Origin of the sequence: Streptomyces sp. NPDC096339 (assembly GCF_044762985.1) — a bacterium.
Classification (GTDB): Bacteria; Actinomycetota; Actinomycetes; order Streptomycetales; family Streptomycetaceae; genus Streptomyces.
Window position 1 is genome coordinate 1 of sequence record NZ_JBIWFI010000049.1, and the last position, 56,894, is coordinate 56,894.

Here is a 56,894-nt window from a genome sequence, read left to right on the forward strand (position 1 = left end):
CGTCGAACGTGACGAGGTACCGGCAAGCAGAACGGGGTTGCGTTCGACGCCCTGCGGGGGCGCCCCACCGCACACCCGACCCCGACGGCGCGGGGTGCCTACCCCCTGGCGGCGGCCACCTCGCGCAGCGCCGCCAGGACGTGGGACACGGCAGGCGCGGCCTCGCCGCCCCGGCGGACCGCGGCGATCACGTGCCGCGTGGGCCGGTCGTGGGTGAGGACCCGGACCGCGACGCCCGAGGCCCGGCTCGACACCATGCGGGGGACGAGGGCCACCCCCATCCCCGCCTCCACCATCGCCAGGATCGCCGTCCAGCCGGAGGCCGAGTGCGCCTGCTCCGGCACGAACCCCGCCGCCTCGCACGCGCCCACCGCGATCTCCGACCAGGGCCCGCTGCCCCCGTAGATCCACGGGTCACCGGAAAGATCGGCCAGCCGGACCTCGGCCTCCCCGGCGAGCGGGTGCCCCGGCGGGAGCGCCACGTCCAGCGGGTCCTCCATCAGCGTCACCCGCGTGAACCGCGGATCGCGCGCCGTCGGCGCATGGGCCGCCAGGGACAGCGCCAGGTCGACGCCCCCGGCCGACAGGAGTTCGTACGATTCCGCGGCCTCCGTCTCCCGCACGTGGACCTCCACCCCCGGGCGGGTCTCCCGCAGCGCCGCCACCGCCGGTACGACGAGGGCCGGCACGGCGGTGGAGAACGCGCCCACCCGCACCTCCCCCGCGTCTCCCGCGAGGTACCCCGCGAGCTCGGCGTCGGCCCGCTCCAGCTGTGCGAACACCGACTCCGCGTGCCGCAGTACGAGGTGCGCCGCGTCCGTGAGGCGGACCCTCCGGCCTTCGGCCTCCAGCAGCACCACTCCCAGCTGCCGGGCGAGGTTCGTCAGCTGCTGCGAAACGGCCGAGGGCGTCATGTGCAGCGCCTCGGCCGTGGCGGTCACGGTCCCCCGTTCGGCGAGGGTCCGCAGGATCCGCAGCTTCTTGATGTCCCACTCGGTCATGGAGCGAACCTACCGGCGGGCGCTTCCCAGCATGACCCCGCCGAGGATCAGCACCATGCACAGGAGCTGTGCGGGGCCGGTCTGCTCGCCCAGCAGGAGGAAGCCGAGTCCGGCCACGCAGACGGGCTGGAGGTAGTAGACGACTCCGGCGCGGGCCGCCCCGATGATCGAGACCGCCTTGTTCCAGGCGAAGAAGGCGACGGCAGAGGAGAACACCCCGACGTACAGCAGCGCTCCGACGGACCCGGCGGTGACCTCGAAGGCGCCCTGGACGGAGACGGAGACGGCGTAGGCGGGTGCCAGCATCAGCGCGCCGAGCGCGAAGGTGGTCATCAGGAAGGCCAGTCCGCCCAGTTCGGCGGGCTTGCGCTTGAGCAGGGCGCTGTACGTGGCGAAGGAGAGGGCGGCGGCGAACATCCACAGGTCGCCGGCGCCGAAGTCGAAGCCGATGGAGCCGTCCCCGACGAGCAGCAGCACGCCGAGGGCCGCGACGAGCATCCCGATGGTGCGCCGGGCGCCGAGCCGTTCGCCGCCGAGGCGGGCGTACAGCGCCATGATGACGGGCGAGGCGGCCATGATCATGCCCATGTTGGAGGCGGAGGTGGTCAGTCCGGCCTGGTGCACGAGGGTGTTGTAGAGGGCGACGCCGAACAGCGAGGCCAGGGCGATGAAGCCGAGGTGCCGCCGGATCAGGGCTCGCTGCTGCCAGACCTGGCGGGCGGCGAAGGGGGCGACGGCGACGAGGGCGATGACCCAGCGCCAGAACACGGCCTGGACGGGCGGGACGTGTCCGGCCATTCCGCGGGTGGCGACGAAGCTGCCGGACCAGACGACCGTCGCGAGGAGGGCGAGGAGCACGCCGAGCCCGGCGGCTCCCTTCTTCCCGGTGCCCATGACGGTGGGCTGTGCTTGCGAAACGGTGCGGACCCGGTCCATGACGGCCACTGGGTGTCTCCCCCTCGGGGTCGGTCTGTGTGAATTCGTGGTCCTACCGTCGCATCCGCCCATCGGTCAGGTCCATCGAAATGTTTTGATTGATCTCTTCAGTAGAACTGAACGATTCCTCGGCGGCGGCGTCCCGGGCCGAGCGGGCCGCCGAGAGCTGTCCGACGACGGTGGCCCCGAAGGCTATCGCCATCCCCGCCAGCTGTACGGGCGTCAGCGCCTGCCCGAGGGCCGCCCAGCCGATCACGGCGGCGGTCAGCGGGGAGAGCGGGCCGAGCAGGGTGACCGAGGTGGCGCTGAGCTGCCCGATGCCGCGGAACCAGAGCCAGTACGCGGTGCCGGTGTTGATCAGCATCATGTAGCCGTAGCCGAGCACGGCGTGGCCGTCGAGCGCCGGCGGGGCCCCCTCGACCAGGGCGGCGACCGGGATGATGACCAGCCCGCCCGCGGTGAGCTGCCAGCCCGTCATGGCCAGCGGGCCGACGCCGTCGGGGCGTCCCCAGCGCTTCGTCATGACGGTGCCCGCGCCCATGGAGGCGGAGGAGACCACGCCGGCGATGATCCCGACCAGGTCCAGCTTCGCCTCGGCGGTGAGGACGACCATGCTCACGCCGAAGGCCGCCACGATGGCCGCGAGGATGGTACGGAGGCTCGCGCGCTCCCCGAGGAGCAGCGCGGCGAGCCCCACGACGAACAGCGGTCCGGCGGACCCGAGCACGGCCGCGACGCCGCCGGGCAGCCGGTAGGCGGAGAGGAACAGCAGCGGGAAGAAGGCGCCGATGTTGAGGGTGCCGAGGACGGCGGACTTCCACCACCACTCGCCCTTGGGGATGGTGCGGGCCAGTGCGGTCAGGAGCAGTCCGGCGGGCAGGGCCCGCATGACCCCGGTGAACAGCGGCCGGTCGGGCGGCAGCAGTTCACTGGCCACGAAGTAGGTGGAACCCCAGGAGATCGGGGCGAGTGCGGTGAGGGCGACGGTGGCGGCGCGCTTCATGATGCTGACTCCTCGGCAGGTGAGGAACGAGGGACGTGAGGGGCGTACGAAAGGCGCTCAGGCGGCGGCCGGCGCCGCGGTGCGCGCGACGGCGGGGGCCGGCGGCTCGGCGTGCACGGCCTCGGCGGGCAGGTGCGGCTCCAGCCGGACCAGCGCCAGGGCGGCGCCGAGCGCGCTGACGGCGAGGACGGCCCAGGGCAGGCGGCCGTCGACGGCGAGCAGGGCGGTGAAGAGCGAGGGGGCGAGCGCGGTGGCCAGCGAGTAGGACAGCTGATAGGTGGCCAGGTAGCGGCCGCGGACGGCTTCGGGGGCGGCGGAGACCGACAGGGCGCCGCCGGAGGGGCTGTGCACCAGCTCGCCGAGGGTGTAGACGACCACGATCGCCATCAGGGCGACCAGGGTGGCGGTCTGCCCGGGGCGGACGGTGCCGAGCACGATCTGGCCGACGAACGCGGCGGCGAAGAGCAGGGAGCCGAGGGCGGCCGAGCGGGTGCGGCGGGCGCCGGAGCGGCGGACCCGGCTCGCGATCAGTACGCCGACCCCGGCGCACAGGGCGGTGTTGAGGGTGAAGGCGGCTCCGGTGAGGGAGTCGGGCGCCATCAGCCAGGTGGAGAGGTAGAGCGGGAAGAGGACGGAGAGGGCGGAGTAGCCGAGCGCGGTGAGGAAGTTGGCGGCGGTCAGCCCGAGGAAGGGCCGGTCGCGCAGGACCATCCGGTAGCCCGCGGCCTCGCGCTTCGCCGGGCCGCCCTCGCCGTCGCGTACCGGGCGGACCCGGGAGACGAGCAGTCCGGCGAGGGTGAAGGCCAGTGCGTTGCCCCAGGCGGTGTAGGTGAACCCGCCGGTCCCCCACAGGGCCAGGACCCCGGTGACGAGCAGGGCGCCCGCGCCCATCCCGGCGTTCTGCAGCGCGCGGATCGAGGCCTGGAGCCGGTCGCGGGCCGAGCCGCGCGCCACCTCCCCGATCAGGGACTGCTGGACGACCGAGAAGGAGCGGTCGGCGAGGGCGGTGACGAGGGTGACGGCGGCGAAGGCGGCCAGTGAGCTCGCGAAGGGGTAGAGCGCGAAGCCGACCGCCCGCATCCCGTAGAGGACCAGGTTGACCTTCTTCGCGCCGAACCGGTCGACGGCCGTCCCGGCCAGCGGCATGAAGGCCAGTCCGGCGACGCCCGTGATGGTCATGACCAGGCCGACGAGGGTGAAGGAGAGCCCGGTGACGTGGTGGAAGAAGACGAGCGAGAACGGGATGTACATGCCGATCCCGACCGAGCTGATCCCGACACCGGCGAGCAGGGCCCGCTCACCCGCGACTCTCGTTTCCATTGCTTCCCCCGCGGTTGGCCGATCGAAGTAGGTCGATGGAAAGTAGCTTACTCGTAAGCTACTTTCCGTCAAGCAACTTTCTTGCGATCGACTTCCGGAAGGCTGGATACTGCGCCCATGACCGAGGCCAACAAGGACGCCGTCGACGCCATCGCCGCCCAGTGGCACGCGGTGCGCCCGGACCTGCACACCGAACCCATGGAAGTCTTCGGACGCATCTACCGGATCGCCCGGGCCATGGGGGACGAGATGGAACGGGCCTACGCCCGCTTCGGGATCTCGCGGGGCGAGTTCGACGTGGTCGCCACACTGCGCCGCTCCGGCGAGCCGTACACGCTCTCGCCCCGGCAGCTGTCGGCGACGCTGATGCTCACCACGGGCGGCATGACGGGGCGCCTGGACAAGCTGGAGAAGGCCGGGCTGCTCAGCCGCAAGCCCGATCCGCACGACCGGCGCGGACTCCAGGTGACGATCACCGACCGCGGGCTCGCGCTCATCGACGAGGCCGTCACCGCCGGCCTGGAGGTGCAGCGCGCCGCGCTCACCGGGCTGAGCGAGGACGAGGCCCAGGTGCTCGGCGGGCTGCTCCGCAAGCTACTGGCCGGCATGTGAGAACACGAAGAGGCGCCGGGGGTCGCCGCACGGCCGAATCGAATCGGCGTGCGGACCCCCGGCGCCCGGGAAGTATGTGGTGCCGCCCCTGAGGGGTCGGCCCGTTCAGGCCTGCTTCTGCGGCTTGTCCGACTTGTCGAGGACCATCACCAGACCCGTGATGACCAGGAACAGCACGATCGGCAGGGCCACGTACAGGCCGAGCGTCGCGCCGACGCTCAGACCCGCGCCCGGGTCGTCGCCGTCGTCGCGGGTGAGCGCGAGGGCGGGAGACGTCATCAGCAGCATCATCAGCGCAGATCCGGCCGTGACGGCGCCGGCGCGCAGAGCGTTCTTCTTGTCCACGGTGCCAAACTAGCGAACGCCCCGACGGCCCGCGCGCCCGGGGGTGCCGTACGGGGTCAGGCCCCCTTCCTCAGGGCCCTCAGCAGGGCGTTCGCCCGGGGCGAGGCGGCCAGTTCCTCCAAGGTCAGCGGCCGTCCGTCGGCGTCCGCGACCGGCAGCCGCCAATTGGGGTACTGGTCCCAGGTGCCCGGCAGGTTCTGCGGCCGCCGGTCCCCCACCGCGTCCGGCAGCCATACCCCGACCAGCCTGGCCGGGGTGCGCAGCAGGAAGGCGTACAGGGCCCGTACGGCGGCCTCCTCGTCCCCGGTGTCCAGGCCCAGCCCGCCGAGCAGTTCCAGCCACTCGGCGGTGTCGGCGGCGTCCTCGGCCCGCTCCCGCTCGACCGGGCGCGCCAGCAGGCCGAGCCGGTCGCGCAGTTCCACGTGGGTCCCGGCCAGCTTGGCGGCCGTGGGCGGCAGATCGTGGGTGGTGACGGTGGCCAGGCAGTCGGCCCGCCAGTCCTGCGGCGCGAGCGGCTTGCCGCCGCCGTCCCAGTCCCGCTCGAACCAGAGCACCGAGGTGCCGAGCACCCCGCGCCGGGCCAGCGCCCGGCGCACCCTCGGCTCGACCGTGCCCAGGTCCTCGCCGATGACCAGGGCCCCGGCCCGGTGGGCCTCCAGGACCAGGACCGCCAGCATGGCCTCGCCGTCGTACGAGACGTACGTGCCCTCGGCGGGCGGGGTCCCCTCCGGGATCCACCACAGCCGGAACAGGCCCATGACGTGGTCGATGCGCAGGGCGCCCGCGTAGCGGAACACCGACCGCAGCAGGGACCGGAAGGGCGCGTACCGGGTCTCGGCCAACCGGTCCGGCCGCCAGGGCGGCAGCCCCCAGTCCTGCCCGCGCGCGTTGAACGCGTCCGGCGGGGCACCGGCCGAGGCGTCCCGGGCGTGGAAGGAGCCCGTACGGGCGTCCGAGCCGTCGGGATGCACCCCGACGGCCAGGTCGTGCACGATCCCGACCGCCATCCCCGACTCCCGGGCCACCCGCTGGGCACCGGCGAGCTGAGCGTCGGTCAGCCAGACGAGCCAGCGATGGAAGTCGGCCCGCTCCCCGGGATCCTCCCCCTCCGCGGCCGCGCACCAGGCGGCGTGCCGGTCCAGCGGCGGGCCCTGCCGCTCGCAGAACTCGTCGTAGGCGGCCTCCCGGTCCGCCGTCCGGGGAACGGCGTACAACAACTCCAGGGCCGCGCGCTTGAGTTCCCACACCCCGTCCCGGTCGATCAGCTCCCCCTTCTCCAGCACCGCGCGGCGCAGCTGCGCACCCCGCGCGGCGAGCTCGGCGAGGGCCTCTCTCTCCGGGCACAGGGCGTACTCCGGGACGTCCTCGATCCTCAGGTGGACCGGGTCCGGGAAGCGGCGCGAGGAGGGGCGGTACGGGGACGGGTCGGTCGGGGTGCCGGGCACGGCCGCGTGCAGCGGGTTGACCTGAATGAAGCCGACGCCGTGGGTACGGCCGACCCAGCGGGCGAGCTCCGCGAGGTCACCGAGGTCGCCCATGCCCCAGGAGCGTTCGGAGAGCAGCGAGTACAGCTGCACGAGCACCCCGTGGGCCCGCTCGGGCGCGGCGGGCGCCCGCTCCGGGGCCACGATCAGCGTGGCCCCGCCGACCGCCCCGTCCGGCAACGCGACGCCGATCCGGTGCACCCCCAGGGGCACCGCGGGAGACTCCCGTCCATCACCGACGACCCACTCGACGACCGTTCCCGTCGACTCCGGGGCGGGCCGCCGCCGGGGTCGGGTGTGCGCCGGGGCGTCCCCGCAGGGTGTCGAACGCTGTACCCCGTCACTTCGCACCTCCTCGTCACGTTCGGCACCCGAGGAGACGCCCCGGCGCGCGCCCGGCCCCGGCGGCACGGACACCGCCGCCACAGCCCCGGCGGCAACGGGCCGCGCCGCCGAGTCCGACCCCGTCAAGTCCGGCCCCGCCGAGCCCGGTTCCGCCTCCACCCGGACCCGCGTACCGGCGGGCAAGGAGGCCAGTTCGGCCGGGGACCGCTCGCCCTCCCACCACACCAGGGTCGGCGGCAACAGGCGCTCCCGCGCCTCCCGTTCGGCCGCCTCCAGGCCCGCCCGAACGTCCTCGGGGGTGTCGGTGCGGACTCCGAGCATGCCGAGTACGGCGGCGACCGTGGCCCGCGGTACCGGGACGGTGACGTCCGCGGCGGGCTGGTAGGCGGTGGCCACACCGTGCAGGGCCGCGAGCCGGGCCAGGTCGTCGTCCATGGGCGCACTCCTTTGTGCTGAGGGTGGGTCGGCGCCCGGTCAACACCGGGGCGGCACCCTGGGACACGGCCGCGAACACAGCAGCCCTACCCAGTCCGGGGCATCGCATTCCTGGCGTATCCAGGTCAGATCACCCATCCACATTGACACTCCAGCCGCACGGGTGGTGGGCTCGGGCTCATCCGTACGAGTGGGGGACGTCTCGGGACGAGGAGGCTCTGTGCAGCTCAGGGGCAGGAAGCGGACGACGGCCGCCGCCGTGGCGGTGATCGGGTCGCTGCTGGGCGGGGCCGTCGCCTCGGCTCCGACCGGCATGTTCACGGTGGTGACCGGACCGGCCGGGCCGGACCGCGAACCGACCGCGGCCGCCGGCGCGGGCGCCTCCGCCGAACTCGTCCTCGACCCCGCCGCCAACCCCGCGCGCACCGCCGCCGAGGGGCCCGCCGTATGGCCCCGGCCGCAGTCGATGACCGCCGATCCGGCGCGCGAGGTGCCCCTGGGCGCGGAAGTCCTGCTGGTGGCCCCGGCCGACGCGGATCCGGGCGCCGTCCGGGTGGTGCGGGAGTCCCTGCGCGCGGCGGGCGTCCGCACGGTGCGCGAAGTCGCCCCCGGGGCCGCGCTGCCCGCGCACGGCACCGTCGTACGCCTCCAAGGCCCGGACGCACAGGAGGCTTTGCGGGCGCTTGGGGCGACCGCGCCCGGTGACCTGCCGGACGGCGGCTACCGGCTGGCGGTGGGGCGGGCCGGCGGCCGGGACACGGTCGCGCTGGCCGGTGTCGGCGAGGACGGGCTGTTCCACGCGGCGCAGACGCTGCGTCAACTGCTCGCGGCGGGCGCCGGGAAGGCGCCCGGTGTGCTGGTGCGGGACTGGCCGGCGGCGCCGGTGCGCGGGATCACCGAGGGTTTCTACGGGGAGCCGTGGACGGGGGAACAGCGCCTCGCGCAGGTCGAGTTCATGGGCCGTACCAAGCAGAACCGGCTGCTGATCGCGCCCGGCGACGATCCGTACCGGACGACGGCCTGGCGGCAGGAGTACCCGGCCGAGCGGCAGGAGGAGTTCCGCGCGCTGGCGGAGAAGGCCCGCGCCAACAAGGTCGTACTGGGCTGGGCGGTGTCTCCCGGCCAGTCGATGTGCCTGTCCTCGGCTGCCGACCGGGCGGCCCTCGCCCGCAAGCTGGACGCGATGTGGGAACTGGGGTTCCGCGCCTTCCAGGTGCAGTTCCAGGACGTCAGCTACTCCGAGTGGGGCTGCCGCGAGGACCGCGAGAAGTACGGGCGGGGACCCGCGGCGGCCGCGAAGGCGCACGCGGAGGTCGCGGGCGAGCTGGCGGCGCACCTGGCGGACCGCAAGGATCCGGGGACGGCCGCGCTGTCGCTGCTGCCGACGGAGTACCACCAGCAGGGCTCCACCACCTACCGCAAGGCCCTGGCGGCCGCGCTGGACCCGCGGGTCGAGGTGGCCTGGACGGGCGTGGGCGTGGTGCCGCGCACGATCACCGGGAAGGAGGTCGTCGGGGCTCGGTCGACGCTGGGCCACCCGCTGGTCACCATGGACAACTACCCGGTCAACGACTGGGATCCGGCCCGGATCTTCCTCGGCCCCTACGCGGGCCGGGAACCCGCCGTGGCGGGCGGCTCGGCGGCGCTGCTGGCCAACGCGATGCCGCAGGGCACCCTGTCGCGGATCCCGCTCTTCACCGCGGCCGACTTCGCCTGGAACCCTCGCGGTTACCGGGCCGGGGAGTCCTGGGCGGCGGCGGTGCGCGAGCTGGCGGGCCCGGACCCGCGGGCGCGGGAGGCGATGGCGGCGCTGGCCGGGAACACCGCGTCCTCGGGGCTGAAGCTGGAGGAGTCGGCGTATCTGAAGCCGCTGGTCGACCAGTTCTGGAAGGCCCGTGCGGCGGGCGACCCGGCGGCCGGGGCCGAACTGCGCAAGGCGTTCACGGTCCTGCGGGAGGCGCCCGCCAGGCTGCCTTCCCTGTCGGCCGAGGCGGGTCCCTGGTTGGACCGGCTGGCGCGCTACGGGACGGCGGGGGAGTTGGCGCTCGACGTCCTCCAGGCCCAGGCCAAGGGAGACGGGACGGCCGCGTGGAAGGCCTCCCAGGCCCTGGACGCGGCCCGGCAGGCGCTGGCCGAGCCGGGCACGGTGCGGGTGGACAAGGCCGTACTGGACCCCTTCCTGAAGCAGGCCGCTGCGGAGGCGGACGCGTGGACGGGAGCCGCGCGCAAGACGGGCACGGTGACGAAGGACGCGAACAGCTGGACGGTGCGGCTGGACGCGGCACGCCCGGTGTCGGCGGTGACGGTGATGACGGACCCGCTCCCGGCGGGCGCGCGGGGCGCGGCGGTGGAGGTCGAGGTGCCCGGCGAGGGCTGGCGCAAGGTGGCCGAGGCCGCCGCCTCGGGTTGGACCCAGGTGGACACGGGCGGGGTGCGCGCGGACGCGGTACGGCTCTCCTGGGCGGGCGCGGGTGCCGCGCCCGCGGTGCACCAGGTGGTGCCGTGGCTCGGGGACGGACCGCAGGCCCGCTTCGAACTGGCGGACGGCACGGCGGTCGACGCGGAGATCGGGGGCCCGGCGCAGCGGATCTGGGCGAGGCTGACCGCGCTGGGCGCCGGCGAGGTCCGCGGGCCGCTGACGGCGAAGCCCCCGGCGGGCGTGTCGGTCGGGCTGCCGGGGACCGTGGTGGCCCCGCGCGGCGGGCAGGTGTCGATCCCGCTGGAGGTCACCGTCGCCCCTGCGACGGCGCCGGGCACCTACGCGGTCCCGGTCGCCTTCGGCGCCGAGACCCGCACTCTGACGGTGCGTGCGGTGCCGCGCACGGGCGGCCCGGACCTGCTGCGCACGGCGCGGGCGAGTTCCTCGGGCGACGAGACCTCGGACTTCCCGGCGTCGGCGGCGGTCGACGGCTACCCGAACACCCGCTGGTCCTCGCCCGCGGTGGACGGCGCGTGGTGGCAGGCCGAACTGCGCTCCCCGGCCCGGATCGGCCGGCTGGACCTCCACTGGCAGGAGGCGTACCCGTCGGCGTACCGGGTGGAGACCTCCGCGGACGGCAGGACGTGGCGCCCGGCCGCCACCGTCCCCGCCTCCCGCGGCGGCCGCGAGACGGTCCGCGTGGACGCCCCGGGCGCGCGGTTCGTCCGGGTGACGTGCGAGAAGCGCGCGACCCGCTTCGGCTGCAGCCTCTGGTCGGCGGAGGCCTACGCGGTCACGCCGTAGCCTGCGGCACCGTTGCCGGGGCGCTCCCCCCGAACCCCCGCGCCTCAAACGCCGGCGGGGCTGGGTTTGCCTCCGGCGGCGCCTCAAACGCCGGCGGGCTGGAATTGCCCTCCGGGCAATCCAGCCCGCCCCGGGCGCTCCACGGCCCGCGCTTTCAACCGACAGCAACCGAATCCAGCCTCGCCGGCGTTTGAGGCGCGGGGTCCGGGGCGGAGCCCCGGGGCCGGGCCGCAGGGCTACGACACCGCGACCCCAATGCGTTCCAGCGCGTCCTCCGCCCCGTACGGCTGGAGGTACGGCATCCACCGCGGATCCCGGTGCCCCGTGCCGATGATGCGCCAGGCCAGCCCGGACGGCGGCGCCGGCTGGTGCCGCAGTCGCCAGCCGAGGTCGACCAGATGGCGGTCGGCCTTGACGTGGTTGCAGCGGCGGCACGCGGCGACGACGTTGTCCCACACGTGCTGGCCGCCCCGGCTGCGCGGGATGACGTGGTCGACGCTGGTGGCGACGGCCCCGCAGTACATGCAGCGCCCCCCGTCGCGCGCGAACAGGGCGCGCCGGGTGAGTGGAACGGGCCCCCGGTAGGGGACCCGTACGAAGCGCTTGAGCCGGACCACGCTGGGCGCGGGGACGACCCTTGTCGCGCTGTGCAGATAGGCGCCGGATTCCTCCAGGGAGACAGCCTTGTTCTCCAGGACGAGGACGAGCGCGCGGCGGAGCGGTACGACGCCGAGGGGCTCGTACGACGCGTTGAGGACCAGGACGTGCGGCACGGACTGCCTCCTTGTACGCCGGCGGCGCGTGGCTCGCGCCGGGACGATCTGCTCTCCAGTCTCTCCTTATGGCTGGTCGAAGCGCCACCACGCGCCCGTAACGGGTCCGGGGTGTTTTCAACCACACCTGCTTCCTGCCCAGGTGAGTCTGGTCTCTCCCTCGAACAGGAAGCCCCTCGGCAAACACGTCGCGGGGATTGCCCCGTTAGTGTGGTTGGTCTGCCCGCACACCCCTTCGGGCAGACCGCTATACCTGGAGGTTCCCGTCGTGCCCTGGCCCGCCGCTCTGCTGCCGCTGGCAGCGGACGTTCCGGACGCGCCCGCCTCGGTCAAGGAGGCGCAGGAGAGCGTCACCGAGGCCGCGAGCTTCATCGAACAGAACTGGGCCACCTGGCTGAGCATCGGCCTGCGGATCCTGCTGATCGTCGTGATAGCAGCCGCACTGCGCTCGGTGGTCCGCAAGGCGCTGACCAAGCTCATAAACCGGATGAACACCAGCGCCGAGGCCGTCGAGGGCACCGCCCTGGGCGGGCTGCTGGTCAATGCCGAGCGCCGGCGCCAGCGCTCGGAGGCCATCGGTTCGGTCCTGCGCTCGGTGGCCTCGTTCCTGATCCTCGGCACGGCCGCGCTGATGGTGCTGGCCGCCCTGAAGATCGATCTGGCCCCGCTGCTGGCGAGTGCGGGTGTGGCCGGTGTGGCGATCGGTTTCGGCGCCCGCAACCTGGTGACCGACTTCCTGTCCGGCGTCTTCATGATCATGGAGGACCAGTACGGCGTCGGTGACAAGATCGACGCCGGGGTGGCCTCGGGCGAGGTCATAGAGGTCGGCCTGCGGGTCACCAAGCTGCGCGGGGACAACGGCGAGATCTGGTACGTGCGCAACGGCGAGATCAAGCGGATCGGCAACCTCAGCCAGGGCTGGGCGACCGCGGGCGTGGCCGTGCAGGTCAAGCCGACGGAGAACATGACCCGGATCCGCGAGGTGGTCCAGGAGGTCGCCGACACGCTGGCGAAGGAGTCCCCGTGGGACGAGCGCCTGTGGGGTCCGGTGGAGGTGCTGGGCCTGGACGAGGTGCTGCTCGCCTCGATGACGGTGAAGGTGTCGGCGAAGACGATGCCCGGCAAGCAGTTCGCCGTGGAGCGGGAGCTCCGCTGGCGGATCAAGGAGGCCTTCGACGCCGCGGGCATCCGGATCATCGGCGGCGCGGCCGCACCCGCCGAAGAGGAGGAGGCCCCGGCGGACCCGTCGGCCGCCGTCGCCGCCCCCTCGGCGCTGGCGAACCCCGCCTCCCCGCAGTCCCTGGCCACCGCACCGATCCCGGCGCCGGGCGGCCCGAAGATCACCAAGTAGCACCGGGCGGACACCCGGCGAACACCGGGCACGCCTTCCCCACTGCCCCGCAGGCCATTCCTGCGGGGCAGCGGCATTGACAGGGCCCGAACGGCGATAGGAAACTTACCTAACAGTTCTCCACGGCCTGTACCGCCCGTCCCGTCTGCTCCGGTGAGAGAGAGACCGCGCCATGCCCGCCGCCACGCCCGGAACACCCAGCCTGCTGCGCGCCATGAACGACCGGGCCGCCCTCGAACTCCTGCTGGCGCACGGACCCCTCTCCCGGACCCGGATCGGCAGCCTGACCGGGCTGTCCAAGCCCACCGCCTCGCAGCTGCTCGCCCGCCTGGAGGCCGCCGGACTCGTCGTGGCCACCGGCACCGCCGGCGGCCGCCCCGGTCCCAGCGCCCAGCTGTACGCCGTCAACCCCCGGGCCGCGTACGTCGGCGGACTGGACGTCACACCGGGCCGAGTGCTCGCGGCCGTAGCCGACCTCACCGGCACGGTGGTCGGCACGCACGAGGTCCCGTACGCCGAGGGAGCGGGCGCCGTCGAGCAGGTGACCGAGGCCCTCGGCGAGGCCCTCAAGGCCGCCGGACTGCACCGCTCCGACCTGCACCGGGTGGTCATCGGCACCCCGGGTGCCTTCGACCCCCAGACCGGCCGGCTGCGCTACGCCGGCCACCTCCCCGGCTGGCACTCCCCCACGCTCCTCGACGAGCTGGCCGCGGCCCTGCCGATGCCCGTCGAGTACGAGAACGACGTCAACCTCGCCGCCGTCGCCGAGCAGCGCCTCGGCGCGGCCCGCGGCCACGAGGACTTCGTCCTGCTGTGGAACGAGGAAGGGCTCGGCGCCGCCCTGGTGCTCGGCGGCCGGCTGCACCGAGGCTGGACCGGCGGCGCGGGCGAGGTGGGCTTCCTGCCCGTACCGGGCCATCCCCTGGTCCGCCGGCCGGCCCGCGCCAACACGGGCGGCTACCAGGAGCTGGCCGGCGTACAGATGGTGCCCGGCCTCGCCGCCGGACTGGGCGTGGAAGCCGAGCCCGTGCCCGAGGCCGCGCCGGGCGGTCCGTACAGCCCCGAGGTCGGCGCCGCCGTCGCCCTCCTCGCCCGGGCCGCCGCCACGCCCGAAGGGCCCCACCTGCGCTTCCTCCAGTCGTACGCCACCCTGCTGGCCACCGGTCTCGCCTCGCTCGTGGCCGTCCTCGACCCGGAGATCGTGGTCCTCTCCGGAGCCGTGATCGCCGCCGGCGGCGACCCGCTGCGCGGGCTCCTGGAGGAGGAGCTCGCCGAACTGGCCCCCTCCCGCCCCCGCCTGGTCTCCGGCGAGGTCCCGGAACGCCCGGTGCTGCGCGGCGCCCTGGAGACCGCCCTGGCGGCCACCCGCGACGAGGTCTTCGACACCTCCCGCTGAACCGGCCTCGGGCACCACCCCGCAACCCTGCGCCGCCCCCACCCGTACTCCCCCACACCCCGCGCGCACACCCCACTGGCACCCCCCATCGGAAGTTCCTCCCGCAGAGAGTGAGCCCCGCCATGCCCAGAACCGGACGCCCGATCACCGCGACCGTCCTGCTCGCCGCGATATCCGTACTGGCCGCCGCCTGTACGGGCCAGGGAAGCGGCACCGCCTCAGACGACCCGAAGGCCCAGGTCACCCTCGACTTCTGGCACGGCTGGTCCGCGCCGGGCGAGGTGAAGGCGATCGAGGAGAACATCGCCCGCTTCACGAAGGCGCACCCGAACATCAAGGTCGAGGTCACCGGCAACATGACCGACGACAAGATCAACCAGGCGCTGCGCGCCGGCGGGGACAAGGCCCCCGACGTGGTCTCCTCCTTCACCACCGACAGCGTCGGCAAGTTCTGCAACTCCCGCGCCTTCGCCGACCTGAACCCCTTCCTCGCCAAGTCCGGGATCGACAAGGCCAAGGTCTTCCCCAAGACCCTGCTGGAGTACACCCAGTTCAACGGAAACCAGTGCACCCTGCCACTGCTCAACGACGCGTACGGCCTCGTCTACAACAAGACCGCCTTCGCCGCCGCCGGCATCACCGAACCCCCGAAGACGTGGAGCCAGTTCACCGAGGTCGCGCAGAAACTGACGAAGCCCAAGGGGGATTCGTACGAGCAGGTCGGGCTGATGCCCACCTTCCACGGCTACGAGACCAAACCGACGCGCCTGGCCGCCCAGTGGGGCGGCACCTACTTCGGCTCCGACGGAAAGTCCAACCTGGCCAAGGACCCGGCCTTCGCGAAGATGCTCGGCGCGCAGAAGGACCTGGTGGACAAGCTCGGCGGCTACGAGAGGCTGGAGAGGTTCCGCAACACCTTCGGTGACGAGTGGAGCGCCGAGCACCCCTTCCACCTGGGGCTGGTCGCCATGCAGATCGACGGCGAGTGGCGGGCCCCGATGGCGAAGGAGGCGGGCGTTCCCTTCGAGATCGGCACCGCGCCCCTGCCCGTGCCGGACGAACTGGCCGCCGACTACGGCAAGGGCTACCTCGCCGGCACGGTCATGGGCATCGCGTCCGGCTCCGAGAAGCAGAACGCCGCCTGGGAGCTGGTGAAGTTCATGACCACCGACACCGAGGCGGTCGTCGCCTTCGCCAACGCCATCCACAACGTGCCGTCCACCCTGGCCGCCCTGGAGTCACCCGACCTCCAGGTGACCCCCGAGTTCAAGACCTTCATCGACATCGCCCGGCACCCGAAGTCCAGCACCACCCCGGCCCGGGCCGACGGCGGCACCTACCAGCTGACCTTCGAGGACTTCGCCTACGGAGTCGAGAAGGGCGACGTCGCCGACATCCCCGCCGGGCTCGCCAAGACGGACCGGCAGATCGACACGGACATCGCGAAGGCCGAGTAGCCCCCGATGACCACCACGAACCCGCTGCGGTCCAAACGCCGCCGCTCCGCCCTGCGCACCGCGGCCTTCATGTCCCCCTGGCTGATCGGCTTCGGCTTCTTCTTCGCCTACCCGCTGCTGTCCACCGTGTACTTCTCCTTCACCCGGTACGACGGCTTCCGGCCGCCCGTCCTCAACGGCCTGGACAACTGGACCTACGTCTTCTCGGACTATCCGCCGTTCTGGCCGGCGATGCGCAACACCCTCTGGCTGGTGGTGGTCATGGTCTCCTGCCGGGTCGTCTTCGGCCTCGGTATCGGCCTGCTCATCACGAAGATCAAGACGGGGGTGGGGGTCTTCCGGACCCTCTTCTACCTGCCCTATCTGGCCCCGCCGGTCGCCGCGACCCTCGCCTTCGTCTTCCTCCTCAACCCCGGCACCGGCCCCGCCAACACCCTCCTGGACGCGGCGGGCCTGCCCACCCCCGGCTGGTTCACCGACGCCGACTGGTCCAAGCCCGCCCTGACCGCGCTCGCGCTCTGGGGGGTCGGCGACCTGATGGTCATCTTCATGGCCGCGTTGCTCGACGTACCGAAGGAGCAGTACGAGGCCGCCGAACTGGACGGCGCCGGGGCCTGGGCGCGATTCCGGCACATCACCCTGCCGAACATCTCGCCGATCATCCTGTTCGCCGTGGTCACCGGGGTCATCCAGGCCATGCAGTACTACACGCAGCCGTTGGTGGCGGGAAAGGTGGCGGCCGGGGTGATCGGCGGGTCCGGCCAGCAGTTCGAGCCGGGATACCCCGACAAGTCCACCCTGACCCTCCCCCAGCTCGTCTACAACGCCGGCTTCCAGCGCTTCGACTACGGCTCCGCCTGCGTCGTCGCCCTGGTCCTCTTCGCCCTCTCCATGGCCTTCACCGCGCTCCTGATGCGCCGCCGCGGCGGACTGGTCGGAGCGGACGCGTGAGCGCGGCCGGCGCCGCGGGCGCACGCGACCGCAGGGCCGTCCTGCACTGGATCGGGGTGCACTCACTGGGCGTGGCCGCCGCCCTGTTCTTCGTCCTCCCCTTCGTCTTCCTCCTGCTCACCTCCCTGATGGCCGACCGGCAGGCCCTCACCCGCGACCTGTGGCCCGACACCTGGGAGTGGGGCAACTACGCCACGGTCTGGCACACCCCGGGCTTCCTGACGTGGTGGCGCAACACGCTGCTGTACGCGGGACTCGGCACGCTGCTGACCGTGGTCTCCTCGGTACCCGTCGCCTACGCGCTCGCCAAGTTCCGCTTCCGCGGGCGACGGCTCTCGCTGCTGCTCGTGATCGCCATGATGATGCTGCCGCCGCAGGTGGTGGTCATCCCGATGTACCTCTTCTGGGCGAAGCAGCTCGACCTGTCGGGCACCCTGTGGCCGCTGATCATCCCGATGGCCTTCGGCGACGCGTTCTCCATCTTCCTGCTCCGCCAGTTCCTGCTGACCATCCCGGACGAGTACCTCGACGCCGCCCGTGTCGACGGCTGCGGGGAGGTGCGCACCCTGCTGCGCGTGGTCCTGCCGATGGCGAAGCCCGGGATCGCGGCGGTCGCCCTGTTCCAGTTCTTCTGCGCCTGGAACGACTACTTCGGCCCGCAGATCTACGCCTCGGACAACCCGGCCGCCTGGACCCTCAGCTACGGGCTGGAGTCCTTCAAGGGCGCGCACCACACCAACTGGAACCTGACCATGGCCGCGACCGTGCTGGTCATGGCCCCGGTGATCGTCCTCTTCTTCTTCGCCCAGAAGGCGTTCGTCGAAGGCGTCACCCTGACAGGAGTGAAAGGCTGACACCGATGAAACTCGCAGTGGTGGGCGGCGGTTCCACCTACACCCCCGAACTGATCGACGGCTTCGCGCGGCTGCGCGACACCCTGCCCGTCACCGAACTCGTGCTGATCGACCCCGCCGCCGAACGGCTGGAGCCGATCGGCGCCCTCGCCCGGCGGATCTTCGCCCGACAGGACCACCCGGCCCGCGTCACCACCACCACCGACGTCGACGCGGGCGTCGACGGCGCCGACGCGGTCCTGCTCCAGCTGCGCGTGGGCGGGCAGGCGGCCAGGCTCCAGGACGAGACCTGGCCGCTGGAGTGCGGCTGCGTAGGGCAGGAGACCACCGGGGCGGGCGGGCTCGCCAAGGCGCTGCGCACCGTCCCGGTCGTCCTCGACATCGCCGAACGGGTGCGCCGGGCCAACCCCGGCGCCTGGATCATCGACTTCACGAACCCGGTCGGGATCGTCACCCGGGCCCTGCTCGCCGCCGGGCACAAGGCGATCGGGCTGTGCAACGTGGCCATCGGCTTCCAGCGCCATTTCGCCGCCCTGCTGGACGTGGCCCCGGCCGACGTCCACCTCGACCACGTCGGCCTCAACCACCTGACCTGGGAGCGGGGCGTACGCCTCGGCGGGCCCGACGGCGAGGACCTGCTGCCCCGGCTGCTCGCGGAGCACGGGGAGTCGATCGCCGACCGGCTGCACCTGCCGCGTACGGTCCTGGACCGTCTCGGCGTGGTGCCCTCGTACTACCTGCGCTACTTCTACGCCCACGACGAGGTCGTACGGGAACTGCGCACCGGGCCCTCACGGGCGGCCGAGGTGGCCGCGATGGAGCGGGAACTGCTCGCCCTGTACGCGGATCCCGCGCTGGACGAGAAGCCGGCGCTGCTCGCCAAACGGGGCGGGGCCTTCTACTCGGAGGCGGCCGTGGACCTGGCGGCCGCCCTGCTGGGCGACGGGGGTTCGCCGGTGCAGGTGGTCAACACCCTCAACAACGGCACCCTGCCGTTCCTCCCCGACGACGCGGTGATCGAGGTCCAGGCACGCGTCGGCGCCTCCGGCCCGGTGCCGCTGCCCGTGCCCCGGCTGGAGCCACTGTTCTCCGGACTGGTCGCACACGTGACGGCGTACGAGGACCTCGCGCTCGACGCGGCCCTGCGCGGCGGCCGCGAGCGGGTCTTCAAGGCCCTGCTCGCGCACCCGCTGGTCGGACGGTTGGACCTGGCCGAGGGGCTCACCGACCGGCTCCTCGCGCACAACAAGGAGCACCTGGCGTGGGCCTGACCCTCCCTTCCGTACTGGCCATCGACGCGGGCAACAGCAAGACGGACGCGGCGCTGATCTCCGCCGACGGCACCGTGCTGGGCACCGGGCGCTCCGGGGGCTTCCAGCCTCCCCGCTCGGGCGTCGAGGCCGCGGTGGACGTCCTCGGGCAGGCCGTCTCGGCCGCTGCCGCGGCCGCGGGGCTGCCCGCGGCGGGGCCCGGATCCCCGTACGCCGCGCAGGTGTCGGCCTGCCTGGCCAACGCGGACCTGGCGGTCGAGGAACGGCAGCTGACGGAGGCGATCGGCGCCCGCGGCTGGGGCGCGGCCACCGAGGTACGCAACGACACCTTCGCGATCCTGCGGGCCGGGGTGGAGGAGCCGTGCGGGGTCGCGGTGGTGTGCGGGGCCGGGGTGAACTGCGTCGGGATGACCCCGGACGGGCGCACGGCGCGCTTCCCCGCGCTCGGTCGGATCTCCGGCGACTGGGGCGGCGGGGGCGGACTGGCCGACGAGGCCCTGTGGTCCGCGGCCCGGGCCGAGGACGGGCGGGGCGGACCGACGGAGCTGGCCCGGGCCCTGCCCGCGCACTTCGGGCACACCTCGATGTACGAGCTGATCGAGGCGCTGCACCTGGGACGGATCCCCGGCGGGCGGCGGCACGAACTCGTCCCGGTGCTGTTCGCGGTGGCGGCCGCCGGGGACCCGGTGGCGGGCGCGCTGGTGCACCGTCAGGCGGACGAGATCGTGACCATGGCGACGGTGGCGCTGCGCCGCCTGGAACTCCTCGACCGCGAGGTCCCGGTGGTGCTGGGCGGCGGGGTGCTGACGGCCCGGCACCCGCAGCTGAACGACCGCGTCGCCGACGGCCTCGCCGAACGGGCCCCGCTCGCCAGGATGCACGTGATCACGGCGCCGCCGGTCCTGGGCGCGGCCCTCCTGGGCCTGGACGCCCTCGCCGCCCCGCCCCCGTCGTACGCGCGGCTGCGCGCACGGTTCGGGGTCCCGCCGGCCGCGCCGTCCGGTGCCGGACCCCGTGCCCGATTCGAGTGAACCCGCCCCTGGAGGGCACGGATCTGGAACCGTGGCGGTCTCGTACGCGTATTGACGATGAAGGGGTGGCGGGCGCGCGGCGGGGGGTCGGATCGTCCGGGATTCAGCACCGGGTGGTGTGACCGTCCGGCACTGACGCCATACTGCTCCGGACAGTGGACAGGACCGAGGGGGAGGTCACGGTGGCGATCACATCACGCGCGCCCGCGCCCGGGGGCGGTGTCTCCGTACCGTCCGCCGGTCCGTCGGGGCCGCGGCCCGGCGGGCCGCCGGGCCGGGGTACCGCCTGGGCCGAGGGCGTGGAGCGGCTGCGCGAGGCGGCGACGACCGAACCGGGACGGCTGCGGATCATCGGCGCCGCCCTGGCCGCCCTGGTGCTGCTGTTCGGCGCGGTCAGCGTGTGGGAGATCTCCGGCCGGTCCACCGCCGCCGACGACGTCGTGGGCCGCAGCCAGCCGCTGAGCGCGGACGCGGCGAGCATCTACCGCTCCCTCGCGGACGCCGACACGACCTCCTCCAGCGGCTTCCTGCTCGGCGCCCAGGAGCCGCGCGAGGTCCGCCAGCGCTACGAGAAGGACATCGCCAACGCCTCCAAGCTGCTGGTGAACGCGGCCGCCAACACCGGCGGCAACGAGGACTCCCGCGCCCAGATCGCCCTGCTGAGCGAGCAGCTGCCGCGCTACACCGGGCTGATCGAGCAGGCCCGGGCCGCCAACCGGCAGGGCATGCCGCTGGGCGGCGCCTATCTCCGTTACGCCAACGAGCAGATGACCACGCAGCTGCTGCCCGCGGCGCAGCGGCTGTACGAGTCGGAGACGGGCCGGCTGTACACGGACTACGACGAGGCCCGCGCGTGGCCGCTGGTCTCGCTCGGAGTGGGCCTGGTCGCGCTCGCCGCCCTGGTGTGGGCGCAGCGGCGCAACTACCGTCGGACGAACCGGGTCTTCAACCACGGACTGCTGGCCGCGACGGCCGCGTCGGTGGTGGTCCTGCTGTGGCTGGCCGTGGGGCACACGGTGGCACGGTCGGACCTGAGCTCGGCCCGGACGGAAGGGCAGGAGTCGCTGAAGGTGCTGAACGACGCGCGCATCGCCTCGCTCCAGGCGCGGGCCGGGGAGAACCTGACGCTGGTCGCGCGGGGCGCCGTACTGGCCGAGGACAAGAAGTCCGACAAGTACGACGTGGAGTTCATCTCCAACATGAAGCAGCTGGACAACGGGCTGGCGACGGCGCTGCGGCTCGCCGACGACGCGGCCGGCCGGGAGCCGGTGAGCCGCGCGGTGGACGGTGCGAAGCAGTGGCAGCAGCGGCACGCCGCGGCCCGGGAGGCGGACTTGAAGGGTGACTTCGAGGCGGCGCTGACCCAGGTCGTGGGGGACGCGCAGCACAAGGACACCAGCGGGGCCGCTTTCGACACGGTGGACGCCTCCCTGGAACAGGCGGTGGCCCACGAACAGCGGGAGTTCACCCTGGCGGCGCGGGACGGGCTCGGTGCGCTGGGCGGTCTGGTGACGGGCTCGGCGGCCCTGGCGGTCGTCGGCGCGGCGGCGGCACTGCTCGGTATCGGGCGCAGGCTTTCGGAGTACAGGTGAGCGCGATGCGGATACGAGCGAAGCGGGTCTCCGAGGGCTTCGAGGGCCGCACCCCCCGCGGCCCCCTCGGCGCCGCCGCGGGCCAGGCCGGTCCGGACGGCGCGGGCAGCGCGGGGAGCGGTCACGGTGGCGCGGCCGGGGCCGGCGGCCCCGGCGCGGGCGATCACGCGGCCGCGGGCGGGAGCGCCCACGGCGGGCACGGGGGTTCCGGGGGCGGTGGGGGGTACTACGGCGGTGCTCCGGACGGGCCCTTCCCTGCTCCGCGGGCGGCGCGGACCCGGCGGACCCGGTTGCGGGGGTGGGGCGGGGTGACCGCCATGGCCGCCGCGTGCGTCATGACGGCCGCGGCCGTGCTGCTGCCGCTGACCCAGGCCGCGCCGGACTCCGGCCGCCCGGGGGTCTACCGCGGGCCCGCCTCCATGGCGGTGGCCCCGGCGGCGCCCTCCGACACCTGCCAGGACCCGGAGGCGAGCCTGCGCCCGTCCGCCGTGGACGGGGCGACCATCGCCCGGATCAAGGCCGCCGGCAAGCTCGTCGCCGGCGTGGACCAGAACAGCTTCCGCTGGGGCTACCGCAACCAGACCACCACCGGCGGCACCGGCCTGGAGGACCAGTCCAACCAGGGCCGTCTCGACGGCTTCGACATCGACCTGGTCAAGGCCATCGCCAAGGACATACTGGGCGACGAGAAGGCGGTCATCTACCGGGCCATCCCCACCAGCCAGCGCATCCCGGCCCTCCAGGAGGGCCGGGTCGACATCGTCGTGCGGACCATGACGATCAACTGCAAGCGGCTGGAGGACGTGGCCTTCTCCACGGCCTACTTCGAGGCCGGGCAGCAGGTGCTGGCCCCCAAGGGCTCGCCCATCACCGGGTACGACACCTCGCTGAAGGGCATGAAGATCTGCGTCGCGGCCGGTTCCACGGCGGAGGCCTCCCTGAAGGCCCAGTCGTACGGCGCGGCGCCCGTCACCGTGCCCAACCAGCTGGACTGCCTGGTCCGCCTGCAGCTCGGCGAGGTCGACGGGATCATCACGGACAACGCCCTCGCGGCCGGCCAGGCCGCGCAGGACCCCTCCGTGCGGCTGGTCGGCTCCCCGTTCACCCGGGAGTTCTACGGTGTCGCCATGAACAAGGACGCCTCCGACCTGGTCCGCCGCGTCAACAACGTGCTGGAGGGCTACCGCGCGGGCGGCGCCAGCAGCCCGTGGATGGTCTCCTACCGCAAGCACCTGGAGGCCGTGCTGCCCGGGGTGACCGCGCCGCCGGCGCCCAAGTACCGGGACGGCTGAGGCCCGTGGCGGCTGATTCCGACACGGAGGGACGAGAGGGGCGATCGGTGGAGGCACTGTCGGTGGAAGGCGGATCGGCGGTGATGGACAGGGACGGCGTCGACCGCGCCCTGGCCAGACTCGGCGCGGAGCACGAGGCCGTGGAGACCTCGCTGCTCGCCCTCCAGGACCACGCCGGGCGCCGGCTGCTGGAGGGCGCCGGACTGACCGGGCTCACCGAGGAGCGCTGGGCGGCCGCCGAGGCCGACATCACCCGGCTGTGGACGTACTTCGACGCCTACAGCGGGGCCCTGACCGCGGCCCGGCAGATCCGGGAGCGGCGCCGCTGGCCGAACCGCGAGGACCTCGTCGAGCTGACCGAGCGGCTGCGGGGGCCCGGCGTGCTGATCGCGGGCGCCGCGACGGAGGGCGCCGCGCTCGCGGAGCGGCTCTCGCTCGCCGAGCTGGTGGCCCGGATGAACGACCTGTACGCGCGCTCGCTGGACGTGGTGGTGGCCGCCGACGCGGTGTGGTCGGCGCTGCCCGCCCGCATCGACCTGCTCGCCGCCGAACTGCACCGCACCCGCTCGCTGGCCCACTCGGTGGGGGTGCGCCCCGGTGAGCACCCCTCGGGCGACGACCTGGAGGACATCACCGCCGAGCTGACGGAGCTGCGGGCCCGGGTGATCGCCGACCCGCTGGCGTTCTGGCAGCCCGCCGCGGGCAGCTCGGCCCCCGGCGGCGGCCGCCCGGACACCGGGCGCTACGACCGGGCCGCGCTGGCGCTGGAAGACGTACGCCGTGAGGTCGAGGCGGTGCTGGACGTACGGCAGGACGCCGAGCAGCGGCTGATCAGCCTGCGGGACGTGCTCTCGCGGGCGGACCGGACCCTGTCGGAGGCGCGGACCGCGCGCGGCGAGGTGCTGGCGAAGATCGCCGCGTCGGAGGTGCCCGCCGTCAGCGGCCCGCCAACGGTGCTCCAGGAACAGCTCGCGGCGGCTGCCGAGCACCGGCGCCACGCGCGCTGGCACCGGCTCTCGCCGCTGCTGGAATCCCTGGAGGAACGGGCCGAGGAGGAACTGCGCAGGGCCCGTGAATCGTTGACCGCTGTGACGGCCCCGCTGGCCGTGCGGGCCGAGCTGCGCGGGCGGCTGGACGCGTACAAGGCGAAGGTGGCACGGCACGGCATGGCGGAGGACCCTCTGCTGATGGAACGGTACGACACGGCCCGGCGGATGCTGTGGAGCGCGCCCTGCGATCTGCGCGCCGCCGAGCAGGCCGTCCTGCGCTACCAGCAGGCGACGGCGGAGGCCTTGCAGGCCGCGGAGACTCCCGGAAAGGACGGCGCATGAGCCTGGTGGGAACGGCGTGCCTGCGCCCCGGCTGCCCGGGGACGTACGAGGACATGGGCGACGGCGACCTGTACTGCGACACCTGCGGACTGGCGCCGGTGGGGGCGGCCCTGGCGGGCGCGGAGGAGCTGGTGTCGCCGCCGACCGCGATGACGAGCGCGGCGCGGGGCGCCGCTGGTTCACGGGGGTCGCAGGGTTCGCAGGGATCGGGCTCCTCGCGTTCCTCGTCCTCGGCCTCGACCTCGGCGCGTTCGTCCCGTTCCTCGCGCTCGTCCTCGTCCCGGCGCTCGGTGTCGGGGCGGCTGTCGCGCGCGCTGTCGGGGGCGGCGTCCACCCGTTCGGTGTCGGTGCGCAGTACGGGCCTGTCCGTCTCGGCGTCGGGGCGCAACCAGCTCGGTGCCGGGCTGGTCAAGGTGCCCGAGGTGCCGCGGCCGGATCCTTCGACGGCGGTCCTGGAGAACCCGGAGGTGCCGGAGCGCAAGCGGTTCTGCTCGCGTTCGGACTGCGGGGCCCCGGTGGGCCGGGCGCGCGGTGACCGCCCCGGCCGGACGGAAGGGTTCTGCACGAAGTGCGGGCACCCGTACTCCTTCGTGCCGAAGCTGCACGCGGGTGACGTGGTGCGCGGCCAGTACGAGGTGGCGGGCTGCCTGGCCCACGGCGGGCTCGGCTGGGTGTACCTGGCGGTGGACCGGGCGGTCTCGGACCGGTGGGTGGTGCTCAAGGGCCTGCTGGACACGGGCGACCAGGACGCGATGGAGGCCGCGATATCGGAGCGGCGCTTCCTCGCGGAGATCGAGCACTCCAACATCGTGCGGATCTACAACTTCGTGGAGCACCTGGACCAGCGGACGGGTTCGCTGGACGGGTACATCGTGATGGAGTACGTCGGCGGCAAGTCGTTGAAGGAGATCGCGAACGAGCGGCGCCGGCCGGACGGGCGGCGTGATCCGCTGCCGGTGGAGCAGGCGTGCGCGTACGGCATCGAGGCGCTGGAGGCGCTGGGCCACCTGCACAGCCGGAACCTGCTCTACTGCGACTTCAAGGTCGACAACGCGATCCAGCAGCAGCACCAGCTGAAGCTGATCGACATGGGCGCGGTGCGGCGGATGGACGACGACGAGTCGGCCATCTACGGCACGGTGGGCTACCAGGCGCCGGAGGTGGCCGAGCTGGGGCCGTCGGTGGCCTCCGACCTGTACACGGTGGCGCGGACGCTGGCCGTCCTGACCTTCGACTTCCAGGGCTACACGAACATCTTCGTGGACTCGCTGCCGGACCCGGAGCACATCGAGGTGTTCCAGCGGTACGAGTCCTTCTACCGGCTGCTGGTCCGGGCGACCGACCCGGACCCGGGGCGGCGGTTCGCGTCCGCGCAGGAGATGGCGGACCAGCTGACGGGTGTGCTGCGGGAGGTGGTCGCCCTCCAGACGGGCCGGCCGCGGCCGCAGCTGTCGACGCTGTTCGGTCCCGAGACGAAGGTCCCGGACACCCAGCTCTTCACGGACACGGCGGACAGGCCCGTGTCCCGACTCGGCCTCCGCGAGGTCGCCCCCGGCCCGTTCGCCTCCCGGCGGGGCGGCGGCCTCGCCGGCCTCCTGGGCCGCGGCCCTGCCGCTCCGCCACCCGCGGCGGCCGGGGCCCCGGGCGGAACGTCCGCTCCGGGCACGGCCTCACCGGGCGGCTTCGCCGTGCCCGCAGGGGCATCCGGTCGCGGCGGGGCCCACGCGCCCGGGGGCGCTCCGCTGCCCGCGGGGGCACCCGGTACATGGGCACAGGCGCCCGGGGGCGGCACCCCGTCGGGCGGCGTCCCGCTGCCCGCGGGCGCCGCCCCGCCGATGGCACCGGCCCCGGGCGGGGCGTCGGGCACGTGGGCGCACGCGCCCGGGGGGACTCCGGCGGCGCCGGCGCCCGGCGGGGCCGTGCCCGGGATCGGGACCACCGCCACGCACGTGGCGGGGGCCGCGGTGCCGGCGCCGCGGACGGCTCCGGCCGCCGTGCCCGCACCCGCGCCCGTGTCCTCGCCGCCCGCCGCGGGAGCGGGAGCGGCACCGGCGGGAGCGAGACCGCTCGACACCCGCGGGACCGCCCTCGCGCTGCCCGTGCCGCTCGTGGACGCGGGCGATCCCAACGCCGGGTTCCTGGCCGGCCTGCTGGCCTCCGCACCCGGCGAGCTGATCGCCGCCCTCGCCGCGGCACCGGCCGACTCCGCCGAACTGCGGCTGCGCCGGCTGCGGGCCCAACTCGAACTGGGCGAACTGCCGGAGGCCTCCCGCACGCTGACGGACCTGGAGGAACTGCACCCGGACGACTGGCGCGTCGTCTGGGCCCGCGGCATCGCCTCGCTCGCCACCGGGGACGACGAGATCGCGGCCCTGTCCTTCGACGCGATCTACGACGCCTTCCCGGGCGAGCCCGCGCCGAAGCTGGCCCTCGGTCTGTGCGCCGAGGTGCTGGGCCAGTTGGACAACGCCGCCGAGTACTACCGCCTGGTGTGGAGCACCGACCCGGGCTTCGTCAGCGCGGCCTTCGGTCTGGCCCGGGTCCAGCTGGCCGCCGGCGACCGGGACGGAGCCGTGCTCACGCTGGAATCCGTACCGGAGGCGTCCATCCACTACACCGCCGCCCGGGTGGCGGCCGTACGCGCACGTCTGCGCGACCGGTCCCCGCAGGAGCCCCTGATGGCCGATCTGACGGCCGCCGCCGAGCAGGTGGAGGCGCTGCGGCGGTTCGGTCTGGACCCCGAGCGCCACGAACGGCTCGCCACCGAAGTTCTGGGCTCGGCCCTGGACTGGGTACTGTCGGGTAGCCGGGGTTCCGACCCCGGTCGGACCTCGCTGCTCGGCAGTCAACTGGACGAGCGGGGCCTGCGCTTCGGGCTGGAGCGCTCGTACCGCGTGCTCGCGCGGCTGGCGCAGCGGGGCGAGGAGAGGATCGAACTGGTGGAACGGGCAAACCGTTTCCGTCCCCGGACGTGGGTGTGAGTGATGTCGATGCATCGGCCGTCGGGCTGCCCCAGCTGCGCGGAACCCCTGGAGGAGGGTGACCGTTTCTGCGGAGTCTGCGGATACGCCGTCACCGTTCCTCCCCCGGCGGTGTCCGCGGACCGCCCGACGATCGAGTTCCCACCTGCGCCACCGGCCGCTCCGGCCGCGGTGGCGCAGGCGGCGCCCCCTGCCCCGGCCGCCGCTCCCGCGGTGCCGCCCGCCGCACCGCCGACCGTGCCGGCCCCGGCCGGTTACGCCGCCGCGGCCCCCGGCTGGGGCACGGTCGCCTCCGCCGCGCCGACCCTGGTCGATGCCCCGGCGGAGTCGCCGTGGGCCCCGGTCGATCCCACCGAGCACGCGCACGGCGGCGGACCGGAGGGGCCGCAGGCCAGGTACGACCTGCCCGGTGGCGGCACTCCGCCGGGCGGCTCCACTCCCCCTGAGGGCACCGCCTGGGCCGCGCCCGAAAACCCGTACGCGGAAGCGCCCCGCGCCGACGTCCCGTACGAGGCCCGGTACGAAGCGCAGTACGAAGCGCAGTACGAAGCCCCGTACGAGGCCCCGCACGAAGCCCCACCGCAGGCCCCGCACGAGGCCCCGCAGCAGGCCCCGCACGACGGCAGCGGCGCCGAGCGCGAAGCCCCGTACGCCGAAGCCCCGCAGGCGGCCGGCAAGACCTGTGTCGCCTGCCGCGCCGGGCACGTGGACACCGACGGGTACTGCGAGCACTGCGGGCACGCGCAGCCGCGCGAGCGGGACCACCTGGAGGAGGAACTCGGCAGCGTCGCCGCCGTCAGCGACCGGGGCCTGCGCCACCACCGCAACGAGGACTCGTTCGCCGTGGCCGCCACCGCGCTGCCCGACGGCTCCACCGCCACCGTGGCCATCGTCTGCGACGGCGTCTCCTCGGCCAGCCGGCCCGACGAGGCGTCCGCCGCGGCCGCCGCGGCCGCCAACGAGGCACTGCTCGACGCGCTCCCCCGCGGCGCCCACCCGCAGGAGGCCATGCACTCCGCGATCCTGGCCGCGGCGGCGGCGGTGAACGCGCTGGCCCCCGAGGTCCCCGGCGCGCAGAACGCCCCCGCCTGCACGCTGGTCGGCGCCGTCGTCGGCAGTGGCCTGCTGACCATCGGCTGGGTCGGCGACAGCCGCGCCTACTGGGTGCCGGACGACCGGGCCGCGCTCCCGCGCCGCCTCACCGAGGACGACTCCTGGGCTGCCCAGATGGTCGCGGCGGGCCTGATGGGCGAGGCCGAGGCGTACGCCGACGTCCGCGCGCACGCCATCACCGGCTGGCTGGGCGCGGACGCGTACGAACTCGAACCGCACACCGCCACCTTCAAGCCGGACCACCCCGGGGTGGTCGTGGTCTGCACCGACGGCCTGTGGAACTACGCGGAGTCCGCACGGGAGATGGCGCAGGTGCTGCCCGCGGACGCCGCCACCCGCCCGCTGCACAGTGCGCAGGTACTGGTGGGCCATGCCCTGGACGGCGGCGGGCACGACAACGTCACCGTGGCGGTGGTCCCGTTCACGGCGCTCGCGCAGGCGCAGGAGCGGGCACAGGAACAGGCGCATGCGGAACCGGAGTCCGGGACAGATACGGAAGCGGGAGCACGCCCCCAGCTCTGACCCCGCCCGCCCCCTGCCCCGCCCGACCGCCCACCCACCCCTCCGCCCGCCCGAGCCTTCAAGGAGTCCAGTCGATGGCGAACTTCGCCAAGCCGAGCGCCCCGCGCTTCGGCGTGGAGGTGTACCAGAACGAGTTCCTCCCGGAGGGCGGGCGGGAGGTGCACGCCATCGTCACGGTGACCGCCACCGGTGGTGCCGCCGCCACCCGCGCGAGCGTCGACCGGGGCACGGCCGCCGTCGTGATCATGGTCGACTGCTCGGGGTCGATGGAGTACCCGCCGGACAAGATGCGCGGTGCCCGCGAGGCCACGGCCGCCGCGATCGACACCCTGCGCGACGGCACCTCGTTCGCCGTGGTCGCCGGTACGCACGTGGCCAAGGAGGTCTACCCGGGCCAGGGCCGCCTCGCCGTCGCCGATCCGGCCACCCGGGCCGAGGCCAAGGAGGCCCTGCGCGGGCTCGGCTCCGGCGGCGGCACCGCCATCGGCACCTGGCTGCGGCTCGCCGACGGCCTGCTGCGGGGCTCCACTGCCGCGATCCGGCACGGCATCCTGCTCACCGACGGCCGCAACGAGCACGAGGAGCCGGCCGTGCTCCGCGCCACCCTCGACGCGTGCGCCGGCCGCTTCACCTGCGACGCGCGCGGGGTGGGAACCGACTGGGAGGTCAAGGAGGTCACCGGCATCGCGAGCGCGCTCCTGGGCTCCGCCGACATCGTGGCCGATCCGGCCCACCTCGCCGAGGACTTCACGCGCATGATGGAGAACGTCATGGGCAAGGAGGTCGCGGACGTCGCGCTGCGCCTGTGGACCCCGGTCGGCGTGGAGATCCAGTACGTGAAGCAGGTCGCGCCGACCGTCCAGGACCTGACCGCCCGCCGCACCGAGGCCGGGCCGCGGGCGGGCGACTACCCGACCGGTTCCTGGGGCGACGAGTCCCGCGAGTACCACGTGTGCGTCCGCGTCCCGACCGCGTCCGTCGGCCAGGAGATGCTCGCGGCCCGCGCCTCGCTCGTCCTCCCGGGCGCGGCGCCCGGCGAACCGGTGACCACGCTCGCCCAGGGGCTGGTGCGTGCGGTGTGGACGGACGATCTGGTCGCGTCCACGGCCATGAACCCGCAGGTCGCGCACTACACGGGGCAGGCGGAGCTGGCGCAGGCTATCCAGCAGGGCCTCGAAGCACGCAAACTGGGCGATGTCGAAGGCGCGACGGCCAAGCTCGGTCGCGCCGTACAGCTGGCCGGCGCGTCCGGAAACGCCGACACTGCGAAGCTTCTGGCGAAGGTGGTGGATGTCGTGGATGCGGTGGCGGGTACTGTGCGGCTGAAAGCGAAGGTCGCCGACGCCGACGAGATGACCCTCGAAACGCGCTCGACACAGACCGTCCGAGTGAAGAAGACCTGACAAGACCTGAGAAGACCTGCGGCAAAGAACGCAGGGAGAAGAAGGGGGAAGCGCCGTCATGCCGACCTGCCCGAACGGGCACCAGTCCGCCTCCGACGACTGGTGCGAGGTGTGCGGCCACCGCATGGCGGCCCAGGAGACGCCGCCCGCGGCCCCCTCCTACGGCTACGGCTTCCCCCCGACCGGTGGTGCCGCGACCATGCAGGCCGAGCTCTGCCCGCAGTGCCGCACCCCGCGCGAGGCCCTGGCCCCGTTCTGCGAGGAGTGCCGGTACAACTTCCTGACGCGGACGGCCACCGCCGGGCCCGGCCCCCGGACCGGCGCCACGCCGCCCCCTCCTCCGCCGCCGCCGGCCCCGGCGCCGCCCGCGTACTCGCAGGACCACTTCGAGTACCAGGGCTCGCGGCCGTCCCGGGTGAACCGACCGGCCGAGCCGCTCCAGCGCGAGGACGACTGGATGCTGCCGCCTCCCGCGCACGAGGCGCCGCAGGAGTACCAGCAGTCCCCGCCGCAGCAGTACCAGCAGCAGCCCCCGGCGCCGCCGCAGGCTCCGCAGCAGCACGAGTACCAGCAGCACCAGGTGCCGCCGCAGCCCGCGCAGCAGCAGTCCTCGCCGCAGTTCACGCCCCAGTACCAGCAGCAGCCCGCGCAGCAGCCGTTCCCGGCACAGGGCGGTGCCTGGACCGCGACGATCGGCCCCGACCGCTCGTACTTCATGGCGATGATGCAGCGCAGCGGCCCGGAGGCGGCCGGGCTCAACCTGCCCGCGTACTCCCCGGAGCAGCACCTCCCGCTCTCCGGCGGCCAGATCACGATCGGCCGCCGCCGCGCCTCCACGGGTGAGTCCCCCGACATCGACCTGTCGGTGCCCCCGGAGGACCCGGGCGTCTCGCACGCGCACGCCGTGCTCGTCCAGCAGCCCGACCAGAGCTGGGCGGTGGTGGACCAGAACTCCACCAACGGCACCACCATCAACGGCGGCGAGGAGCCGATCCAGCCCTACGTACCGGTCCCGCTCGCCGACGGCGACCGCGTCCACGTGGGCGCCTGGACCACGATCACCATCCGCCGCGGCTGACCGCTGTCCGGCGGCTGATCCGCCGGCCGGTTCACCCGTCCCCCAGGGGCCATACGTAGGGTCCCTGGGGATCGTCGAGCCAGGACCACTGGCCGTCGGCGCTGACGGTGACGCCGAAGCGTTCGCGGCCCGGGCGGTCCTCGCGGCGCCACAGGTCCAGGGCCTCGCGGGGGTGCAGTACGCCGTCGGTCAGCACCAGCATGAACTGGAAGCGCTCGTTCTCGACCATCTCGTACGGGAGCCCGTGCCCCTCCACGATCTCGGTGGGCGGCGGCGCGGCCGTGGCCCCGCGCAGCGGGACGAAGTAGGCCGGGGTGTGCAGGAAGCGGCCCTCGGCGAAGCCGGCATCGCGGACGGTGAGGGCGATCAGCCCCGTCGACAGCGGGGCCAGGATCCGCGCCCCGGGCCGGCACTGGCCGAGCCAGGCGACGGGGATCATCGGCAGCGTGCAGGTCACCATGATCCGGTCGAAGGGGGCCCGTGAGGGGCAGCCGCGCGCCCCGTCCCCGGTGACCACGGCCGGGTGGTAGCCGAGCAGGGCCAGGTGGGCCCGCGCGGACTCGGTGATCTCCTCGTCCAGGTCCACGGTGGTGACGTGCTCGTCGCCGAGGCGGTGGCACAGCAGGGCCGCGTTGTAGCCGGTGCCCGCGCCGATCTCCAGGACGTCGTCGCCGTCGGCCGGCTCCAGGGCCGTCAGCATCTTCGCCATCAGGGAGGGCTGGCTGCTGGAGGAGACCAGGCGGCCGTCGCGCAGCCGGGTGGCGAGGGGGGTGTCGGCGTAGACGCCGCGCAGCCAGCGGGCCCGGCGCTCGGGGTCGGGGTCCTCGGCCCACAGCCGCTCGTGTCCGGCGCCGCGGCCGGTCCAGAAGTACGGCACGAACACGTCTCGGGGCACGGCGGTGAAGGCCGCGCGCCAGCGGGGATCCTCCAGCACGCCGGCGGCGGTCAGCTCCCGCACCTGGGCGGCGTGGGCGGTCTCCCGCAGGTCCCGTACCGCGGTGGTGCGTGAGGTGTGTGCGCCCATGCCTCCACTGTGCTGCGCGGGCGCCCGGGAGGCGACTGCGGGCGGTGGGTGGGTGCGGGGATGGGCCCTGGGGCCCCGGTCCTCCGTCCGGGCGTCTGAGACGATGGTCGGGTGAATGAGATTCCGCGGGGCACGCTTCAGGAGCAGACCTTTTACGAGCAGGTGGGCGGCGAGGAGACCTTCCGCCGCCTGGTCCGGCGCTTCTACGAGGGGGTCGCCGAGGACCCGCTGCTGCGCCCGATGTACCCGGAGGAGGACCTCGGCCCCGCCGAGGAGCGGTTCGCGCTGTTCCTGATGCAGTACTGGGGTGGTCCGACCACCTACAGCCAACACCGCGGCCACCCTCGGCTGCGGATGCGGCACGCCCCGTTCCAGGTCGACTCGGCGGCACACGACGCCTGGCTGCGGCACATGCGGGTCGCGCTGGACGAGCTCGGGCTGGCGCCGGAGCACGAGGCCCAGCTGTGGAAGTACCTGACGTACGCGGCCGCCTCGATGATCAACACCGCGGGCTGATCCGGACGCGGAGGCGCACCCCCAAGCGGAACGCGAGGGGGTGCGGGACGGTGACCGGGGGACGGGCTGGGGTCTGTCGTCAAACTCCCGTCGTCGCCCGCAGGGCAGACGGGAGTTTGACGGCAGACCCTAGACCGGGCGGACCTGGAGGGCGCCCAGGCCGCCGGACGCGCCGGGGCGGCGCATGGCGACGGAGCCGTACGGGGTGCGCAGCCGCAGCCAGCTCCCGGCGGCCAGCAGTGCCACCGGGGCGGGGGCTTCGGGAGCGGGTCCACCGGCGGGCACCGCGGACCGGACGGGCCGCAGGAAGCCCAGGGACTGCGCGGCGTGGACGGCGCGCAGCGGGAGTTCGGTGTCGCCCAGCGTCCGGGACCAGATGTCGCGGCCGATGCGGTCGCGCTCCGAGCGGGTGCGGTGCTGCGGGGGCAGCGCCTCGTCACGGGCCCGGAACTCGGCGACGGCCGACGCGACGGCCGCCCTCATCGCCTCGGGGGCGGGCAGCCCGGGTACCTGCTGCCAGCCGCCGCGGGGCGGGAGCACACCGGTCCAGGGCGGGCCGGTGACCGCGCCGGGCACGGTGGCGGTGGCCAGGGCCTCATCGACGTGCTCCAGGAGCTCACCGGCGGAGACCGTCAGGTCCAGCGGCGTCGCGACGGGCACGGCGAGCCGCACCGTGCGGATGGCCAGGACGTCGAAGGACGGCGGCCGTCCGAAGACGGCGAGCGCGCCGCCGCCCGCCTGGAGGCGGACCGCGGCGGCGCGGTCGTAGTGCACCAGCCGGCCCAGGAAGGCGGCGAGGTCCGCCGCCTCCCCGGAGTCGGCGAAGCGCAACTGCTCGTTCATGCCGCGAGGCGCCCTTCGGAAGCCGTTTCGGGTGCCTTCGGCTTGTCGAGGTACTCCTCCAGGAAGTGCCTCTCCTCGGCCGTGATGCGGCGGGGCCGCCCCTCGGCGAGGTTGTACGGGACGACCACGGTCTCGGCGCGCACGTACACCGTCTCGGGCGCGTCCTCGGTCGCCTCGTCCTTGACCTCGTAGCGGATGGTCAGGGACGCGGCGCCTATCCGGGTCACCCAGGATTCGATGAGGACCGGCTCGTGACGGTGCACGAGGGGCAGCTTGTAGTCGATCTCGTGGCGGGCCACGACGGAGCCGCCCGTGAAGGACTCACTGCCCTCCCCCGGCGCGAGGCGGAACATGAAGTCGATCCGCGCCTCCTCCAGGTAGCGGAGGAAGACGACGTTGTTGACGTGCCCGAAGGCATCCATGTCCGCCCAGCGCAGGGGGCACCGGTAGTGGTGTCTGGCCATGATGGTCGCCGGCCTCAGCCTCGGGTGAGCTTCTTGTAGGTGGCGCGGTGCGGACGGGTGGCGTCCGGGCCGAGCCGCTCGATCTTGTTCTTCTCGTAGGACTCGAAGTTGCCCTCGAACCAGAACCACTTCGAGTCGCCCTCGTACGCCAGGATGTGCGTGGCCACTCGGTCCAGGAACCAGCGGTCGTGGGAGACGACCACGGCCGCACCGGGGAACTCCAGCAGGGCGTTCTCCAGCGAACCCAGGGTCTCGACGTCGAGGTCGTTGGTGGGCTCGTCGAGGAGCAGCAGGTTGCCGCCCTGCTTGAGGGTGAGCGCGAGGTTCAGGCGGTTGCGCTCACCGCCGGAGAGCACGCCGGCCGGCTTCTGCTGGTCCGGGCCCTTGAAGCCGAAGGCGCTGACGTAGGCGCGGGACGGCATCTCGACGTTTCCGACGTTGATGTAGTCCAGCTCGTCCGACACGACCGCCCAGAGGGACTTCTTGGGGTCGATGTTGGCGCGGCCCTGGTCGACGTACGAGATCTTGACGGTCTCGCCGACCTTGATGTCGCCGGAATCCGGGGCCTCCAGGCCCTGGATCATCTTGAAGAGCGTGGTCTTGCCGGCGCCGTTGGGGCCGATGATGCCGACGATGCCGTTGCGCGGCAGCGTGAAGGACAGGTCGTCGATGAGGACCTTGTCACCGAACGCCTTGGAGAGGTTGTTGACCTCGACCACGATCGAGCCCAGACGCGGGCCCGGCGGGATCTGGATCTCCTCGAAGTCCAGCTTGCGCATCTTGTCGGCCTCGGCCGCCATCTCCTCGTAGCGGGCGAGGCGGGCCTTGGACTTGGCCTGGCGGCCCTTGGCGTTGGAGCGGACCCACTCCAGCTCTTCCTTGAGGCGCTTGGCGCGCTTCTCGTCCTTCTTGCCCTCGACCTTGAGGCGCTCGGCCTTCTTCTCCAGGTAGGTGGAGTAGTTGCCCTCGTAGGGGTGGGCGCGGCCGCGGTCGAGCTCGAGGATCCACTCGGCGACGTTGTCGAGGAAGTAGCGGTCGTGGGTCACGGCCACGACGGCGCCCTTGTACTGGGCCAGGTGCTGCTCCAGCCAGTTCACGGACTCGGCGTCGAGGTGGTTGGTGGGCTCGTCGAGGAGCAGCAGGTCGGGGGCCTCCAGCAGCAGCTTGCAGAGGGCCACGCGGCGCTTCTCACCACCGGAGAGGTTGGTGACGGGCCAGTCGCCGGGCGGGCAGCCCAGGGCGTCCATGGCCTGCTCCAGCTGGGCGTCGAGGTCCCACGCGTTGGCGTGGTCCAGGTCGTCCTGGAGCTTGCCCATCTCCTCCATCAGCTCATCGGTGTAGTTCGTCGCCATTTCCTCGGCGATCGCGTTGAACCGGTTGAGCTTCTGCTTGATCGGGCCGACGCCGTCCTCGACGTTCTCCAGGACGGTCTTGGACTCGTCGAGCTTCGGCTCCTGCATGAGGATGCCGACGGAGTAGCCGGGCGACAGGAAGGCGTCACCGTTGGACGGCTGCTCGATGCCCGCCATGATCTTCAGAACGGTGGACTTACCGGCGCCGTTCGGGCCGACCACGCCGATCTTGGCCCCCGGCAGGAAGTTCAGGAAGACGTCGTCGAGGATCACCTTGTCACCGTGCGCCTTGCGCGTCTTGCGCATGGTGTAGATGTACTCAGCCAAGAGAAACCGTCCGGCAGATCGATGGTGGGCAGATACACCCCATACTGCCGTACGTCCATCCCCCGGGGGAAACCCGTATGGTCAGGGCCCCTGAACCGGGCTCCCGCCGCGGAGGCGGCCGGCGGCCTGGGCCGCCGTCGGTCACACGGGCTGCGCGGGGGCCTTGCCGACCCGCTCGATGTGCCGGTCCAGCAGGGTCCGCAGCCGGTCCACGTCGGCGGGGTCCTGCGCGCCCCGCTTGGGCAGGACGGTGATGCCCGCGCCGTACTTGTCGGCGCTCAGCAGCACGAACGCCTCGGGGGTCTCCGTGTACCGCGGCACCATCGCCCAGGTCAGGCTCTGCGAGAAGGAGGTGGAGCCGACGGTGGCGCCCGTCTCCGTCACCACGGCACGGAACTCGCCCTGCTTCTCGACCAGCGCCTTGTGCACCCTCCTGGCGCCCAGCCGCGGAGCGAGGAAGAGCATCGCGAGCAGGGTCGTACCGATCACCAGCTGCAGGTACACGCCCCGGTCACCCAGGGTCATCCCGTGCTGCATCTTGTTCGCGGCCATCGCGAAGAGGATCACGGCCAGCAGAGGCAGGGTCCACCGTTGCCTGCGCGCCGAGGGGGCGAAACGCCACCGCGCCCTGATGCCCGCCGCCACGTCCGCAGGGGTCGGCCGGTACACCAGCTCGACCGCCGCGGCCTCGGCGGCCGTGGTCTCGGCGGCCGTGGTCTCGGCGGCCGTGGTCTCGGCGGCCGTGGTCTCGGCGGCCGTGTCCATGTCTTGATCCCCACCCGTGTTCATGGCCGGAAATGTAGCGCAGGGCAGGTACAGGTCAAGAACGAGGGTGATGGGCCCCGAATCCGGCCCGAGGAGCATGATCAACAGGCAGGATGGCCCGGACCCGGGGCCACGGCCTCTCGGACAGTGACGTACGGAGGCTTGATGGAGAACGCCTTGCTCGCCCTCGCCGGCGCGGTCGTCGCGGTGACGGGAACCCTGCTCGCGCCGATCCTGTCCCAGCGCGTCCTGGGCCGTGTCCAGGCGGAGCAGTTCGAGCGGCAGCAGCGGGTGGCCGAGGCCCAGTGGGCGCGGGAGCAGCGCCTGGCCGAGGTGCACAAGCGGCGCGCCTGCTACGTGACGGCGAACTCCGGCTACCGCCGCTACCGCATCGAGCTGATGACCTACCTGTGGCTGGTCCACAAGGGAGAGGCCACCCCGGAGGCCCGGGCGGAGCTGGGGGAGGCCCGGCACGGGATGCACACCGCCTTCGCCGAGGCCCAGATGATCGCCTCGGACGTGGTCCTGGCGGAACTGGACGGCATGACGCAGCGCCTCGCCACCGCGTACGCCCGCACCCTGCGCCTGGAAGAGGGGCGACCCGCGCCCTCCGGGTCGTTCCAGGAGATCCATGACGAGCTGCGGAGCATGAGCGGCCAGTGGACGGCCATGCGCACCGCGATGCGCACCGACCTGGGAGTGGACCCCGGCCCGGCCCCCGCGGGCCGGACCCCCGTCGGCCCCTGAGGCCCTGCCGCGGCCCTACCGGTCGGCCGCGGCGGAGCCGCTCGGCGAGGTGGAACCCCACCCGCCCGCTGATCGGCCCCCGACGGGCGGGGCGGCGCAGATCTCCGCCCGGGGCTGGTGGATGTGGCCCTGCCGGGCCGGTACCGGGCGGACGGGCTCGGCACTCCTCAGGAGGCTCCGCCCTCCTCCTCGTCCTGGGGGCGCTTGCGGAGCAGGAGGACCACCAGGCCGCCCAGGACCACCAGGCCCACCGCCAGGGAGGCGATGACCGGGGTGGCCGCCGAGCTGCCGCTCGTCGCCAGGCGTTCCTCGTCGGGGGTGGCCTGGGAGACGGGGGCCGCGCGGGTGCCCAGGGCCGTCAGGTCCGCCGGCTCGGCGGTGGCGCCCGACCCGGAGGCCGGAGGCTGCGGCCACTGCGCGTGGGCGGTGGCCGTGGACGCGGACTCGCTGGAGCCGGCCACGACCTGCGCCTGGGCCGGCACCTCGCTGGTGAAGACCCGGCCGACCGGCACCTTCGTCGCCCCGTGGACGGTGACCGTGGCCGCCCCGTCGGGCGTGCCCGCGGGCACCTCGAAGTACAGCCGCGTCCCGTGGACTGCGGTGCCCAGCGGCCGCCCCTCGGCGTCCACCACCCGCACCCCCATCGCGACCGCCGCGGCGTCGGGCACGACGGAGACGCTCCGCGCCCCGGTGTGCACGGTCACCGGGCCGATCCGGGTGCCCACCGCCCCCGACACCTCGCCCGGGTCCAGTGCGAGCGAAGCCGGCGGCTCCGGCAGCCGCGCGGCCGCCTTCTGGAGGTAGTCGGCGAGCTTCTCCGCAGCCGGGTCCGCCGCCTCGACCTGCACCTGGTCGGCCAGCCGCCAGATAGCCACCTGGGTGCCGGCCGCCGCGCTCTCCGCGGTGAGCGTCCCGGCCCCGGCCGCCTTGGCGAGCCCGGCCAGGTCGTTCAGCTGGGGGTAGGAGTGCTCCAGGACCCAGCGGATCCGCCCCGCGTCGCCGTTTCCGGCGAGCGGGCTGCCGCTCCAGCCGCTCTCCGTGTACCGGGCCTGGGGCTGCGCGTTGCCCGCCACCCCCACCCCGTAGGTCTGGAGCATGCCGCCGCCGTCGACCCGCATCTCGTAGAGCCCGGCCGGAATCTGCCGTACGGATCCGTCGCCGGCGCGCAGGACCGCCTGCCCGTACGTCTTCAGCCCGTCCAGCACCGCGCTCGCGCCCTCCGGGGCCCGGGGCGTCACCGGGCCGGAGTCGGCGGCCGCCCGGGCGCCGGGCGCGGCGGTGAGCGCCGCGGCCAGCAGGGCCACTGCCAGCGGGCGTCGTGTGGACCCCCGTACGGCAGGAGCGGGATCAGGAGCGGAGGATGCGGGAACGGCAATCGACACAGTCTTCCCCTTCGGGCCGAAATAGACCCAGGTGCCCGTGAGTACCGGGGAATCCTATCCGCCTCGAACACTCAGACCACCGCCGCGTTCTGATTGGGCATCAGCGGAGTCTCGGTCTTCACCACGCGCCGGAAGGCCGCGGTCCCCCGGTTGAGGTCGTGCCCGATGGCCGTCGCCTCGATGTCCGCCGAGAACCACCGGTCGCGCTCCCCGTCGGCGGGGGCGTCCCGCACCCGCAGCCGCCCGTGCACCACCAGTGGTTCGCCGACCGATACGGAACCGGCCAGGTTCACCGCGAGCGAGCGCCGAGCCCACACCGTGTAGAAGCTGGTCGCCCCATCGGTCCAGGCGTCCGTGCGGCGGTCGAAGTACCTCGGCGTCACCGCGAACCGGAACCTGGCCGACGGGCCGCCCGGCGTCTCCCTGAAGTCGATGCGCGTCGCCACGCAGCCCACCAGCGTCACCTGGGTGTCGTTCATCCCGGCCGCCCTCCCCCTCGTACGGTGCCCGCGCGGACCATCCGTACGGGCTACGCACCATGCTGGGGCGGAGCGCCGACACCCGCCGGGGCCTGTGGACTACTGACGGGTTGTGGACAACTTCGTCCCCCCTGCGGCGACCGTGGCGTACTGCTCGCGCACCTCGCGGTAGCGCAGCAGTTCCGCCGCCACCGGTTCCAGCACCCGGGCCCTCCCGCATCCGGCGGCGGCCTGGCGCAGCTTGCGTTCCGCGTCCTGCCCGTAGCGTCGCGCCGGGCCCCTGGCCGCGATCGAGCAGGCCCACTCCACCAGCGGCCCGCCGATGATGCCCGCCACCATCAGCAGCACGGGCGGCATCAGCTTCGGCTCCAGGACCCCGACGATCTGTCCGACCAGCCACAGCCCGCCGAAGATCTGGAGCAGCGTCATGGCCGCCTGGCCCAGTACGGCCGCCGGCCACCACGCGGGCCGCGGGGGCTTGGCGTTCGGCACCGCGACCGCCGCGCCCAGGGTCACCGCGATCTCGTCGAGGGCCTCCGGGAGCAGGTCGCCGCCGCGCACCGCCGTCTCCCGCACCGCCTGCGCCCACGGCTCGGGCAGGCCGGTGACCGCCTCGTCCGCGACGGCCCGCACGGCCTGCTCCACGCGCTGGCGCGCGGTCACCTCCTCCTCGACGGGGGCCTGCACCGCACTGGCGCCCCTGCCGCCGATCACGGCCAGCGCGGCCAGGCCCGCCAGGGTGCGGGGCGCGCGGCGGCTCTCGTACCACCGCCACAGCCGCAGCCACGGCGTCCCGCACGCCCGCCCGGCGTTGCGCCGCCAGGCCCGCTCGGCGGCCAGGCCGGCCGCGTACGCCCCGACGGCCTCGGCGAGCCGGTCCTCGAACTCGGTGCGCGCGGCCTCCCCGATCTCCGGCCCCGGGTGCCCGTCGGCCACGTACAGCGGCCTCAGGCGCGCGGCGGCGCGGTCCACATCGGCGGAGATCCGTCTGGTCGCGGCGCCCTTCTCCTGGGTGAACTGCGCCAGGAGCTCTCGCAGTTCCCCGACGCCTTCACCCGTCAGGGCGGAAAGTCCGAGGACCGTGGCCCCCGGCTCCCCGTGCTCGCCGAGGGCGATCCCGTCCTCGTCGAGCAGCCGCCGCAGATCGTCCAGTACGAGGTCCGCGGACTCGCCGGCCAGTCTGTCGACCTGGTTCAGCACGACGAAGGTCACCTCCGCGTGCCCGGCGAGCGGCCGCAGGTAGCGCTCGTGCAGGACGGCGTCCGCGTACTTCTCCGGGTCGACCACCCACACCACGGCGTCGACGAGGGCCAGCACGCGGTCCACGTGGTCGCGGTGCGCGCCGACCGCGGAGTCCAGGTCGGGCAGGTCCACGAGGACCATGCCGCGCAGGGCCTCCGCCTCGGAGGTCTCGCGGGGCCTGCGGCGCAGACGGCCCGGGATCTCCAGCCGGTCCAGGAGGCCGGCGGCTCCGTCCGACCAACTGCACGCGATGGGTGCGGCGGTGGTCGGCCTGCGCAGCCCGGTTTCGGAGATCTGCACTCCGGCGAGTGAATTGAACAGCGTGGACTTGCCGCTTCCGGTGGCTCCGGCGATCGCGACGACCGTGTGCTGCGGTGACAGGCCGCGGCGTGCGGCCGCTTCGTCCAGGACCCGGCCGGCCTCGGCGAGGGTCTTGCCGTCGAGGATGCGGGTCCGGGACAGGCCGACGAGCTGGCGCAGTGCGTCGAGGCGCGCCCTCAGGGCCCGGGCCTCGGGGCTGAGCGGCGGCGCGGCCGATTTGCCGCCGTCGCTGCCGGCGCCGGAGACGGCCCGTACGAGTGCGTCGTCGCCTTCCTCGCCGGTGTCCTCTTCGCCCTCGTCCGCCTCCGCCCGGCGCGAGCGCGCGATCAGTCCGTCGTCCCAGCGGTCGTCGGTGCGGTCGCGGTCCGGGTCGGTCAGGGCGTTCACCGCGTCACCTCTCCTTCTGCAGTACGGACAGTGCGGCGATGAGCTCGGCCTGTGGTTCGGGGGTCACTTCGAGTGCTTCCAGGGGGGCGAGCCGGCGGTCGCGTTCGGCGCGCAGCACCTGGTCGAGGTGGTCGCCGACCAGTTCCGTGCCCCGGTCGCGCAGCCGCAGGGCGGCCTGGGCTCCGATCCGTTCGGCGAGCCGCTCCCCCGCGGGGCGGGCCCGCTTGCCACCGAGGAGCGCGGCGGCAAGCAGGGCCGCGACGCCCTCGGGCTCGGGGGCGGGCTGCCGGTCGAGGGCGGAGACCTCTTCCTCGACGAGCTCCTCCAGTACGCGCCGCCAGCGCCGGACGGCCATGCCGATGCGTTCGCCCGCTTCCCTGTCGGGGGCGGACAGGGGCACGGCCCCGGAGGCGGGTTCGCGCTTCCAGGCCTCGGCGATGCGCTCGTCGGCGGCGGCGACGGCGCACTGGACGAGCGCGGCGAGGGAGTCGGCGAGGGAGTCGAGCAGTTCGGCGGCGCTGGTGTCGAGGGGGTAGCCGCGCCAGCGGGTGAGTGCGTCACCGGCCAGTACGGCGCCCCGGTCGAGGCGGCCCTGGATCCGCTTCCCCTCTTTCTTGTACGCGTCCTCGACGGCGGCGGTCAGCCGTACGGCGGCTGCGTGCTGGGCGGCGACGGCCGAGGCGAGCTCCGGCATCCGCCGCGCGAGGGAGTCGAGCGCGCCGAGGGCGGTCCGCCCGACGGCGTACTGGCGGGCGGCCGGATCCTGCGCGTGGTGGGCGAGCCAGCCGAAGAGGGGCGCGACGGCGCTGGCGGGGAGCAGCCCGCCGCCGCCCGCCGATTCGGGCAGCTCCGGCACGGTGAAGCGCGGTACGTCTCCCAGCCCGGCCCGGGTGAGGAGCGCGGCGTACTGGCGTGAGACCTCGGCGAGCACCTGGTGCGGGACGCGGTCCAGGACGGTGATGAGCGTGGCCTTGTACTGCTTGGCGGTGCGCAGCAGGTGCCAGGGGACGGCGTCGGCGTACCGCGAGGCGGTGGTGACCATCACCCAGACGTCGGCGGCGCAGATGAGCTGGGCGGCGAGGTTGCGGTTCTCGACGACGAGGGAGTCGATGTCGGGGGCGTCGAGGATGGCGAGGCCCCGGGGCAGGGTGGACACGGTCTCGACGCGCATCTCGCGGACCAGTCGGCCGGCGACGGGGCCGCGTCCCGGGTCGCGGGGGGACTTGCGGGGGACGGGCGGTCCCTCGTCCTCTTCGTGCGGCACCCAGACCCGCATCAGGTCGGGCAGTACGCGCATCCCCGCGAACCAGTGGTGGTCGTCCGGGTGGCAGACGAGCACCGGGATGCGCGTCGTGGGCCGGAGCACCCCGGCTTCACTCACCTGGCGGCCGACCAGGGAGTTGACGAGGGTGGACTTACCGGCTCCGGTGGACCCGCCGACGACGGCGAGCATCGGCGCCTCGGGCGCCTTCAGCCGGGGTACGAGGTAGTCGTCGAGCTGCGCGAGCAGCTCGGCTCTGGTCTGGCGGGCGCGTGGGGCGCCGGGCAGGGGCAGCGGCAGACGCACGGACGCGACCCGGTCGCGCAGGGCGGACAGGGCATCGAGCAGCTGAGGCCGAACATCCAAGGTCACCACATGCGAAGAATGCCCAATTTAGGACCATTTTTGAAGCTTATAAGTCCTCTGCGCGCCGAGCGCCACCTCAGGAGACATCCTGGACACAGTGGACGAGTGGGGCGCAGGCATAACGAGTGCACAACACCCAGGGCGCGGCGGCGCAAAAGCGATGCGGGAATCGCACCTGCCTGCGATTATCGGGACCGCTTCACCGAACCTACACATCGTGGCACGCGGGTGAAGCAACCGGGACAAGGCAGCCGGAGCCCTATCCTTGACCCGGCGCGGCCCACCACGGCCACCTTCCGGCCCCCGTAGCTCAGTGGATAGAGCAGGTGCCTTCTAAGCACTTGGCCGCAGGTTCGAGTCCTGCCGGGGGCACACCTTCTCCACCGAATCAGCCGGCAGTGGCCACCGCCACCGCCTTGGTGACGGAGATCCGCCGGGACACCCCCGACCACCGCGAGCCCGTGTCCCATGGCTTCGTCCGAGACCGTTTTCCACGGTACCCGGCGTCGCTGCCGCACGAGGGCGGGATTCCAGGTGCCGGCAGCGGCCTGGAGGTCATCGCGGCGGCGCGGCCACGCACCTCATGAGGAATCGTTCCGCGCGCGTTCCGGCTCGGCACCGGACCGATGGGTGCCCGGTTCGGAGAACCGCCGAACGTTTGACCGCCTGACGGGCACAATGCCGTTCATGGACGAACTCGATGCGGCGATCATCAGGCATTTGCAGCTGAACGCACGGCAGTCCAACAGGGAGTTGGCCCGCCGCGTCGGGGTGGCGCCTTCCACCTCGCTCGAACGCGTCAGGATCCTGGAGGAGCGGGGCGTCATCACCGGCTATCGGGCCGAAGTCGACCTCGCCGCGCTGAACCGGGACTACCAGGCCTTCGTCGCCGCGCAGGTACGCCCCCTCAACCGGGCGGTGATCAGCGCGTTCGAGGAGTCGGTCGGCAAACTCCCGGAAGTCCTGGGCGTCTTCGTGGTCGCGGGCAGCGACGACTTCCTGATCCACGTCGCGGTCCAGAACAACGAGGCCCTGCACGCCTTTCTGATGGACCGGCTCAGCCAGCGGCGCGAGATCGTCGGATTCAGAACGATCGTGATCTTCCGGCATTCGTCCCCGGTGCCGATCTCCGCCCTGCCCGACACGGAGCCGAAGCGTGCCGGCGAGGACGTGCGCGGCCGCAGGGGGCGTCAGACCCGCGCGATCAAGGAAGCGGGACTGGACGGCTGACACCGGGTCAGTGATCCACCGAGGTGCCTTCTGCGGCGAATTCCCCTTCCCCTGAACGGGTTCCCGCCCCCTCCCCGGTCCCCGACCCCGCGTGGCGCCCGTCCACCGGGCGCGGGCGTCCGCGTCCGCGTCGGCTCCCGGAGCGCATGTACAGCATCGCGCCGCCGGCCACCAGCAGCGGCAGGACCAGCAGCCATCCGCTGAACGCCATGACCACGACGGTGAATACGGTCGCGACGAGCGCGGCCCACCACATCGGCGTGCCGCGGCGCAGCAGCCGCAGCGAGGCGGCCATCCCGGCGGCCGTGACCGCGGCCAGGAACGCGGACGTCACGCGCATCAGCGGATCGATCGCCAGCGGCAGCAGCCACGCGACGAGCGTGCACGCCCCGGTCAGCACGGCCTGCACGGTCAGGCTGCGCCGTGGGACCTGCCCGGCGCCGCCGCCCTTCGCCAGCCGGCCCGGCAGCGCTCCGTCCCGGCCGAGGGCGGCCCCGAGTCGGGCCGCCCCGGCGATGAAGGTGTTCACCGCGCCCAGGCTCAGACACAGCGCGGCCGCGGCGGTCAGCCCGCGGGCGCCGTCCCCGAGCCCCGTCACCAGCAGGTCCATCAGGGGCACCGCGGAGGTGCGGGCGCCGTCGCCGAGCACGCCGATCGTGACGAACGACAGTCCGAGGTAGAGCGCGCCGACGGTCGACAGGGTGATGGCCGTGGCGCGCGGCAGGTGCCTTCGGGGATCGGTGAACTCGGCGGAGAGGTGGCTGGCCGCCTCCCAGCCGCTGAACGCGTAGAAGAGCACCAGGGCGGCGGATCCCACGGAGAGCCACCCGTCCGGCATGAAGGGGGTGAAGCGGTCCGCGGAGACGTGCGGAAGCGCGAACACGGTCGCACTCGCGAGCAGCAGCACCAGGAGGCCGGCGAGCACCAGTTGGAGCCGGCCCGACACCTGGAGCCCCGCGTAGTTGGCGGCGACGGCCACGGCCAGGATGAGCGCGGCCGCCCCGTACTCGGCGCCCTGCGGCAGACCGAGGACCACGGCCAGGTAGTTGCCCCCGGCCAGCGCGCCGGCCAGGACCCCCACCGGGACCGCGGCGTAGAACAGCCAGCCGACGCAGGCCGAGGCCCGGGGGCCGTACGCCCGGGCGACGAAGGACGACACTCCGCCGCCGTCGGGGTACCGGGCGCCCAGGGCGGCGAACGTGAGGGCGACGGGAACGCTGAGCAGCAGCAGGATCGCCCACGAGATCATCGAAGCGGGGCCCGCGGCGGCCGCCGCCAGCGCGGGCAGGGCCAGCACCCCCGGCCCCAGCACGGCCCCCATGTACAGGGCGGTGCCCTGCCCCAGCCCCAGACGTCCCCCGTGCACGGGCGTTCCCCTTCCCCTAGGGCGCGGCTCCCTGCCGAGGCCGGGAGCCGCGCCTGTCCAGACCACGCGGGGTGAGCCTAGGGAGCGATCCGGGGATCGAGAACGGGCACCGTTCGAACGTTCGGAGGGAAGCCGGGACCGGTGTCATCGGCGACCGTGCGGCGGGTCCGGGTGCGTATCGCCGGTCATTTGATCGCCCCGTCGCGGCGCGTCGGCGGGTGGGAGCACCTGGCGTGCACCCACCCGCCGGGACCGTCCGGCCAACGGGTGGGGCCGGTCCGGCTTCACTCCGCCCGGACGAGCCGTCCGTACGCCTCCGCCAGTGCCGAGGTCACCTTGCCCACCGGGTACGTGCGGTCGTCGACGGCCCTGACCGGCTGCACCTCGTACGCCGTCCCCGTGAGGAAGACCTCCTCGGCGCGGTCGAGTTCGGCCGGGTCGATCCCGCGCACGACCACCTCGATGCCGAGGCCGGCGGCGAGCGCGATGACCGTCTGCCGGGTGATGCCGTCGAGGAAGCAGTCCGGTGTGGGGGTGTGCAGGGCGCCGTCGATCACCAGGAAGAGGTTGGCGCCGGTGGCCTCGGCGAGGCGGCCCCGGAGGTCGAGGAGCAGGGCGTCGTCGTAGCCCGCCGCCTCCGCCTCGTCGCGGGCCAGGGTGCAGATGTTGTACAAGGACGCGGCCTTGGCCCGGACGGGCGCCGTCGCCGGGTCGGGGCGCCGCCACTTCGAGGTCCGCAGCCGTATCCCCCGGCTCGCCGCTTCGGCGGAGAACACGTGCGGCCATTCCCACGCCGCCACGGCGACGTGCGCGCTGGTGCCGGCCCCGGACACGCTGATCTGCTCGCTGCCCCGCCAGGCCACCGGCCGGACGTAGCCGTCCACGATGCCCTCGCGCCGTACGAGTTCCCGCGCGGCGGCGTCGAGGGCGTCCGCCGTGAACGGGAGCGAGTAGTTCAGCTCCCGGGCCGAGGCGCACAGTCGCTCGGCGTGCTCCGCGGACTTGAACATGCGGCCGCCGTAGACGCGGATGCCCTCGAAGACGGCGCCGCCGTAGTGCAGTCCGTGGGAGAGCACGTGCAGCCGGCCCTCGCGCCAGGGCACGAACCGCCCGTCCAGCCAGATGGTGCCGTCGCGGTCGTCGAAGGGGGCCACGGGACCGGTCACGAGGCGGCTCCTTCGGTGGTCGCGGGGGCGTAGTCGATGCGGACGGCCCGCTCCAGGTGCGCGTGGAACTCCTCCGCCTCGGCGGTGTCCTCGTGCCGGGACAGCACGAAGGCCGGGTAGCCGGTGAAGTCCGGGTAGGGGCGCACCACATCGCCCGGGGCGAGCATCTGCACGACGTGGTCGACCCGCCGATCGGCCCGTACCCCGTCGAGCCCGTGGACGGCCGTGATCGTGCCGTGGCCGCCGCACGGCACGATGTAGTTGGCCGCCGCCGCGACGGCCTCGGCGAGGCCCTCCCGGAGCGTGACGGTGGGCGGCAGGCCCGCCGCGAGGCGCAGCGCCTGAGCGGCGAAGTCGATGCCGGTGACGTGTCCGGCGATGTAGTGGGAGACTCCGGAGCCGCCGATCCGCGCCCCCATCTCCAGCAGGTACGGGGTGGAACCGCCGCGCAGGCGCAGCTCGGTGTGGGTGGGGCCGTACGAGACGCCGAGCGCGGCGTGCGCGGCGATGACCTCGCGCACGACGTCGGCCCGGACGGCTTCGGGCAGCGGGGCGGGCGCCCGGTAGACGCTCTCCTCGAAGTACGGGCCCTTCGGGTCGCCCTTGTAGCCGATGGAGAGGACCTGCACCCGGCCCTCGTGCACCAGGGACTCGACGGCGTACTCGGGCCCGTCCAGGTACTCCTCGACGATGAGGCCCGCGCCCCCGTCGGCGGTGCCGGCGGAGACCCGGCGGACCTCCGCCACCACCGCGCCGAGCGCGGCGGAGGAGTCGGCGCGGGTCACACCGAGGCTGGACATGCCGAGCGCGGGCTTGACCACGACCGGGAAGGTCAGGCCGGCCGACTCCACGGTCGCGGCGGGATCGTCGGCCGGGTCGAGGCGGACGAAGCGGGGCACGTTCAGCCCCGCCGCCGCGAGGCGCTCGCGCATGACCCTCTTGTCCTGGGCGCTGCGCGCGACCTCCACGCCGATGCCGGGCAGCCCGAGGAGCTCGGCTGCCTCCGCGGCGAAGGGCACGAGGGGGTCGTAGAGGGTGACGACGCCGTCGAAGGGGGCGTCGGCGTGCCGCTTGCGCAGGACCTCCAGGGCTCCGGCGGGGTCCGCGGGCAGGTCCAGGGGCAGCAGCTCGACCACGGCCGGGGGCAGTCGATCCGGGTCCACCCGCTCGTCCGGGCGCGGGACGAGGACCAGGTCGATGCCGGCGCGCTCGGCGGCTTCGAAGACCCAGGGCAGGCCGGCGCGCTGGTGGAGCAGGACGAGGGTGGGGCGGGAGTCGGTCACGACGGGTTCCTTGGCGCGGTGTTCTCCGCCGCGACGGCGGAGGGGGTGGAGGGATCGGAACAGCTGGAGGGGTCGGAGGCCGGGGTGGGCGGCTGCGGGGTCGGGGGGTGTGGCCGGGGACCTCCCACCGTGAGCCACACCCCGGCGGCCGACGCGGCGATCAGCAGCACGGACGGCGCTCCCGGCGCGGCGGCCGAGCCCAGGGCCCATTCGCCGAGCCGCACCAGGAAGGGAACGGCGAGCCCCAGGGCCGAGGTGAACAGCGGCCCCTTGCGCAGGATCAGCTCGTGGGAGATGAGGAACACGGGGGCGGTGAGGACCCCGCCGAGTACGGCCACGCCTCCCCAGTCCGCGGCGGACACCCCGCCGAGCGGCACGAACAGCAGCGCCGTGAGGCCGAGCATGAGCGTGCCCGCCCCGGTGACCGCGGGCAGGGCCGCGAGCGCCGGTACGTCCGACATGCGCTGCCGGTAGACGTAGCCGTAGAACGCGTACGTGAAGGTCCCGCCGAAGGCGAGCATCCCCCCGGAGAGGAGGGCTCCGGCCCCGGGGCCTCCCCCGGCGGCCGCGGCGCCGTCGGCCAGCAGGAAGCCGACCGCGCCGCAGCCGGCGAGTACCGTACCCAGCACCTTGCGGCGGGAGTTCGACTCGCGGAAGGCGAGGACGCCGACGACGAAGGTGATGCAGGGCAGCAACGAGACGATCAGCCCGACCCGCGAGGCGCCGACGTACCGGGTCCCGAGCAGGGTCCCCGTGTAGTACGCGAAGAACCCGAGGAACGCCAGGACCAGTACGGTCCGGGGCCGGGCGGCGGCGGTACGGACGCCGCTACGGCCGCGCGGGGTCAGCACGGCGAACAGGGTGATGGCCACGAAGGCCGTGGCGGTGCGCCCGGCGGCCACCGCGAGCGGCGGCACCCCGGCCACCAGGTGCCCGGAGAGCAGCCAGCCCGCGGAGAGCAGTACGACCATGCCGACGGCGAGGGCGGGTACGACCGCGCGGCCGCCCCCGCCGCCGGGTGCGTGGCCGGAGGCGTCCGGGGTCACCATTCCGCCCGAGCGAACTCCAGCGGCGGCAGCCGGTCCAGGTCGGCCTTGGCCCGGAGCAGTACGCGCTGGTCCTCGGTGAAGGAGTACCGCTGCCCGGGCTCGCCCTCGGGGAGGTACCGGCGGACCATTTCCTTGGCCCTGGCGCGGTATTCGTCGTCGGTGGTGACCTCGGCCTCCAGCTTCTCCATGGTGGTCACGTACGTGCGCAGCGCCTCCAGGGCCCGGGCCCGGTCGAGCCGCAGGAGCCCGCCGTCCTCGGGGGAGCCGAGGAGGGCTCCGTGCTCTCGGAACCAGGAGTAGAGGAAGACACCGGTGCCGGAGTCGAAGTTGCGGGTGGCGTCGTCGGCCTGCGGGTAGCGGAAGACCCGTTCCAGCAGGACCATGTCGATCTGCTCGTCGGCGAAGGGCACGAGGCCGCTGTCGGCGCAGGCGAGCACGGTCTTGGCGTCGACCTTGATCTCCTCCAGGAGTCCGACGAACCAGTTCATCTTCAGGGAGATGTTCTCGTCGAACGGCCACAGACCCTGGTAGTGCATCGAGTCGTGGAGGTAGCCCCAGATGGCGCGGGCCTCGTAACAGACGTCGGCGGCCAGGCCCGTGGAGGCGCGCGGCAGCGAGTCCGGGGTCAGGACGGCCGCGGCGGCGGGCAGCGCGTACGTCTCGTGGATCTTCCGCATCTTGCCGAAGAAGAACATGGCGTACGGCTGCTCGGTCACCTTGTCGTGCGCCGCCACGTTCTCGGGGAAGAAGACGAGGCAGGCGCCGCGGGCGAAGCCCTCGCTGCCCGTGATGAGGACGAGGGCCTGGCAGTTGTTCTTCGGGTGCGGGAAGTCGCCCGCCATCTGGGCCAGGGCTTCGGGCTCCTTGCGCAGGGCGAGGAAGCATTCGAGGCGCTTGCCCACGGGCGGGGCGCTGTTGGTGGTCTGGACGGGGGCGAGGAAGAAGACCGTTTCGCCGTCGGCCGGGGCCCGCAGGGCGTCGCGGGAGCGGGCGAAGTGGGGGCGGGAGCCGAGTCCGGCCTCCAGCCAGGCGTCGACGTCCCGGGCGAGCGCGTCGGCCTGGCCGTCGCGTCCGCTGCGCCGGTACCAGGCGGCCGCCAGGTCGCGTATCCGGCCCAGCAGGGCGGCGTCGTCGGCGGTCGGGTCGGTGACGGTGCCGTCGTCCTGCTGGCGGGTGCGGAAGCGGTTCACCAGGGGGACGAGTGACCGCGTCAACAGGTCGGCTTCGGCGAGGAGTCCGGCCGGGACGGGGGCGGCAGCGGGTACGAAGGCGGCAGCGGCGGTCATCGGGCGGCCCCCGCGGAGAGCTGCAGGGCGGAGTCGGTCTCGACGGCCAGCACCTGGTGGACGGTGAAGACCATCGGGACGGCGCCGAAGTCCCGCAGGACCCGCAGACCGCGCTTCTCGGCCGCGACGATGGTGGTGATGCAGCCCTCGACGCGGCCCTCGGCGCAGTCGATGGCGGCCTGCGAGTTGCTCAGCACCTCGTGGATCTCGGCGGTGGCGGGCACGAGGCCCTTGGGTGCCGGGTGGGAGGCGACGGTGGCGGGGACCCGCGTACCGCTGCTGGCGAACACCATGTTGTGGGTCGGCATGACGAAGCTGTCGATCATGTGCAGCCGGTGCAGGTTGGAGAAGACCAGGGTGTGCAGGGCCGGGTAGACGGCGCAGGCGGTCAGCGCGTGCCGCCCGTCGTCGGGTACGGCCTCCAGCGCGGCCTCTATCGACGAGTGCAGTTCGACGGTCCCCTCGACACCGCGCCGCCTTAACCATTCGTGCGACGCGGCTTCCAGATTGGTGCCGTGCGGACCGAGCGTGTGCAGATGACGGACCTCGTCGGGACGTGCGTACATCGTTTTCGATTTGCCCTTCCAGCGGGAACGGGAAACGCCGCCACCAGCGCAAAAGCGAGTGGCGCGTTGTTTATCCTCCCATCCTGGATTTCCGCCAGGGCAACAGGGGTTGGAGCGTGACTTGCCGTGCCGGAAACCTCCGACATGACATGTAATTCACAGAACAGAACCGGCCGGCGTTGCTCGAATTCGCCTCTCTTTGCGCGGAATCTGGAAGTCCGATTCCATTTCGGTGAATTCCGTTGAATTTTGGAGGTGTATTCAGGAGCCGGCGACCGCGCCGGAGAGGTCGCCGATGACGCCTCCGGTACCGCCGAAGCCCTTGACCGCCTGGTAGTAGAGCCACGCGGTGCTGTCGCAGGAGACCTTGCGGGCGCCCGCGTACTGGGCGCAGACCCTGCCGAGGTCGGCGTGGAAGGCCTCGTCCAGACGGTCCTTGGCGGCCGGGAACAGGCCCGCCGCACGGTGGTTGCGGTAGCCGAAGTCGTGGCGGGCGCAGGCCGTCGCGAAGGGGAAGCCGAAGGGGCTCTCCGGAGCGCCCGTGCAGTAGTCCGTCGACCAGTCGAAGCCGTACGGCTCCCACGCGCTCCGGTGTTCGCGCGCGTCGACCCACTCCTGGTGGCTGGCGGCGCTCGTCTGCGTCCAGCGGCTCAGCACCTGCGGCTTGTCGGCCGGCGCCGCGGGGGCCGCGACGGCGGAGGGGGCGAGGGCGAGCAACGCGGCCGCGGCGGCGGCGAGCACGGGGGCGAGACGGCGGTGCATGGCATTCCTCGCAGGTGGGGGAAGGGGACCACGGGTCATCCCGGCCAACTGCTCGGAGCGGGATCCGGTTACTTCTGATCCGGATCCCTCTCAGGTATGACGCCCTGTGGGACCTGCGGCAGCGATCCGGTTCGTCCTGGGGAGGGACGCGCGGGAGGGGTCCCGCCACCGAGACTGAACGGCATGAACCGACGCCCGCTCGTCATCGCCGCCGCCACCGTGGGAGTCCTCGCCACCGCAGCCTTCGCGCTGCCCAACCTCCCGCCCAACCCGCTGTCCGAAACGATCGACGACCACCTGTACAAGGAGAAGGGCAAGCGGTTCGCCACCGCGGCCGACGCCCCGACCCGTGGTGACGCGGCCTTCGCCCTGCCCTCGTGGATACCGAAGGACGCCAAGGACGTCCGCATACGGGTGCGCACCACCGGGGACGCCCGCCTGATCCGCTTCGACCTCGGGGCGACCCCGCTCGACGGCCCGCAGTGCACGGCGGGCACGCCGAACCGGGTGCGGGATCCGGATCTGGGCGCCAAGTGGTGGCCGCAGCACCTCCGGGCCGAGGTCCGGTCGGAGTGCCGGGACCACCACCAGTACCAGGTCGCCGTGCGCGGCAAGCGCGTCTACGCCTGGACCGACGGCACCCCCTCCCCGGTCGCGAACCCCCAGGCCGGCACCCCGGTGAGCGCACGCTAGAGGGAGTGGTCCCGAGTCAGTGCACGTACACGCGCGCCGGTTCCTCCCCCCGGCAGTTCGACCCACCGGATCCGCTCATCTCGCCCCGCCACGGACGCACTTCGCATCTCGCTCCCCCTCTGAACGTTCGGTCGGGCCAAGACCAGGCGGCCGCTCGACCCCGTCCTCTACTCTCGGGCGGGTGATCGATTACATGAGGCAGCTCGGCGGCGACACACCCGCGCCCGGGGGCCCGGCGGTGGCGGTGTGGTCCCTGGACACCCGGCTGGACGTGGTCGGCGGGCTCCCCGTCGCCGAGGCGGCGCAGGTGCTCGACGCGGCCGAACGGGAGCAGGCCGGCCGCAAGTTGCGGCCCGCCGACCGGCAGCAGTACATCGCCTCGCACCTCGGGCTGCGGCTGCTGCTCGGCGGCCGGCTGGGGCTGGCTCCGGGCGAGGTCGTCCTGGTCCGGGAGGACTGCCCGGGCTGCGGCGGCCCGCACGGCCGGCCCGCGGTGGCCGGGGGCGGGGTGCACTTCTCCCTCTCGCACAGCGGCGACGTGGCGTACGTCGCCCTCGCACCGGTGCCGGTGGGCGTCGACGTCGAGGAGGTACCGGCCGCGCAGGCCGTGGCCGACGTACTGGACACCCTGCACCCGGCGGAGACCGCCGAGCTGACCGCCCTGCCGGAGGCGGACCGACGGGCCGCGCTGGCCCGCGTGTGGTCCCGCAAGGAGGCCTGCCTGAAGGGGATCGGCACCGGGATCGGCCTCGGCCTCGTCGAGCCGTACGTGGGCACCGGCCCCTCCCCCGCCCCGGTCCCGAACTGGCACCTGACGGACCTCCCGTCCCCACCCGGCTACGCCGCCGCCCTCGCCGTGCGCACGTAGCGGGCCCGGACCGAAATCCGGCCGACCGGCCGCCGGGGTGTGGTCCGCCGCGCCGGGCCGTAATCCCCCTCACCATCCGTCACACCGCCGTTATCGTGGCCGCCATGGACATCCGCCGGGCCACGAGCCCCGCCGAGCTCACCGCCGCCGAGTCCCTCTTCGACGCGCCGGCCCGCCCCGAGTGGTCGGAGCGGTTCCTCGCCGCCCCGGGCCACCTGATGCTCATCGCCTACGTGGACGGCGTGCCCGCCGGAATGGTCTCGGGCATGGAGATGACCCACCCCGACAAGGGCACCGAGATGTGCCTGTACGAGCTCTCCGTGGACGAGGGCTACCGCCGCCGCGGGATCGGCCGCGCGCTGACGCTCGCCCTGGCCGACGAGGCGAAGGCGCGCGGCTGTTACGGCATGTGGGTGGGCGTGGACACCGACAACGACGCCGCCCTGGCCACCTACGACGCCGCCGGCGCGGTGGACGAGGGCACCTTCTCGATGCGCGGCTGGCCCCTGGCACGCTGACGGGCAGACCCGGGCGCCGAACGCGCGTGCCCGGCGCGGAGTCCCCGCACTCCCGCGCCGCCGGGGTCGGGCGTGCGGTGGGGCCCCGCAGGGCGTCGAACGCGGTGCGCTGCGGGTCCGCCGAGTGACACCCCCGCACCGCCGGGGTCGGGCGTGCGGTGGGGCGCCCCCGCAGGGCGTCGAACGCGCGTGCCCGGCGCGGAGTCCCCGCACTCCCGCGCTGCCGGGGTCGGGCGTGCGGTGGGGCGCCCCCGCGCCGTCGGGGTCGGGCGTGCGGTGGGGCGCGCCCCCGCAGGGCGTCGAACACAACCACGCCGCGCATGTCCGCTGCCTCCGCACGTTCGACGCCCGAGGAGGTGCCCCGGCGCACGCCCGACCCCGCCGGCCCCTCGCGCGCGGGCCGCCCCGGGGTACCGCTGCGCGGAGCAGTCCCCTACCCGCCCTTCCACCGTTCCCCGGGGCTCCGCCCGGACCCGCCCTGGGGCTCCGCCCCAGACCCCGCGCCTCAAACGCCGGCGAGGCTGGATGGGGGGCCCGGTACCCAAACGCCGGCGAGGCTGGAGGGGGGCCCGGGTCTCGGACGCCGGCGAGGGTGAGACTGCCGGTGGCGGAACGGCCGGGGCTCCGCCATAGACCCCTCGCGGCGGCGTGTCGTGCCGCCAGTCGGCGCACCCTCCGCGCGCCCCTGCCACGGCTCGCCGAGCATCGGCGGCATGACCCCATTCGCCGCCCTCCTGCCCGCCGCCGCACTCCTCGCGGGGACCGCCACGGCCCCCGCCCAGACACTGCGCTCCGACGCCACCGCCACCGCCACCTACGTCGTCGTCCTGAAGGACGCCACCCCGCGCACCCCCGCCCGTGCCGGCGCCCTGGCCGCCGAGGCGGCGGAGGCGGGTGACGAGGTCGACGCCGTATACGACGCGGCCCTGAGCGGCTTCGCCCTCCGCACCACCCCCGCCCGCGCCGCCGCCCTGGCCGCCGACCCCCGGGTGGCTTCGGTGGAGCCGGATGCGGAGTTCCGCGTCTCCGACACCCAGCAGCGGCCGCCCTGGGCACTGGACCGGATCGACCAGCGCGAGCTGCCGCTCGACGGCTCGTACACGTACGCGACGGACGGGCGGGGCGTCACCGTCTACGTCCTGGACACCGGGATCAACCTGGGCCACCAGGAGTTCGACGGCCGCGCCCGCCACGGCTACAACGCGGTGTTCCTGGAGCGCTCCGGCGACTGCAACGGCCACGGCACGCACGTCGCGGGGACGGTGGGCGGCAAGACCTTCGGGGTCGCGAAGGGCGTTTCGCTGGTCTCGGTGAAGATCGCCGACTGCCGTGGCTCCGGGCGGCTTTCCGAGATGCTCAAGGGCGTGGAGTGGATGGTGAAGGACGCCGCCCGGCACCCGGGGACCCCGGCGGTGGCCAACATGAGCATGGGCGGCTCCCGCAGCCGCGCCCTCGACAAGGCGGCGGCCCGCGCCGTGGCCTCCGGTATCACCTTCACCGCGGCCGCCGGCAACGACGCCGAGGACGCGTGCACCAGCTCGCCCGGCGCCGTGCCCGAGGTCATCACGGTCGGCGCGAGCGACGACGGCGACCGGTGGGCCCCGTTCTCCAGCCACGGCTCCTGCGTGGACCTCGCCGCTCCGGGCGTGGCCGTCGTCTCGGCGTGGAAGGGCTCCCCCACCGCCACGGCCCGGGCCTCGGGCACTTCGATGGCGGCTCCGCACGCGGCGGGGGTGGCCGCCCTGATCCTGGCGGAGGGCGTGGCGAGGACCCCGGCCCAGGTCTCCGCGGCCCTGCTCCACTCGGCCGTCCCGGACCGCCTGGCCGGCCTCCCGGCGAGCACCCCCAACCTGCTGCTGCACACCCCCACCGACCGCTAGCCGACTCCGCACCCCGACCGGTCGGTATCCGACGGGCCATCAGACTCTCCCTGATGGCCCATCAATTTCTGTGTGCTTCGCACGAAAACAATCCATTGACTTCTCATCACGACGACGCGTCAATATCGGCCACCGCACCGGCTCGACCTCCCCCACACAGCGGGTGGGGGGAGGGTTCGTCTGACGAAGGAGTCGCGACCCAGTGAGTACAACGTTCCGACGAAGAGTCCTGGCCGGGGCGGGCGCATTGTCCCTGGCCCTCACCGGTGGCGTCGTGGGCCTGGCGGGGACGGCTCAGGCCGCGACCAAGACCACAGCCGTTTTCGTGGAGTGCGACGCCCCCGCGCCGCAGGCCGACGGATCCGGCAACCAGAACTTCACTGTCACCCTCCCCGACGGCGCCAAGGCCGGGGACGTCGTCCCGATCAAGATCGACCCGGGCGCCAGCCCGCTCATCCCCGCCTTCGCGGTGACCACGGTGAACACCACCAAGGTCGCCCTGCTGGTCAACGGGGCCCCGCAGACCGTGACCGGCGCACCCGAGACGGTCACCGTCCAGCCGGGCGTGCCGCTCGACCCGGGTCCGGTCGACGGAACCATCAAGATCCCCGACGGCACCGAGGGCACGACGGTCGACGTCAAGATCGACCAGATGGTCACGGACGCCAACCTCGGCGGCTCGATCTTCACCACCGTCTGCACCCCGAAGCCGCGCCCGAGCGCCACGGTCGGCTCGGTGGCGGTCGAGGCCCTGCCCAAGGACCCGGTCACCACGAAGCTGACGCCCAACAGCGGTGAGGCGGGCACCGCCGTCGTCGCCACCGGCGCCAACTTCCCGGCCGGCGCCGTCACCTGCTCCGCCCTGCTCGCGGGCGCGGCGACCGGTGACACCGGATCGGGCACGGCGGACGCCGCCGGTGTCGCCACCTGCAACATCACGGTCACCAAGAAGGCCGACGCGATCAAGATCGACGGTGCGACGACCTCCAAGTCGTTCGTCTTCGTCGAGAAGGCGACCGGGGTGAAGAACCCGGTCGACGTGGAGGTCCTGCCCGGACCGCTGGCGCTCGGCCCGAAGGACGGCCAGCCGGCCGTCAGCTTCGGCGCGGTCACCATCAACGGCAAGTCCCAGTCGGTGGTCGGCATGTTCAACGCCGCGACCGTCCAGGACTTCCGCGGCGGCTCGCTCGGCTGGGACGTGACGGCGACCCGTACCCCGTTCCTGAACGCGACCACCGGCCACTCGATGGCGAAGGCGCAGATCGGCATCCAGCCGTCCTGCACCGTCACCAACCCGGACAGCCCGAGCACCTGCACCGCGGGCGCTCCGGGAGCCATCACCGACGTCCCGATGAAGGTCGCCTCGCAGAGCGCCGGCGGGGACGAGCTGACCGGCGGTGAGTTCGCCGTCGGCGGCGCGGGCATGATCCAGCTCCCGCCGTTCATGTTCGCCGACACCTACCAGTCGGTGGTCACCTTCTCCATCGCGTAACCCGTACCCGTACACCCGCGACACGTACGCGTACGGCCCGCTCGGCCCAGGGTGGTGGGGGGGGGGGGGGGGGCCCCCCCCCCCCCCCCCCGGACCCCCCCCCCCCCCCCCCCCCCCCCCCCCCCCCCCCCCCCCCCCCCCCCGGGCCCAACAAACCCC

At 73.6% G+C, this 56,894-nt stretch carries 47 protein-coding genes and 1 tRNA gene; 25 read left to right on the top strand and 23 right to left on the bottom strand.

What is annotated here, in order from left to right; translation table 11 throughout:
* Positions 1–98: 98 nt before the first annotated feature.
* Genes ACIQ5Y_RS36620 through ACIQ5Y_RS36635 form a run of 4 tightly spaced genes read right to left on the bottom strand, consistent with a single transcriptional unit; the run spans position 99 to position 4,260 of the window.
* A complete protein-coding gene (locus ACIQ5Y_RS36620) occupies positions 99–1,001 on the bottom strand; it encodes a LysR family transcriptional regulator (protein ID WP_403890782.1) in 903 nt (300 codons plus the stop codon).
* A 9-nt stretch (positions 1,002–1,010) separates the two neighbouring features.
* Positions 1,011–1,937, bottom strand: a complete 927-nt coding sequence (locus ACIQ5Y_RS36625) for a DMT family transporter (protein ID WP_403890903.1) — start codon at positions 1,935–1,937, stop codon at positions 1,011–1,013.
* Between the two features lie 52 nt (positions 1,938–1,989).
* Positions 1,990–2,940: an EamA family transporter gene (locus ACIQ5Y_RS36630; RefSeq protein ID WP_403890785.1), complete on the bottom strand. Its 951-nt coding sequence runs from the start codon at positions 2,938–2,940 to the stop codon at positions 1,990–1,992.
* Positions 2,941–2,997: 57 nt separating this feature from the next.
* On the bottom strand, positions 2,998–4,260 hold the full coding sequence (locus tag ACIQ5Y_RS36635; protein ID WP_403890788.1) for an MFS transporter: 1,263 nt from the start codon (positions 4,258–4,260) through the stop codon (positions 2,998–3,000).
* A 117-nt stretch (positions 4,261–4,377) separates the two neighbouring features.
* Between ACIQ5Y_RS36635 and ACIQ5Y_RS36640 the strand changes: the two genes are divergently transcribed.
* Positions 4,378–4,872, top strand: coding sequence for a MarR family winged helix-turn-helix transcriptional regulator (locus ACIQ5Y_RS36640; RefSeq protein ID WP_403890791.1), 495 nt, complete (start codon positions 4,378–4,380; stop codon positions 4,870–4,872).
* A 105-nt stretch (positions 4,873–4,977) separates the two neighbouring features.
* Here ACIQ5Y_RS36640 and ACIQ5Y_RS36645 read toward each other — a convergent pair whose 3' ends face one another.
* Entirely contained in the window at positions 4,978–5,217 is a 240-nt protein-coding gene (locus tag ACIQ5Y_RS36645; RefSeq protein ID WP_403890794.1) for a hypothetical protein, read from the bottom strand.
* A gap of 56 nt (positions 5,218–5,273) precedes the next feature.
* Positions 5,274–7,481 carry a 4-alpha-glucanotransferase gene (locus ACIQ5Y_RS36650; RefSeq protein ID WP_403890797.1) on the bottom strand — a complete coding sequence of 736 codons (2,208 nt, stop codon included), beginning with the start codon at positions 7,479–7,481 and terminating at the stop codon, positions 5,274–5,276.
* A 220-nt stretch (positions 7,482–7,701) separates the two neighbouring features.
* Here ACIQ5Y_RS36650 and ACIQ5Y_RS36655 point away from each other — a divergent pair, with 220 nt between their 5' ends.
* The gene (locus tag ACIQ5Y_RS36655) at positions 7,702–10,704 is read left to right on the top strand and encodes a beta-N-acetylglucosaminidase domain-containing protein (RefSeq protein WP_403890800.1); all 3,003 of its coding nucleotides are present in this window, start codon (positions 7,702–7,704) and stop codon (positions 10,702–10,704) included.
* Between the two features lie 236 nt (positions 10,705–10,940).
* On the opposite strand, the gene ACIQ5Y_RS36660 is transcribed toward ACIQ5Y_RS36655, so the two are convergent.
* Positions 10,941–11,477 (bottom strand): HNH endonuclease, encoded by a 537-nt coding sequence (locus tag ACIQ5Y_RS36660; protein ID WP_376657590.1) that lies wholly within the window; start codon positions 11,475–11,477, stop codon positions 10,941–10,943.
* A gap of 268 nt (positions 11,478–11,745) precedes the next feature.
* On the opposite strand from ACIQ5Y_RS36660, the gene ACIQ5Y_RS36665 reads away from it, so the two are divergent.
* From ACIQ5Y_RS36665 to ACIQ5Y_RS36730, 14 genes are all read left to right on the top strand, one after another.
* Positions 11,746–12,828 (top strand): mechanosensitive ion channel family protein, encoded by a 1,083-nt coding sequence (locus tag ACIQ5Y_RS36665; protein WP_403890805.1) that lies wholly within the window; start codon positions 11,746–11,748, stop codon positions 12,826–12,828.
* Positions 12,829–13,000: 172 nt separating this feature from the next.
* On the top strand, positions 13,001–14,224 hold the full coding sequence (locus tag ACIQ5Y_RS36670) for an ROK family transcriptional regulator (protein WP_403890808.1): 1,224 nt from the start codon (positions 13,001–13,003) through the stop codon (positions 14,222–14,224).
* 122 nt (positions 14,225–14,346) lie between these two features.
* A complete protein-coding gene (locus ACIQ5Y_RS36675) occupies positions 14,347–15,681 on the top strand; it encodes an ABC transporter substrate-binding protein (protein WP_403890811.1) in 1,335 nt (444 codons plus the stop codon).
* 6 nt (positions 15,682–15,687) lie between these two features.
* Positions 15,688–16,632 (top strand): carbohydrate ABC transporter permease, encoded by a 945-nt coding sequence (locus ACIQ5Y_RS36680; RefSeq protein ID WP_403890813.1) that lies wholly within the window; start codon positions 15,688–15,690, stop codon positions 16,630–16,632.
* Positions 16,629–17,486 (top strand): carbohydrate ABC transporter permease, encoded by an 858-nt coding sequence (locus ACIQ5Y_RS36685; RefSeq protein ID WP_403890815.1) that lies wholly within the window; start codon positions 16,629–16,631, stop codon positions 17,484–17,486. Before ACIQ5Y_RS36680 ends, ACIQ5Y_RS36685 begins: the two co-directional genes overlap by 4 nt.
* Before the next feature lie 5 nt (positions 17,487–17,491).
* Positions 17,492–18,757, top strand: a complete 1,266-nt coding sequence (locus ACIQ5Y_RS36690; protein WP_403890818.1) for a 6-phospho-beta-glucosidase — start codon at positions 17,492–17,494, stop codon at positions 18,755–18,757.
* A complete protein-coding gene (locus tag ACIQ5Y_RS36695) occupies positions 18,748–19,788 on the top strand; it encodes an N-acetylglucosamine kinase (protein WP_403890821.1) in 1,041 nt (346 codons plus the stop codon). The genes ACIQ5Y_RS36690 and ACIQ5Y_RS36695 overlap by 10 nt, the downstream gene beginning before the upstream one ends.
* A 182-nt stretch (positions 19,789–19,970) precedes the next feature.
* Positions 19,971–21,380, top strand: a complete 1,410-nt coding sequence (locus tag ACIQ5Y_RS36700; RefSeq protein ID WP_403890824.1) for a hypothetical protein — start codon at positions 19,971–19,973, stop codon at positions 21,378–21,380.
* 317 nt (positions 21,381–21,697) lie between these two features.
* On the top strand, positions 21,698–22,672 hold the full coding sequence (locus ACIQ5Y_RS36705) for a glutamate ABC transporter substrate-binding protein (RefSeq protein ID WP_403890906.1): 975 nt from the start codon (positions 21,698–21,700) through the stop codon (positions 22,670–22,672).
* Between the two features lie 83 nt (positions 22,673–22,755).
* Positions 22,756–24,003 (top strand): hypothetical protein, encoded by a 1,248-nt coding sequence (locus ACIQ5Y_RS36710; RefSeq protein WP_403890909.1) that lies wholly within the window; start codon positions 22,756–22,758, stop codon positions 24,001–24,003.
* Positions 24,004–24,008: 5 nt separating this feature from the next.
* Entirely contained in the window at positions 24,009–26,984 is a 2,976-nt protein-coding gene (locus ACIQ5Y_RS36715) for a tetratricopeptide repeat protein (protein ID WP_403890912.1), read from the top strand.
* A gap of 3 nt (positions 26,985–26,987) precedes the next feature.
* Entirely contained in the window at positions 26,988–28,619 is a 1,632-nt protein-coding gene (locus ACIQ5Y_RS36720; RefSeq protein ID WP_403890827.1) for a protein phosphatase 2C domain-containing protein, read from the top strand.
* Between the two features lie 74 nt (positions 28,620–28,693).
* A complete protein-coding gene (locus ACIQ5Y_RS36725) occupies positions 28,694–30,022 on the top strand; it encodes a VWA domain-containing protein (RefSeq protein WP_403890830.1) in 1,329 nt (442 codons plus the stop codon).
* Positions 30,023–30,080: 58 nt separating this feature from the next.
* A complete protein-coding gene (locus ACIQ5Y_RS36730; RefSeq protein ID WP_403890833.1) occupies positions 30,081–31,100 on the top strand; it encodes an FHA domain-containing protein in 1,020 nt (339 codons plus the stop codon).
* 31 nt (positions 31,101–31,131) lie between these two features.
* Here ACIQ5Y_RS36730 and ACIQ5Y_RS36735 read toward each other — a convergent pair whose 3' ends face one another.
* Complete coding sequence (locus ACIQ5Y_RS36735; protein ID WP_403890836.1) at positions 31,132–32,124, bottom strand: methyltransferase domain-containing protein; 993 nt, start codon at positions 32,122–32,124, stop codon at positions 31,132–31,134.
* A 111-nt stretch (positions 32,125–32,235) separates the two neighbouring features.
* On the opposite strand from ACIQ5Y_RS36735, the gene ACIQ5Y_RS36740 reads away from it, so the two are divergent.
* Positions 32,236–32,640 carry a globin gene (locus tag ACIQ5Y_RS36740; protein ID WP_384590862.1) on the top strand — a complete coding sequence of 135 codons (405 nt, stop codon included), beginning with the start codon at positions 32,236–32,238 and terminating at the stop codon, positions 32,638–32,640.
* A gap of 129 nt (positions 32,641–32,769) precedes the next feature.
* On the opposite strand, the gene ACIQ5Y_RS36745 is transcribed toward ACIQ5Y_RS36740, so the two are convergent.
* The 4 genes from ACIQ5Y_RS36745 to ACIQ5Y_RS36760 form a co-directional block, all read right to left on the bottom strand.
* Positions 32,770–33,483, bottom strand: coding sequence for a hypothetical protein (locus ACIQ5Y_RS36745; protein ID WP_403890840.1), 714 nt, complete (start codon positions 33,481–33,483; stop codon positions 32,770–32,772).
* Positions 33,480–33,947, bottom strand: coding sequence for an acyl-CoA thioesterase (locus ACIQ5Y_RS36750; RefSeq protein ID WP_384590857.1), 468 nt, complete (start codon positions 33,945–33,947; stop codon positions 33,480–33,482). The genes ACIQ5Y_RS36745 and ACIQ5Y_RS36750 overlap by 4 nt, the downstream gene beginning before the upstream one ends.
* 14 nt (positions 33,948–33,961) lie before the next feature.
* Entirely contained in the window at positions 33,962–35,626 is a 1,665-nt protein-coding gene (gene ettA, locus ACIQ5Y_RS36755) for an energy-dependent translational throttle protein EttA (RefSeq protein WP_403890844.1), read from the bottom strand.
* 141 nt (positions 35,627–35,767) lie between these two features.
* Positions 35,768–36,415, bottom strand: a complete 648-nt coding sequence (locus ACIQ5Y_RS36760; RefSeq protein ID WP_403890847.1) for a YcxB family protein — start codon at positions 36,413–36,415, stop codon at positions 35,768–35,770.
* A gap of 141 nt (positions 36,416–36,556) precedes the next feature.
* Here ACIQ5Y_RS36760 and ACIQ5Y_RS36765 point away from each other — a divergent pair, with 141 nt between their 5' ends.
* The gene (locus tag ACIQ5Y_RS36765; RefSeq protein ID WP_403890850.1) at positions 36,557–37,138 is read left to right on the top strand and encodes a hypothetical protein; all 582 of its coding nucleotides are present in this window, start codon (positions 36,557–36,559) and stop codon (positions 37,136–37,138) included.
* A gap of 167 nt (positions 37,139–37,305) precedes the next feature.
* Here the strand turns inward: ACIQ5Y_RS36765 and ACIQ5Y_RS36770 are convergent, their stop codons facing one another.
* From ACIQ5Y_RS36770 to ACIQ5Y_RS36785, 4 genes are all read right to left on the bottom strand, one after another.
* Positions 37,306–38,442, bottom strand: a complete 1,137-nt coding sequence (locus ACIQ5Y_RS36770; protein ID WP_403890853.1) for a thioester domain-containing protein — start codon at positions 38,440–38,442, stop codon at positions 37,306–37,308.
* Between the two features lie 149 nt (positions 38,443–38,591).
* Positions 38,592–38,999, bottom strand: coding sequence for a single-stranded DNA-binding protein (locus ACIQ5Y_RS36775; RefSeq protein WP_403890856.1), 408 nt, complete (start codon positions 38,997–38,999; stop codon positions 38,592–38,594).
* A gap of 99 nt (positions 39,000–39,098) precedes the next feature.
* A complete protein-coding gene (locus ACIQ5Y_RS36780) occupies positions 39,099–40,949 on the bottom strand; it encodes a GTPase (protein ID WP_403890859.1) in 1,851 nt (616 codons plus the stop codon).
* Between the two features lie 4 nt (positions 40,950–40,953).
* Positions 40,954–42,576, bottom strand: a complete 1,623-nt coding sequence (locus ACIQ5Y_RS36785; RefSeq protein WP_403890863.1) for a dynamin family protein — start codon at positions 42,574–42,576, stop codon at positions 40,954–40,956.
* A 299-nt stretch (positions 42,577–42,875) separates the two neighbouring features.
* On the opposite strand from ACIQ5Y_RS36785, the gene ACIQ5Y_RS36790 reads away from it, so the two are divergent.
* Together ACIQ5Y_RS36790 and ACIQ5Y_RS36795 are read left to right on the top strand one after the other, a co-directional pair.
* Positions 42,876–42,948, top strand: a tRNA-Arg gene (locus tag ACIQ5Y_RS36790).
* 315 nt (positions 42,949–43,263) lie between these two features.
* Complete coding sequence (locus tag ACIQ5Y_RS36795; protein WP_403890866.1) at positions 43,264–43,806, top strand: Lrp/AsnC family transcriptional regulator; 543 nt, start codon at positions 43,264–43,266, stop codon at positions 43,804–43,806.
* A gap of 7 nt (positions 43,807–43,813) precedes the next feature.
* Here ACIQ5Y_RS36795 and ACIQ5Y_RS36800 read toward each other — a convergent pair whose 3' ends face one another.
* The 7 genes from ACIQ5Y_RS36800 to ACIQ5Y_RS36830 all read right to left on the bottom strand — a co-directional run bounded on the left by ACIQ5Y_RS36800 (position 43,814) and on the right by ACIQ5Y_RS36830 (position 51,284).
* Positions 43,814–45,172 (bottom strand): APC family permease, encoded by a 1,359-nt coding sequence (locus tag ACIQ5Y_RS36800; protein WP_403890869.1) that lies wholly within the window; start codon positions 45,170–45,172, stop codon positions 43,814–43,816.
* A 284-nt stretch (positions 45,173–45,456) separates the two neighbouring features.
* Positions 45,457–46,338 carry a branched-chain amino acid aminotransferase gene (locus tag ACIQ5Y_RS36805; protein ID WP_403890872.1) on the bottom strand — a complete coding sequence of 294 codons (882 nt, stop codon included), beginning with the start codon at positions 46,336–46,338 and terminating at the stop codon, positions 45,457–45,459.
* Complete coding sequence (locus ACIQ5Y_RS36810; protein ID WP_403890874.1) at positions 46,335–47,621, bottom strand: ATP-grasp domain-containing protein; 1,287 nt, start codon at positions 47,619–47,621, stop codon at positions 46,335–46,337. The genes ACIQ5Y_RS36805 and ACIQ5Y_RS36810 overlap by 4 nt, the downstream gene beginning before the upstream one ends.
* The gene (locus ACIQ5Y_RS36815; protein WP_403890876.1) at positions 47,618–48,670 is read right to left on the bottom strand and encodes a DMT family transporter; all 1,053 of its coding nucleotides are present in this window, start codon (positions 48,668–48,670) and stop codon (positions 47,618–47,620) included. Before ACIQ5Y_RS36815 ends, ACIQ5Y_RS36810 begins: the two co-directional genes overlap by 4 nt.
* Positions 48,664–49,956 (bottom strand): DUF6421 family protein, encoded by a 1,293-nt coding sequence (locus tag ACIQ5Y_RS36820; protein ID WP_403890879.1) that lies wholly within the window; start codon positions 49,954–49,956, stop codon positions 48,664–48,666. Before ACIQ5Y_RS36820 ends, ACIQ5Y_RS36815 begins: the two co-directional genes overlap by 7 nt.
* Positions 49,953–50,522, bottom strand: a complete 570-nt coding sequence (locus tag ACIQ5Y_RS36825) for a bacilysin biosynthesis protein BacA (RefSeq protein ID WP_403890882.1) — start codon at positions 50,520–50,522, stop codon at positions 49,953–49,955. Before ACIQ5Y_RS36825 ends, ACIQ5Y_RS36820 begins: the two co-directional genes overlap by 4 nt.
* A 261-nt stretch (positions 50,523–50,783) precedes the next feature.
* Entirely contained in the window at positions 50,784–51,284 is a 501-nt protein-coding gene (locus ACIQ5Y_RS36830) for a phospholipase (protein WP_403890885.1), read from the bottom strand.
* Between the two features lie 183 nt (positions 51,285–51,467).
* On the opposite strand from ACIQ5Y_RS36830, the gene ACIQ5Y_RS36835 reads away from it, so the two are divergent.
* The 5 genes from ACIQ5Y_RS36835 to ACIQ5Y_RS36855 all read left to right on the top strand — a co-directional run bounded on the left by ACIQ5Y_RS36835 (position 51,468) and on the right by ACIQ5Y_RS36855 (position 56,735).
* A complete protein-coding gene (locus ACIQ5Y_RS36835; RefSeq protein ID WP_403890888.1) occupies positions 51,468–51,977 on the top strand; it encodes a hypothetical protein in 510 nt (169 codons plus the stop codon).
* Between the two features lie 181 nt (positions 51,978–52,158).
* The gene (locus tag ACIQ5Y_RS36840) at positions 52,159–52,845 is read left to right on the top strand and encodes a 4'-phosphopantetheinyl transferase family protein (RefSeq protein ID WP_403890892.1); all 687 of its coding nucleotides are present in this window, start codon (positions 52,159–52,161) and stop codon (positions 52,843–52,845) included.
* A 104-nt stretch (positions 52,846–52,949) separates the two neighbouring features.
* A complete protein-coding gene (locus tag ACIQ5Y_RS36845; protein ID WP_403890895.1) occupies positions 52,950–53,363 on the top strand; it encodes a GNAT family N-acetyltransferase in 414 nt (137 codons plus the stop codon).
* 713 nt (positions 53,364–54,076) lie between these two features.
* Positions 54,077–55,243, top strand: coding sequence for a S8 family peptidase (locus ACIQ5Y_RS36850; protein ID WP_403890898.1), 1,167 nt, complete (start codon positions 54,077–54,079; stop codon positions 55,241–55,243).
* A gap of 202 nt (positions 55,244–55,445) precedes the next feature.
* Positions 55,446–56,735, top strand: a complete 1,290-nt coding sequence (locus tag ACIQ5Y_RS36855) for a hypothetical protein (protein WP_403890900.1) — start codon at positions 55,446–55,448, stop codon at positions 56,733–56,735.
* Positions 56,736–56,894: the final 159 nt, after the last annotated feature.

Coding starts and splice junctions, on each gene's coding strand:
- ACIQ5Y_RS36620 (WP_403890782.1), bottom strand. CDS start 1,001: ATGACCGAGTGGGACATCAAGAAGCTGCGGATCCTGCGGACCCTCGCC.
- ACIQ5Y_RS36625 (WP_403890903.1), bottom strand. CDS start 1,937: ATGGACCGGGTCCGCACCGTTTCGCAAGCACAGCCCACCGTCATGGGC.
- ACIQ5Y_RS36630 (WP_403890785.1), bottom strand. CDS start 2,940: ATGAAGCGCGCCGCCACCGTCGCCCTCACCGCACTCGCCCCGATCTCC.
- ACIQ5Y_RS36635 (WP_403890788.1), bottom strand. CDS start 4,260: ATGGAAACGAGAGTCGCGGGTGAGCGGGCCCTGCTCGCCGGTGTCGGG.
- ACIQ5Y_RS36640 (WP_403890791.1), top strand. CDS start 4,378: ATGACCGAGGCCAACAAGGACGCCGTCGACGCCATCGCCGCCCAGTGG.
- ACIQ5Y_RS36650 (WP_403890797.1), bottom strand. CDS start 7,481: ATGGACGACGACCTGGCCCGGCTCGCGGCCCTGCACGGTGTGGCCACC.
- ACIQ5Y_RS36670 (WP_403890808.1), top strand. CDS start 13,001: ATGCCCGCCGCCACGCCCGGAACACCCAGCCTGCTGCGCGCCATGAAC.
- ACIQ5Y_RS36675 (WP_403890811.1), top strand. CDS start 14,347: ATGCCCAGAACCGGACGCCCGATCACCGCGACCGTCCTGCTCGCCGCG.
- ACIQ5Y_RS36680 (WP_403890813.1), top strand. CDS start 15,688: ATGACCACCACGAACCCGCTGCGGTCCAAACGCCGCCGCTCCGCCCTG.
- ACIQ5Y_RS36690 (WP_403890818.1), top strand. CDS start 17,492: ATGAAACTCGCAGTGGTGGGCGGCGGTTCCACCTACACCCCCGAACTG.
- ACIQ5Y_RS36705 (WP_403890906.1), top strand. CDS start 21,698: ATGGCCGCCGCGTGCGTCATGACGGCCGCGGCCGTGCTGCTGCCGCTG.
- ACIQ5Y_RS36710 (WP_403890909.1), top strand. CDS start 22,756: ATGGACAGGGACGGCGTCGACCGCGCCCTGGCCAGACTCGGCGCGGAG.
- ACIQ5Y_RS36720 (WP_403890827.1), top strand. CDS start 26,988: ATGTCGATGCATCGGCCGTCGGGCTGCCCCAGCTGCGCGGAACCCCTG.
- ACIQ5Y_RS36725 (WP_403890830.1), top strand. CDS start 28,694: ATGGCGAACTTCGCCAAGCCGAGCGCCCCGCGCTTCGGCGTGGAGGTG.
- ACIQ5Y_RS36730 (WP_403890833.1), top strand. CDS start 30,081: ATGCCGACCTGCCCGAACGGGCACCAGTCCGCCTCCGACGACTGGTGC.
- ACIQ5Y_RS36735 (WP_403890836.1), bottom strand. CDS start 32,124: ATGGGCGCACACACCTCACGCACCACCGCGGTACGGGACCTGCGGGAG.
- ACIQ5Y_RS36745 (WP_403890840.1), bottom strand. CDS start 33,483: ATGAACGAGCAGTTGCGCTTCGCCGACTCCGGGGAGGCGGCGGACCTC.
- ACIQ5Y_RS36750 (WP_384590857.1), bottom strand. CDS start 33,947: ATGGCCAGACACCACTACCGGTGCCCCCTGCGCTGGGCGGACATGGAT.
- ACIQ5Y_RS36760 (WP_403890847.1), bottom strand. CDS start 36,415: ATGAACACGGGTGGGGATCAAGACATGGACACGGCCGCCGAGACCACG.
- ACIQ5Y_RS36765 (WP_403890850.1), top strand. CDS start 36,557: ATGGAGAACGCCTTGCTCGCCCTCGCCGGCGCGGTCGTCGCGGTGACG.
- ACIQ5Y_RS36775 (WP_403890856.1), bottom strand. CDS start 38,999: ATGAACGACACCCAGGTGACGCTGGTGGGCTGCGTGGCGACGCGCATC.
- ACIQ5Y_RS36795 (WP_403890866.1), top strand. CDS start 43,264: ATGGACGAACTCGATGCGGCGATCATCAGGCATTTGCAGCTGAACGCA.
- ACIQ5Y_RS36815 (WP_403890876.1), bottom strand. CDS start 48,670: ATGGTGACCCCGGACGCCTCCGGCCACGCACCCGGCGGCGGGGGCGGC.
- ACIQ5Y_RS36820 (WP_403890879.1), bottom strand. CDS start 49,956: ATGACCGCCGCTGCCGCCTTCGTACCCGCTGCCGCCCCCGTCCCGGCC.
- ACIQ5Y_RS36825 (WP_403890882.1), bottom strand. CDS start 50,522: ATGTACGCACGTCCCGACGAGGTCCGTCATCTGCACACGCTCGGTCCG.
- ACIQ5Y_RS36830 (WP_403890885.1), bottom strand. CDS start 51,284: ATGCACCGCCGTCTCGCCCCCGTGCTCGCCGCCGCCGCGGCCGCGTTG.
- ACIQ5Y_RS36835 (WP_403890888.1), top strand. CDS start 51,468: ATGAACCGACGCCCGCTCGTCATCGCCGCCGCCACCGTGGGAGTCCTC.
- ACIQ5Y_RS36845 (WP_403890895.1), top strand. CDS start 52,950: ATGGACATCCGCCGGGCCACGAGCCCCGCCGAGCTCACCGCCGCCGAG.
- ACIQ5Y_RS36850 (WP_403890898.1), top strand. CDS start 54,077: ATGACCCCATTCGCCGCCCTCCTGCCCGCCGCCGCACTCCTCGCGGGG.